Source organism: Streptomyces sp. MNU76 (assembly GCF_020982545.1).
In the GTDB taxonomy this organism is placed as follows: domain Bacteria; phylum Actinomycetota; class Actinomycetes; order Streptomycetales; family Streptomycetaceae; genus Streptomyces.
In genome coordinates, this window is record NZ_JAJKLK010000001.1 from 920293 (window position 1) to 977383 (window position 57091).

General features: G+C 70.9%; 47 protein-coding genes and 2 pseudogenes (1 of these 49 cut by a window edge). 25 read left to right on the top strand and 24 right to left on the bottom strand.

Features of this window, described 5'->3' with window-relative positions:
- On the bottom strand, positions 1 to 400 hold the 5' portion of the coding sequence (locus E4N62_RS03980; RefSeq protein WP_184894600.1) for a mandelate racemase/muconate lactonizing enzyme family protein. It extends 758 nt beyond the left edge of the window; the window shows 400 of its 1158 coding nt (coding positions 1–400); the start codon lies at positions 398 to 400; its stop codon lies beyond the left edge, outside the window.
- A gap of 762 nt (positions 401 to 1162) precedes the next feature.
- Here E4N62_RS03980 and E4N62_RS03985 point away from each other — a divergent pair.
- The 6 genes and pseudogenes from E4N62_RS03985 (at position 1163) to E4N62_RS04010 (ending at position 8030) form a co-directional block, all read left to right on the top strand.
- Entirely contained in the window at positions 1163 to 2206 is a 1044-nt protein-coding gene (locus tag E4N62_RS03985) for a LacI family DNA-binding transcriptional regulator (RefSeq protein ID WP_230211938.1), read from the top strand.
- A gap of 141 nt (positions 2207 to 2347) precedes the next feature.
- Entirely contained in the window at positions 2348 to 3352 is a 1005-nt protein-coding gene (locus E4N62_RS03990) for an ABC transporter substrate-binding protein (protein WP_230211939.1), read from the top strand.
- Positions 3353 to 3452: 100 nt separating this feature from the next.
- Complete coding sequence (locus E4N62_RS03995; RefSeq protein WP_230211940.1) at positions 3453 to 4991, top strand: sugar ABC transporter ATP-binding protein; 1539 nt, start codon at positions 3453 to 3455, stop codon at positions 4989 to 4991.
- Positions 4988 to 6086 (top strand): annotated as a pseudogene (locus E4N62_RS04000) (ABC transporter permease). The gene E4N62_RS03995 and the pseudogene E4N62_RS04000 overlap by 4 nt, the downstream one beginning before the upstream one ends.
- Positions 6083 to 7114, top strand: coding sequence for a galactofuranose ABC transporter, permease protein YjfF (yjfF, locus tag E4N62_RS04005; protein WP_230211941.1), 1032 nt, complete (start codon positions 6083 to 6085; stop codon positions 7112 to 7114). The pseudogene E4N62_RS04000 and the gene yjfF overlap by 4 nt, the downstream one beginning before the upstream one ends.
- Before the next feature lie 196 nt (positions 7115 to 7310).
- A complete protein-coding gene (locus E4N62_RS04010; RefSeq protein ID WP_230211942.1) occupies positions 7311 to 8030 on the top strand; it encodes a hypothetical protein in 720 nt (239 codons plus the stop codon).
- 291 nt (positions 8031 to 8321) lie between these two features.
- Here E4N62_RS04010 and E4N62_RS04015 read toward each other — a convergent pair whose 3' ends face one another.
- From E4N62_RS04015 to E4N62_RS04030, 4 genes are all read right to left on the bottom strand, one after another.
- A complete protein-coding gene (locus E4N62_RS04015) occupies positions 8322 to 10697 on the bottom strand; it encodes a hypothetical protein (protein WP_230211943.1) in 2376 nt (791 codons plus the stop codon).
- A gap of 319 nt (positions 10698 to 11016) precedes the next feature.
- Positions 11017 to 11325: a hypothetical protein gene (locus E4N62_RS04020; protein WP_230211944.1), complete on the bottom strand. Its 309-nt coding sequence runs from the start codon at positions 11323 to 11325 to the stop codon at positions 11017 to 11019.
- A complete protein-coding gene (locus E4N62_RS04025; RefSeq protein ID WP_230211945.1) occupies positions 11304 to 12356 on the bottom strand; it encodes a hypothetical protein in 1053 nt (350 codons plus the stop codon). Before E4N62_RS04025 ends, E4N62_RS04020 begins: the two co-directional genes overlap by 22 nt.
- A gap of 229 nt (positions 12357 to 12585) precedes the next feature.
- Positions 12586 to 13023: a MarR family winged helix-turn-helix transcriptional regulator gene (locus E4N62_RS04030; protein WP_230211946.1), complete on the bottom strand. Its 438-nt coding sequence runs from the start codon at positions 13021 to 13023 to the stop codon at positions 12586 to 12588.
- Positions 13024 to 13151: 128 nt separating this feature from the next.
- Between E4N62_RS04030 and E4N62_RS04035 the strand changes: the two genes are divergently transcribed.
- Complete coding sequence (locus E4N62_RS04035; RefSeq protein WP_230211947.1) at positions 13152 to 14174, top strand: NADP-dependent oxidoreductase; 1023 nt, start codon at positions 13152 to 13154, stop codon at positions 14172 to 14174.
- A gap of 111 nt (positions 14175 to 14285) precedes the next feature.
- Here E4N62_RS04035 and E4N62_RS04040 read toward each other — a convergent pair whose 3' ends face one another.
- Together E4N62_RS04040 and E4N62_RS04045 are read right to left on the bottom strand one after the other, a co-directional pair.
- Positions 14286 to 15500 (bottom strand): serine hydrolase domain-containing protein, encoded by a 1215-nt coding sequence (locus tag E4N62_RS04040; RefSeq protein WP_230211948.1) that lies wholly within the window; start codon positions 15498 to 15500, stop codon positions 14286 to 14288.
- 26 nt (positions 15501 to 15526) lie between these two features.
- Positions 15527 to 18082, bottom strand: coding sequence for a M14 family zinc carboxypeptidase (locus tag E4N62_RS04045; RefSeq protein WP_230211949.1), 2556 nt, complete (start codon positions 18080 to 18082; stop codon positions 15527 to 15529).
- A 261-nt stretch (positions 18083 to 18343) separates the two neighbouring features.
- Between E4N62_RS04045 and E4N62_RS04050 the strand changes: the two genes are divergently transcribed.
- From E4N62_RS04050 to E4N62_RS04060, 3 genes are all read left to right on the top strand, one after another.
- Positions 18344 to 18922, top strand: a complete 579-nt coding sequence (locus E4N62_RS04050) for a TetR/AcrR family transcriptional regulator (protein ID WP_230211950.1) — start codon at positions 18344 to 18346, stop codon at positions 18920 to 18922.
- Between the two features lie 106 nt (positions 18923 to 19028).
- Positions 19029 to 20186, top strand: coding sequence for a GDSL-type esterase/lipase family protein (locus E4N62_RS04055; RefSeq protein WP_308184850.1), 1158 nt, complete (start codon positions 19029 to 19031; stop codon positions 20184 to 20186).
- Positions 20187 to 20346: 160 nt separating this feature from the next.
- Positions 20347 to 21177 carry an EI24 domain-containing protein gene (locus E4N62_RS04060; RefSeq protein WP_230211952.1) on the top strand — a complete coding sequence of 277 codons (831 nt, stop codon included), beginning with the start codon at positions 20347 to 20349 and terminating at the stop codon, positions 21175 to 21177.
- Positions 21178 to 21192: 15 nt separating this feature from the next.
- On the opposite strand, the gene E4N62_RS04065 is transcribed toward E4N62_RS04060, so the two are convergent.
- A complete protein-coding gene (locus E4N62_RS04065; protein ID WP_230211953.1) occupies positions 21193 to 22512 on the bottom strand; it encodes a pyroglutamyl peptidase in 1320 nt (439 codons plus the stop codon).
- A 110-nt stretch (positions 22513 to 22622) separates the two neighbouring features.
- A complete protein-coding gene (locus E4N62_RS04070) occupies positions 22623 to 23228 on the bottom strand; it encodes a TetR/AcrR family transcriptional regulator (protein ID WP_230211954.1) in 606 nt (201 codons plus the stop codon).
- 116 nt (positions 23229 to 23344) lie between these two features.
- Between E4N62_RS04070 and E4N62_RS04075 the strand changes: the two genes are divergently transcribed.
- A complete protein-coding gene (locus E4N62_RS04075) occupies positions 23345 to 25819 on the top strand; it encodes a glycoside hydrolase family 3 protein (RefSeq protein WP_230211955.1) in 2475 nt (824 codons plus the stop codon).
- Positions 25820 to 25914: 95 nt separating this feature from the next.
- Here E4N62_RS04075 and E4N62_RS04080 read toward each other — a convergent pair whose 3' ends face one another.
- Both E4N62_RS04080 and E4N62_RS04085 read right to left on the bottom strand, forming a co-directional pair.
- Complete coding sequence (locus E4N62_RS04080; RefSeq protein WP_230211956.1) at positions 25915 to 26904, bottom strand: aldose epimerase family protein; 990 nt, start codon at positions 26902 to 26904, stop codon at positions 25915 to 25917.
- Positions 26905 to 26919: 15 nt separating this feature from the next.
- The gene (locus E4N62_RS04085) at positions 26920 to 27819 is read right to left on the bottom strand and encodes an SGNH/GDSL hydrolase family protein (protein WP_230211957.1); all 900 of its coding nucleotides are present in this window, start codon (positions 27817 to 27819) and stop codon (positions 26920 to 26922) included.
- A gap of 289 nt (positions 27820 to 28108) precedes the next feature.
- Between E4N62_RS04085 and E4N62_RS04090 the strand changes: the two genes are divergently transcribed.
- Positions 28109 to 28603 carry a DUF3145 domain-containing protein gene (locus E4N62_RS04090; RefSeq protein WP_152168417.1) on the top strand — a complete coding sequence of 165 codons (495 nt, stop codon included), beginning with the start codon at positions 28109 to 28111 and terminating at the stop codon, positions 28601 to 28603.
- A 190-nt stretch (positions 28604 to 28793) separates the two neighbouring features.
- Here E4N62_RS04090 and fabF read toward each other — a convergent pair whose 3' ends face one another.
- The 5 genes from fabF to fasR all read right to left on the bottom strand — a co-directional run bounded on the left by fabF (position 28794) and on the right by fasR (position 33769).
- Positions 28794 to 30065 (bottom strand): beta-ketoacyl-ACP synthase II, encoded by a 1272-nt coding sequence (gene fabF / locus E4N62_RS04095; RefSeq protein WP_184894639.1) that lies wholly within the window; start codon positions 30063 to 30065, stop codon positions 28794 to 28796.
- Between the two features lie 103 nt (positions 30066 to 30168).
- The gene (locus E4N62_RS04100) at positions 30169 to 30417 is read right to left on the bottom strand and encodes an acyl carrier protein (protein WP_152775753.1); all 249 of its coding nucleotides are present in this window, start codon (positions 30415 to 30417) and stop codon (positions 30169 to 30171) included.
- A gap of 100 nt (positions 30418 to 30517) precedes the next feature.
- Positions 30518 to 31549 carry a ketoacyl-ACP synthase III gene (locus E4N62_RS04105; RefSeq protein ID WP_230211958.1) on the bottom strand — a complete coding sequence of 344 codons (1032 nt, stop codon included), beginning with the start codon at positions 31547 to 31549 and terminating at the stop codon, positions 30518 to 30520.
- Positions 31550 to 31562: 13 nt separating this feature from the next.
- Positions 31563 to 32477: an ACP S-malonyltransferase gene (locus tag E4N62_RS04110; protein WP_230211959.1), complete on the bottom strand. Its 915-nt coding sequence runs from the start codon at positions 32475 to 32477 to the stop codon at positions 31563 to 31565.
- Between the two features lie 89 nt (positions 32478 to 32566).
- Positions 32567 to 33769: a fatty acid biosynthesis transcriptional regulator FasR gene (gene fasR / locus E4N62_RS04115; protein ID WP_230211960.1), complete on the bottom strand. Its 1203-nt coding sequence runs from the start codon at positions 33767 to 33769 to the stop codon at positions 32567 to 32569.
- Between the two features lie 230 nt (positions 33770 to 33999).
- Here fasR and E4N62_RS04120 point away from each other — a divergent pair, with 230 nt between their 5' ends.
- A complete protein-coding gene (locus E4N62_RS04120; protein ID WP_230212439.1) occupies positions 34000 to 34659 on the top strand; it encodes a pirin family protein in 660 nt (219 codons plus the stop codon).
- 51 nt (positions 34660 to 34710) lie between these two features.
- Here the strand turns inward: E4N62_RS04120 and E4N62_RS04125 are convergent, their stop codons facing one another.
- Positions 34711 to 35538, bottom strand: a complete 828-nt coding sequence (locus E4N62_RS04125; protein WP_230211961.1) for a serine hydrolase — start codon at positions 35536 to 35538, stop codon at positions 34711 to 34713.
- Between the two features lie 19 nt (positions 35539 to 35557).
- Positions 35558 to 36034, bottom strand: coding sequence for a GNAT family N-acetyltransferase (locus tag E4N62_RS04130; RefSeq protein ID WP_230211962.1), 477 nt, complete (start codon positions 36032 to 36034; stop codon positions 35558 to 35560).
- Between the two features lie 96 nt (positions 36035 to 36130).
- On the opposite strand from E4N62_RS04130, the gene E4N62_RS04135 reads away from it, so the two are divergent.
- On the top strand, positions 36131 to 36625 hold the full coding sequence (locus tag E4N62_RS04135) for a MerR family transcriptional regulator (protein WP_230211963.1): 495 nt from the start codon (positions 36131 to 36133) through the stop codon (positions 36623 to 36625).
- Positions 36622 to 37647 (top strand): aldo/keto reductase, encoded by a 1026-nt coding sequence (locus E4N62_RS04140; RefSeq protein WP_230211964.1) that lies wholly within the window; start codon positions 36622 to 36624, stop codon positions 37645 to 37647. Before E4N62_RS04135 ends, E4N62_RS04140 begins: the two co-directional genes overlap by 4 nt.
- 136 nt (positions 37648 to 37783) lie before the next feature.
- On the opposite strand, the gene E4N62_RS04145 is transcribed toward E4N62_RS04140, so the two are convergent.
- From E4N62_RS04145 to E4N62_RS04155, 3 genes are all read right to left on the bottom strand, one after another.
- Positions 37784 to 38644 carry a DUF4429 domain-containing protein gene (locus E4N62_RS04145; RefSeq protein WP_230211965.1) on the bottom strand — a complete coding sequence of 287 codons (861 nt, stop codon included), beginning with the start codon at positions 38642 to 38644 and terminating at the stop codon, positions 37784 to 37786.
- 75 nt (positions 38645 to 38719) lie between these two features.
- Positions 38720 to 39928, bottom strand: coding sequence for an alpha/beta hydrolase (locus tag E4N62_RS04150; RefSeq protein WP_230211966.1), 1209 nt, complete (start codon positions 39926 to 39928; stop codon positions 38720 to 38722).
- A 124-nt stretch (positions 39929 to 40052) separates the two neighbouring features.
- Positions 40053 to 40709, bottom strand: coding sequence for a TetR family transcriptional regulator (locus E4N62_RS04155; RefSeq protein ID WP_230211967.1), 657 nt, complete (start codon positions 40707 to 40709; stop codon positions 40053 to 40055).
- A gap of 100 nt (positions 40710 to 40809) precedes the next feature.
- On the opposite strand from E4N62_RS04155, the gene E4N62_RS04160 reads away from it, so the two are divergent.
- On the top strand, positions 40810 to 42435 hold the full coding sequence (locus E4N62_RS04160; protein WP_230211968.1) for an MFS transporter: 1626 nt from the start codon (positions 40810 to 40812) through the stop codon (positions 42433 to 42435).
- A 284-nt stretch (positions 42436 to 42719) separates the two neighbouring features.
- On the top strand, positions 42720 to 43025 hold the full coding sequence (locus tag E4N62_RS04165; RefSeq protein WP_230211969.1) for a small hydrophobic protein: 306 nt from the start codon (positions 42720 to 42722) through the stop codon (positions 43023 to 43025).
- Positions 43026 to 43200: 175 nt separating this feature from the next.
- On the opposite strand, the gene E4N62_RS04170 is transcribed toward E4N62_RS04165, so the two are convergent.
- Positions 43201 to 43947 (bottom strand): potassium channel family protein, encoded by a 747-nt coding sequence (locus tag E4N62_RS04170; RefSeq protein WP_230211970.1) that lies wholly within the window; start codon positions 43945 to 43947, stop codon positions 43201 to 43203.
- A 95-nt stretch (positions 43948 to 44042) separates the two neighbouring features.
- On the bottom strand, positions 44043 to 46790 hold the full coding sequence (aceE, locus tag E4N62_RS04175; protein ID WP_230211971.1) for a pyruvate dehydrogenase (acetyl-transferring), homodimeric type: 2748 nt from the start codon (positions 46788 to 46790) through the stop codon (positions 44043 to 44045).
- A 436-nt stretch (positions 46791 to 47226) separates the two neighbouring features.
- Here aceE and E4N62_RS04180 point away from each other — a divergent pair, with 436 nt between their 5' ends.
- From E4N62_RS04180 to E4N62_RS04205, 6 genes are all read left to right on the top strand, one after another.
- Positions 47227 to 47667 carry a DUF3052 domain-containing protein gene (locus E4N62_RS04180; RefSeq protein ID WP_033527287.1) on the top strand — a complete coding sequence of 147 codons (441 nt, stop codon included), beginning with the start codon at positions 47227 to 47229 and terminating at the stop codon, positions 47665 to 47667.
- A gap of 201 nt (positions 47668 to 47868) precedes the next feature.
- Entirely contained in the window at positions 47869 to 48327 is a 459-nt protein-coding gene (locus E4N62_RS04185) for a peroxiredoxin (protein ID WP_230211972.1), read from the top strand.
- A 114-nt stretch (positions 48328 to 48441) separates the two neighbouring features.
- Positions 48442 to 49017 (top strand): calcium homeostasis/redox stress adaptation protein, encoded by a 576-nt coding sequence (locus E4N62_RS04190; protein ID WP_005478762.1) that lies wholly within the window; start codon positions 48442 to 48444, stop codon positions 49015 to 49017.
- Positions 49018 to 49184: 167 nt separating this feature from the next.
- Complete coding sequence (locus E4N62_RS04195; RefSeq protein WP_230211973.1) at positions 49185 to 49760, top strand: TerD family protein; 576 nt, start codon at positions 49185 to 49187, stop codon at positions 49758 to 49760.
- Between the two features lie 126 nt (positions 49761 to 49886).
- Complete coding sequence (locus tag E4N62_RS04200) at positions 49887 to 51032, top strand: DUF475 domain-containing protein (protein WP_230211974.1); 1146 nt, start codon at positions 49887 to 49889, stop codon at positions 51030 to 51032.
- A gap of 109 nt (positions 51033 to 51141) precedes the next feature.
- A complete protein-coding gene (locus tag E4N62_RS04205) occupies positions 51142 to 51879 on the top strand; it encodes a Tellurium resistance (RefSeq protein ID WP_184894673.1) in 738 nt (245 codons plus the stop codon).
- On the opposite strand, the gene E4N62_RS04210 is transcribed toward E4N62_RS04205, so the two are convergent.
- A complete protein-coding gene (locus tag E4N62_RS04210) occupies positions 51855 to 52799 on the bottom strand; it encodes a TerD family protein (protein ID WP_230211975.1) in 945 nt (314 codons plus the stop codon). The two genes, E4N62_RS04205 and E4N62_RS04210, sit on opposite strands and share 25 nt — an antisense overlap.
- 190 nt (positions 52800 to 52989) lie before the next feature.
- On the opposite strand from E4N62_RS04210, the gene E4N62_RS04215 reads away from it, so the two are divergent.
- Together E4N62_RS04215 and E4N62_RS04220 are read left to right on the top strand one after the other, a co-directional pair.
- Positions 52990 to 54156 (top strand): HpcH/HpaI aldolase/citrate lyase family protein, encoded by a 1167-nt coding sequence (locus E4N62_RS04215; protein ID WP_230211976.1) that lies wholly within the window; start codon positions 52990 to 52992, stop codon positions 54154 to 54156.
- Between the two features lie 73 nt (positions 54157 to 54229).
- Positions 54230 to 56786 (top strand): annotated as a pseudogene (locus E4N62_RS04220) (phosphoribosyltransferase).
- Positions 56787 to 57091: the final 305 nt, after the last annotated feature.

Here is a 57091-nt window from a genome sequence, read left to right on the forward strand (position 1 = left end):
CCTCGGGCGTGCGCTCGGTGGTGTACCAGCCGTTGGCGTACGCCTTGACCTTGTCGGTGACCTTGCCGCCCAGCAGCTGCCAGACCGGCACGCCGAGGGCCTTGCCCTTGATGTCCCAGCAGGCCATCTCGATGACGGCGATGCCGGACATCACGATCTCACCGGCGCGCCCGTAGTCGCCGTACTTCATCCGCTTGACCAGATCCTCGACAGCGAACGGGTCGGAGCCGAGAATGTGGTTGGTCTTCGCCTCGTGCAGATAGCCGAGCAGCGCGTCGGTGTGGCCCAGCATGCGGGTCTCGCCGACGCCGGTGAGACCCTCGTCGGTGTGCACGAGGACGTAGGTCAGGTTTCGCCACGGCGTCCCGACCACGTGCGTGCTGATTCCCGTGATGCGCACGGTACTCCCTGCCCTCTGTAGTCTGTTCGAAATTTCGTCGCTCGTTCGAAATGCTGGTCGCGACAGTAAGGACGACCCGGTCGGAGTGTCAATGGGTCGAACACACAACGGTCCAAGGCGATCCGCACGGCTCGCGCCCCGGGAACGGTACGGGGTGATTCGGGCGCGGGTGAACGCGGCGCGCGGCGCACGGATGTGAGCGGTGTCCTTGACGGGGGCGCGGATGTCCAAGAGTCCCCTGGTGGCGGGCGTGATGTCCGTTTCGTCCGGGGTGGGTTGGGCGCCGTGCGGCGAATTCCGGCCTTGCTGGGGGTGCCGGGTCCGGCTCGCCAGGGGTCCGCCGTCGGGCCCGAAGGTGGCCTCTGCCAGGCAGATCGCGCCGGGCGGGACTCCGGTGCGCGGCTGTGAGGTGGCTCGCGTCAACAGGTTCGGGCCACAAGGCCGTTGCGCGGCCGGCCGACGCGGACGAACGCCCTCTCCGTGACCCGTGCCGCCCGTCGCGTTACTCAAACGTGACCGCCTTCCCTGCTGCAGCCCTCTTGACCGCCGGGAATTGTTAGCGCTCACAATGACCTCCGCAACGCACCATTCATCGCCCGGCAACATCCAAGGAGGTACGAGCGTCGTGTCGGACTCGCGCCAACTCGTCTTCCCCCCGGATGTCTTCGGGCGTTCCGGAATTCCGGTATGAATCCGGCGGCACGGGAGCGCGCTCCCGCACGACGGGTCTTATCGGCAGACGACCGCCAAGGAGGTGCGGCCGTGACGTCCTCGCAGCTGCGACCGCCCACCATGGCCGACGTCGCCCGCCAGGCCGGGGTCTCCCACCAGACCGTCTCCCGAGTGCTGGGGGACCACCCCAACGTGCGGGACGAGACCCGGGCCAAGGTGCTCCGCGCGATCGAGGAGATGGGCTACCGCCGCAACTTCTCCGCACGGGCCCTGGCGACCAGGCGCACCCAGACCCTGGGCGTGGTCGCCTCCAACACCACGCTCTACGGTCCGGCCAGCACCCTGTTCGCGCTGGAGGAGGCGGCACGGGCCGAGGGATACCTCGTCTCGACGGTCAGTCTGCGGGAGCTGACCGTTGAGGCACTGTCCGAGGCCCTGGACCGTCTCAGCGAGGGCGGGGTGGAGGGAGTGATCGCCCTCGCCCCGCAGCGCTCGGCGGTCGCCGCCCTCAGCGAACTGCGCCACCCCTTCCCGGTGGTGGCCGTGGGCACCGGCTCCGGCGCGGAGATCCCCAGCGTCAACGTCGACCAGCACCTGGGCGCGCGGCTGGCCACCGGCCACCTGCTCGCCGCCGGTCACCGCAAGGTCTGGCACCTCGCCGGACCCGAGTACTGGCAGGAGGCCGCCGACCGGACCGCCGGCTGGCGGGCCACCCTGGAGGAGGCCGGCGTCGAACCGCCGCAGCCGCTGCGGGGGGACTGGAGTCCGCTCTCGGGCTACCGGGCGGGCCAGGAACTGGCCGGCTGGGTGGGCCGCGGTCTGACCGCCGTCTTCGTCGCCAACGACCAGATGGCGCTGGGGGTGTTGCGAGCCCTGCGCGAGGCGGGCGTACGGACCCCCCAGGACGTGGCGGTGGTCGGCTTCGACGACATCCCGGAGTCGGAGTTCTTCGCCCCGCCGCTCACCACCGTCCGACAGGACTTCGCCACGGTGGGGCAGCGGAGCATCGCGCTCCTGCTGGACCTCATCGAGGGGCGGGCCTCCTCCGTCTCCCGGGTCGCCATCGAACCCCAGCTCGTCGTCCGCGCCAGCACCTTCCCGTACGTCCCCCTGGCGGGGACCGCTCCGGGCTGACGCGGCACCGAACAAACGAACGTCATTCACCCCTCAGTATGGCCGACATTTCGAACAATGATCGACAGGTTGGACGCGGTGCGGCCGGCCCCTGAGTACCAACGGTCCCTCCTCGGACCGGCTCTTCAAAGGAGAAGAAACATGCTCAACAGACGGAACTTCCTGACCGCGGCGATCGGCGTGGCGGCGGCGGGCACCCTGGCGGCCTGTGCCAAGGAGGACGAGGGCTCCGGCGGCAACTCCGGTTCCGGCGGCGGCAAGAAGATCACCCTCGGCTTCTCCCAGGTCGGCTCCGAGAGCGGCTGGCGCAGCGCCAACACCGACTCCGTGAAGTCCGCGGCCAAGGAGGCGGGCTACAACCTCAAGTTCTCCGACGCGCAGCAGAAGCAGGAGAACCAGATCTCCGCGATCCGCAGCTACATCGCGCAGAAGGTGGACGTCATCGCCTTCTCGCCGGTCGTCGTCACCGGCTGGGACGCCATCCTCAAGGAGGCCCAGGCGGCGAAGATCCCCGTCGTCCTGACGGACCGCTCCGTCGAGAGCGACGAGTCCCTGTTCGTGACCCTGGTCGGTTCCGACTTCACCGACGAGGGCCGCCGTGCCGCCAAGATCCTGGAGAAGGTCCTGGAGAAGGCCGGCCACAAGGGCAAGGTGAAGATCGCCCAGCTGGAGGGCACCACCGGTGCCGCTCCGGCGATCGAGCGCGCCAAGGGCTTCAAGGAGATCATGGACGCCGAGCACAAGGACGACTGGGAGATCGTCGTCAGCCAGACCGGTGACTTCACCCGCGCCGGCGGCAAGCAGGTCATGGCGGCCTTCCTGCAGTCCAACCCGGACATCAACGTCCTCTACGCGCACAACGACGACATGGGTCTCGGCGCCATCCAGGCCATCGAGGCGGCCGGCAAGAAGCCCGGCAAGGACATCCTCATCGTCACGGTCGACGGCGTGAAGGACGGCTTCATCGCGATGTCCGAAGGCAAGATCAACGCGATCGTCGAGTGCAACCCGCTGCTCGGCCCCCAGCTGATGGAGGTCGTGCAGAAGGTCAAGGACGGCGAGAAGGTCGAGCGCTGGATCAAGACCGAGGAGAGCGACTTCATGCAGGACCAGGCCAAGGACGCGCTCCCCACCCGTAAGTACTGACCCACCCGCCCCACCGGCAGGGAGCCTCCAGGGGACCGGGCACGCCCCGGTCCGGGAGGCTCCCCGCGGGCCTGAACCCATGTCAAGAGGAGCGCTGCTCATGGCAGAGCCGCGGCCCGTCCTGGAGATGACGGGCATAGTCAAGGAGTTTCCGGGGGTACGGGCTCTGTCGGGCGTCGACTTCCGGCTCTTCCCCGGCGAGATCCACGCCCTGATGGGCGAGAACGGTGCCGGGAAGTCCACCCTCATCAAGGTGCTGACGGGGGTCTACTCCCTGGACGGCGGCACCGTCACCCTCGACGGGAAGTCCGTGCTGTTCGGCAGCCCGCTGCAGGCGCAGCAGGCCGGCATCAGCACGGTCTACCAGGAGGTCAACCTCTGCCCCAACCTCTCGGTGGCGGAGAACATCTTCATCGGACGTGAACCCACGCGCGCGGGCCGCATCCAGTGGAAGCAGATGCGCAGGGAAGCCGCGGAGATGGTCGACCGCCTCGGCCTCGACATCGACGTGACGGCCCCGCTGTCCTCGTACCCGCTGGCCGTGCAGCAACTGGTCGCGATCGTACGGTCGGTGGGCCACGGCGACAGCGACGGCCAGGGCTCCGGCACCAAGGTGCTCGTCCTGGACGAGCCCACCTCCAGCCTCGACCGCGACGAGGTCCTCGAACTGTTCCGCCTGATGCGGCGGCTGCGGGACGAGGGCGTCGCCATCCTCTTCGTCTCGCACTTCCTGGACCAGATCTACGAGATCTGCGACCGGATGACGGTGCTGCGCAACGGCACCCTGGTCGGCGAGCACATGGTGGCCGACCTCGACCAGGTCGGGCTGATCGAGCTGATGATCGGCAAGGCCCTGGACCAGTTGGAGGAGCTCCACGAGCACCAGCTGCGCTCCGACGTCGGCGAGACCCTCGTCGCGGCCGAGGGCCTCGGCCGGACCGGCGGCATCGCCCCCTTCGACCTGGAGATCAAGAAGGGCGAGGTCGTCGGCCTCGCCGGCCTGCTCGGCTCGGGCCGCACCGAACTCGCCCGGCTGCTCTTCGGCGCCGACCAGCCCGACAGCGGCAAGGTCACCGTGGACGGCCGGCAGGTCTCGATGAGCGCCCCGAACGACGCCATCGGCGCCGGGGTCGCCTTCTGCTCGGAGAACCGCAAGACCGAGGGCCTGGTCCCCGATCTGACGGTCCGGGAGAACATCATCCTGGCCCTCCAGGCGTCCCGCGGCTGGACCCGGCCCATCCCGGCCGGCCAGCGCGACGAACTGGTCGCCAAGTACATCAAGGCGCTGGACATCCGCCCCGCCAACCCGGAGGCCCGGGTCGGCCAGCTCAGCGGCGGCAACCAGCAGAAGGTGCTGCTCGCCCGCTGGCTGATCACCCAGCCGAAGCTGCTCATCCTGGACGAGCCCACGCGCGGCATCGACATCGGCGCGAAGGCGGAGATCCAGAAACTGGTCGTCTCCCTCTCCGAGGACGGCATGTCCGTCCTCTACATCGCGGCCGAACTGGAGGAGGTCCTCCGCCTCAGCCACACCATCGGCGTCCTGCGCGACCGCAAGCTGGTGGCCCGGCTGACCAACGGACCGGAGATCACCACCAGCAAGATCCTGGAGACCATCGCGAGCGGAGAACACCAGTGAGCACCCCATCCGCAGCCACCACCTCCCGCTGGCGGGCGCTGACGCACCACCACCTGTTCTGGCCGGTCGCGGTCCTGGTGGCCCTGCTGCTCATCAACGTCCCCTTCACCCCCGACTTCTTCGCGATCAGGATGACGGACGGCCACCTCTACGGCAGCCTCGTCTCGATCGTGCTGTTCGGCTCGCCGCTGATCCTGGTCGCGGTCGGCATGACCCTGGTCATCGCCACCGGCGGCATCGACCTCTCCGTCGGCGCGGTCGTCGCCATCACCGGCGCCCTGACCTGCTCGTACATCAGTGACCAGGCCGACCAGAACGCGCTGGCCGGGGTCTTCCTCGCCATGGGCATCGGCCTGGTGGCCGCGGTCCTCTGCGGCCTGTGGAACGGCTTCCTGGTCGCCCGGATGGGCATCCAGCCGATCATCGCGACCCTCATCATCATGGTCGCCGGACGCGGTGTCGCCCAGCTGATCACCGACGGCCAGATCATCACCATCAACAGCGAGCCGTACCAGCTGATCGGCGGCGGCTACTGGCTGACGCTGCCCTTCTCCATCTTCGTGGTGGCCGCGGTCGTCGCCGTCACCGTCGCGCTGACCCGCAAGACCGCGCTCGGTCTGCTCGTCGAGTCGGTCGGCGGCAACGCCGAGGCCAGCCGCCTGGTGGGCATCCGGTCCCGGCGCATCAAGATCATGGTCTATATGTTCTGCGCCCTGTGCGCGGGCATCGCGGGCCTGATGATCAGCTCCAACACCTCGGCCGCGGACGGCAACAACGCCGGCCTGTGGATCGAGCTGGACGCGATCCTCGCGGTGGTCATCGGTGGCACCTCGCTGCTCGGCGGCCGGTTCTCGATCGGCGGCACCGTGATCGGCGCCCTGGTCATCCAGACCCTGACCACCACGATCTACACCATCGGCGTGCCGACCCAGACCAACCTGGTCTTCAAGGCCGCCGTCGTCATCGTCGTCTGCCTGCTGCAGTCCCCGAAGTTCCGGGCCAAGGTCTTCGGCGCCAAGGGGCGCGGGAAGCCCGCCGCCCGGCGGAGCCGCCACCCCGGCCGACGCCGCCCCGAAGATGGAGGTGTCGCGATGAGCGCGACCACCAAGACGCGTACGGCCCCGGAGGGCGCGGCGGCGTCCCAGACGTCCGCGATCCCCCGCCTGCTCGGTGACCGGCGGCTGCCGGTCCTGGTCACGGCCGCCCTGTTCCTCGTGATGTACATCACCGGCCTGAGCCGGTACCAGAACTACGGGTTCGCCGAACCGCAGGTGTTCCTCAACCTGTTCATCGACAACAGCTACCTCCTGGTCGCCGCCGTCGGCGCCACCTTCGTCATCATGTCCGGCGGCATCGACCTGTCCGTGGGCTCGCTGATCGGCTTCACCACCATGTTCACCGCCTGGCTGGTGGAGCGTCAGGGCCTGCCCCTGATCGTGGTCGTCCCGCTCGCCCTCGGCGTGGGCGCGTTCGGCGGCTTCCTCATGGGCTATGTGATCCACAACTTCGAGATCCAGCCGTTCATCGTGACCCTCGCCGGGCTCTTCCTCTTCCGGGGCCTGTGCCTGGTCATCAGCAAGGAGTCCATCTCCATCAGCGACTCCATGGTGAGCAGCCTGGCCCAGACCCGGGTGCCGCTGGGACTCGGGGACCTGTCGATCGGCGCCCTCGTGGCCCTGGCCGTCCTCGGCGCCGCCTTCTACGTCCTGCACTACACCCGCTTCGGACGCCGGGTGTACGCCATCGGCGGCAACGAGCAGTCGGCGCTGCTGATGGGGCTCCCGCTCGGCGGCACCAAGATCGCCGTCTACACGGTGAGCGGCTTCTGCTCGGCCCTGGCCGGCCTGCTGTTCATGCTGTACATCCAGTCCGGTGACCCGCTGCACGCCGTCGGCATGGAACTCGACGCCATCGCCGCGGTGGTCATCGGCGGCACCCTGCTGACCGGCGGCTCCGGCTATGTCATCGGCACCCTCTTCGGCGTCCTGGTGCTGGGCCTGATCAAGAGCATCATCCAGTTCGAGGGCACCCTCAGTTCCTGGTGGACGAAGATCGCCACCGGTGTGCTGCTCTGCGCGTTCATCCTGATCCAGCGGGCCATGACGGCCCGGAAACAGACCTGAACCGAGCAGTTCCCCGCCCGTCGGCCCCTGTGGTCCGTCGCACCCGGCGTGCGGCGGACCGCTCGGCGTGCGCCGACATCGGGGCGAATGGTCGGGCTTGACCTCAACTGGGCAAACCGGAAAGGCAAGTTCCGCACACAACCTTCACAAGAGACTCTAGGAACGCCCCCCGTGCGGAATCTAGTCTTCCCGCGTCATGGACTACTGCCACCCGTGCCGACGGCACCTCAACGGCGCCCTCGCCTGCCCGGGCTGCGGCACCCCCGTCGAAGAGCTACCCGCGTCCGCGGACGACGCCGACGCACACGCCGAGGAAGCCGAGGAGACCTCCCCGGCGCCCGAGGGCGAGCCCGGCCCCCGCGCCTCGCGCCGCCGGGCCGGCCGGGAGCGCGCGCCGGGGACCCGCTCCAACCGCCGCGACCGCAAGGCCGCCGCCCACCGGCGCCGCCGTAAGCGCGTCCTGCTGATCGGCTCCGGGCTGCTGCTGGCCGTCGGGGCGCTGAGCCTGGCGGAGCTGGGTATCGAGGCCCCCGGCTCCGGTAAGGCGACCCGCGCGGCCGACGACGCGTCCGCGGGCGGTTCCTCGGCTTCTCCCGACGGCGGATCGGCCGAGCGGGACGACACGGCCGACGGCTCCACGGAGGACGCCTCCCCGTCCGCATCGCCCTCCGAGTCGGCCTCCCCGTCCGCCTCCGAGTCGGAGAAGGACGACAAGGACAAGGACGAGGCCGAGCAGGAGAAGGAACGCGACAGCCAGTCCGCGACCGGGGGCTCCCGCCCCGCGCCCCCACCGGCCCGGCCGCCACGGCAGCCCGGACCCGACGACGGAACCCACCGCCGACCCCACCCCCGACGACCCGACCCCGAGCCGTCGCCGTCGGAGACATGCGAGAAGTTCCTGTGGTGGTGCGCCTGACGTCGAGCGCGCCCGCACGACCGGGAACGACCGGCCGGTGACCGACTGATGGGCGACGGGCTGATGGCGGCCGACCGACGGCGGCCGACTGACCGGTGACCGACTGATGGGCGACGGGCGACGCGACTGGCCGACGGCGACCGACCGACGGTGACCGGCTGGCGGCGGCCGACTGACCGTGACCGACTGATGGGCGATCGGCTGGCGGCGGCCGGCCGGCCGACGGCGACCGGCTGACGGGCGACGGTCCCTGACGCATCGCCAGGGACCGTCGGTCGAAGCCGCGCGGAGTCACCGGTCGGCGTGGCCCTCCGCGATCTGCTGCCGCTCCCACTGCACCTTCCGCACCACGTCGGGCTTCACCCGGCGCTCCTCCAGGGTGTGGGCGAGCCCGTCCAGCAGCTGGGTCGCCGAGTCCCGCCGGCCCAGTTCGTCCAGACCGGCCGCGTAACGCGTCAGGTCGTTCGTCAGACGGATGTGACCGAAGGTGTCCGCCGCAGCCCCGAGGTCGCCGTAGGCGTGCTCGCCCAGTTGTCCGCCCGCCTCGGCGTCGGTCCCGGCGGCCTCGACGCTCACCGTGCCGTTGCGGGCCGTGAGGACCTTGCCGGGGACGGCCGTCGCGGTGGCGAGACACGCGGCCGAGTGCCTGGCCACCGCCGTGTCGGGGATCCGCTCGGTCACCTCGCGCAGCACGTCGTTCGCGTCGTCCAGGACCCTGCTGCCGCCCAGCGCGAGGACGCGTCCGACGGTGTCGGTGAACACGTCGTCCGCGAGGCGTTCCTGGTCGCGGCTGGCCGGGCGCTCCACCCGGACGGTGATCGGGTCCGCCAGGATCTGGCCGCCGCCCGGGTCGGCGGCGGCCGAGGCCCCGTCGCGGGCGGACCGCAGCGCCGCGTACACCCGGTAGGCACCGGGCTCGGAGATCTGCCAGCCGCCGAGACCCGAGGAGAGAACGACCTCCTCGTACAGCGATTCGTTCGGCTGCAGCAGGACGGGCTCGGGGCGCAGGCAGTAGCGCAGGTACGGCTGGACGACCCGGGCCTCCGTCGTGCCGTCCCGCTGGACGAGGATGCTGAGTTCGTCACTGCGCAGCGTCGCCCGGTTCACCATCGTGGGGACGCCGGAGGTGTTGGTCAGCTTCAGCTCCCCGATCACCGGCTCCAGCATGCCGAACCGGTAGGCCTGTTGCCGGTCGGTGCCGCGGTTGAACCGCAGGGTGAGCTGCAACGGCCCCGCACCGGCGGTGCGTCGCGCCTGCTCGAAGCCGTGGTGGTCGAACCAGGGGATGTTGCCCTGCTGCACGAACCGCTCGGGGGCGTGCCGCAGGAAGCGGAGTTCGTCCTCGGAGAAGAAGTACCGGAAGCCCGCGAAGAACGCCTGCGGTCCGCCGGGGAAATCGTGCGGGTAGTTCATGAAGCTGAAGGCGCGGGGCTCGTCGCGCAGCGGGATCCAGGGCGTCTCCAGCGACTTCTGCCACGAGTGCGCGAGGTTGAAGCAGTGACCGATCTCGTGCACCGCCGTCCAGTAGGCCATCCGACGCGCGAACGCCTCGGGGTCGGGGTCGTTCGGCGGGCGCTCGGAGATGAACGACTTCGAGAACACCGCGCAGCCCTGCCGCTGGGCGGAGCCGATGTCGTCGAACATGATGCCGCCCAGGCCGGGACCCTTGTCGTGCCGACCGGCGAAGAGCGTCCACACCTGCCACTGGGCGACCCCCTGCCCCGTGGGGCCGGGCTGCCAGGCGGACCAGTGCCGCTGCATGGCGTCGTGCATCTCGATGTCGGACCACGAGCCGTTCACCGACTCGGAGAGCGGAATCTCGTTGCTGCCGCGGGTCCGCGTGACATGGATGCCCTGCCGGCTGAACGCGTCCTCCACGGTGAGGGTGGTGTTCGGGAGGTCGGGCGGCCGTACGGGGTGGTCGTGCAACGCGTACTCGACGGTCTGTTCGGCGTCGGAGACCCGGTCGTACTCGATCTCCACCTCACGGAAGTGCGGCGTGACCTGCGCGTAGCGCACCACCTCGTCCGGGGCGTCCGGCCGTACGAAGGTCACGAGCGCGCCCATGGGCTGCAGGGGCGGAGTGCCCGTGAGCTGGACGCGGATCGCGGTGCCGGGCCGCAGGGCCGTGTTGCCGTCGCGGTACTTGATCGGTCCCGCGTACGTGCCGTTCGGCTCCTTGCGGACCTTGGCGAGCCAGGTGAGTCGGCCGCTGGTGAGCCGCCAGACCGTGCCGGAGACCGTCATGGTGGGGGCGGGGCCGTCCACGTCCACGCGCAGTTCCTCGAAGGAGATCACGGCGCTCTCGGGTGCCGCGATCTCGGCCTGTGCGGGGGCCTGACCGGACACGAGCGCGTGCGCGGAGACCGGTTCGCCGTCGCCCGACGACACGGCCGACATCGGGGGAAAGCCCACCGTCGCCGTCGGCACCGGTGCCCCCTCGACGGGGCGAACGGCCTCGGCGGCCTGTGCGAGGCCCTCGGGCGGCACGGGGAGATCGAGGCGCAGGTACACGCCGCTGCGCTCCGTCGCCGCGATGGCTCCGGCCTCCGCGGCCGCCTCGCGCGCGGCCTGCTTCTCGCCGCCCAGACGGCGGGAGATCGTGCCCATCACCGCGGTGACGAGCTGGTCGAACTCACTGCGCGGGCTGGATTCCTGAGTGGTCATGCTGCCTCCCGCTTCCGCCCGTGCGGGCACGCGCGGATGAAGGTGAACGGTGAACGGCCGGGAGCCCGGACCGTTCCGGACCGGGGAAACGTGGCCTGGGCGACGTCGGCCCATGAGCCGGAGCCGTCGGAAGCGGCTGCGGGGGGCGTCATGCGGGGAAACGCGACGTCGGACGGCGCGCGGAATATGGTGATTCACCCGACAGGCGGATTTGCCCGACAGGCGGGTTTGTTCCCACTGGCCAGTCAAAGCCCGGCGGGGGAGAGCCGCAACCGCACCGCGGGGACCGGACGGTCACGAGCCCTTCGCGGCGAGGGCCTCACGCGTATCCGCGAAGACCGCTGCCGGTGACGGCGTGGAGACCTCCGTCGGCGGCACGATCGATCCGCACCCATCGGGTGACACCCGCGTCGACACGGATGTCCAGCCGCTCAATGCCGTCGACCCGCACACCGATCGCGTGGTCTCCCTCCGACAGGGGGACCGGAACCGAGCGGGCGAGGCCGATCTGCAGCCGGGTGCGGACCTCCGGATCGTCCAGGACGACGTCCCCGTCCACCACGACCACGACGTGCTGGCCGGTGAAGCCCTCCTCCAGCGCGATGGTCAGCTCACCCGGCTCACGCACGGCTCTGCCCTCCCTCGGGGGCTCGTCGCTCGGGCGGGTCGGTCGGCCGCCGCCCCACGTCCGACAGCGTCTCGCGCGCGTGCGTCGACGAAACGGGTCACCAGATGCTGGGCCGCGCCGAAGATGACGGCCCACGCGACGATCTGCGGGCTGGAGTCCAGGTCGCTCAGACCGGGCACGAACGCGCCCCTGATGAGCAGCACCCCGATGAACGCGGTCAGCGCCCCGGTGGGGAACTTCAACAGGGCCGCCGCGAGCGGCAGCATGTACGGCGAACTCGTCCCCTGGATGCGGCGCAGGGACGCGATGACCGTGAGCGCCGCGCCGGCGAGCCCCGCGGCCTCCACGACGAGGACGTCGACCTCCTCGGCGTAGTCGCTCGGCTGCTTGCCCCGCACCTTGCCCACTTCCCCGGAAGGGCACGCGGCGAACTTCCTGCCCTCCGGGAGAAAGCACATGTTCAGGGAGTCGGGGCAGTACCAGCCCCAGACCGCGAGCCCGCCCGCGCCGAGGAGGACGAAGAAGGTCGCGATCCGCAGGATGATGCTGAGGCTGCGCACCCTGCTGAACTCGCCGTCCAGCGCCTCGTAGGAGGCGCTCAGGGCGGAGACGAGGAGTTCACGGTCGCCCGGCAGTCGTTCCCCCGCCTCCACGCGTCCGACGGCCTCGGCCGCCTTCACCCGCAGCGGGTCGTTCGGGCGGAGGTGCTGCTCGACGTGGCTCAGCACATCGGCACTGCGGCCGATCAACTCCTGCTCCGCACACAGGTTGAGCAGCGTCACGTCGGTCGCGCGCACATTGGCCCAGGTCCTCTCCAGGGCCGCGGCTCCGGTGAAGAGACGGCGCCGCGCGGAGACGGCGTGGCGCGCTTCGTCGAGTTGCCGTGCGATCCCGTCCAGTGTCTTCTCCCGCTGACACTGCTCGGTCGGGTCCTGGACGACTCGGCACCTCTCCCGGGCCGCCTGCTGTTCGAGGGAGAGGATGTGGGCGACGGCCCGCTCACGCCAGGCCGTTCTGTGCCCCCGGAACATCTCCTCGCAGGAGCGGGGGAGTTGATGAGAGGGCGTTTCCCGGTCCGGTGCGGGTCCGCGCCTGAGTACGTGTGAAGCGATCCACAGCAGAACGACTGCGGCGACGCCGTCGCGGGGCCGTTTCGTGCCGTCCGCACCGTCAGCACCGTGCAGGGCTTTCCCGTTGGCCATCCCGACCTCCAGCAAAGACTCCCCTGCTCAGCGTAGGACGGACGCCCGACCGCTGCACCTACGCCCCGAGCATCCGCCGCAACAGCTCCCGCAGCGTCTCCCGCTCGGTCGCGCTCAGACCCGCCAGCGGCTCGCGGGCGAAGTCCAGGGAGTTCCGGAGGCTGCCGGCCACCCGGCGGCCCTCGGCGGTGGCGGCCGCCAGTTTCACCCGGCGGTCATGGGGGTCGGGGCGACGCTCCACCAGGCCCCGCGTCTCCAGGCGGTCCACGATGCCGGTCACGTTCGACGGCTCGCAGCGCAGTTTCTGGGCGAGGCGACGCATGGGCAGCGGCTCCAGGGAAAGGAGGCCGAGGAGACGGGCCTGGGCGCCGGTGAGGCTGTGTTCGGCGGCGGCGTCCTCGTACTCCTCGTGGTAGCGGGCCACCACCGCGCCGATGAGTTCGACGACCTCCATGGTCAACGGGTCGATGCGGGGGGTCGTCCTCTGCGTGGGCATGGCTCCGAGGGTACCCCTTTACTTGACAACATGAAATATTCAGGAGCATGGTTGTTTCAGATACTGAAGTAACCGCACGGTATGTACGCACCACGGCATGCCCCTCGCAGCGCAGAAAGGCCGACCCCATGTCCGACATCCCCGCCCTCCCCGCCACCAGCCGTGAATGGCACCTGCTGAGCCGCCCCGTCGGCTGGCCGAAGGACGAGGACTTCGCCCTGGTCGAGGCGGAGATCCGGCAGCCCGGCGCGGGTGAGGTCCTCGTACGGAACACGTACCTCTCCGTGGACCCGTACATGCGTGGCCGCATGAGCGACGCGAAGTCCTACGTCGCCCCGTTCGAGCTGGGCAAGGTCATGCAGGGCGGTGCGGTCGGAGAGGTCGTCGCCTCGGCGGCCGACGGCATCGCGGTGGGCGACCACGTGCTGCACTTCGGCGGCTGGCGCGAGTACGCCACCTTCGACGCCAAGCAGGCCGTGAAGGTCGACCCGGACGCCGCGCCGCTGTCCACCTACCTCGGCGTCCTCGGGATGACCGGCCTGACCGCCTACGCGGGTCTGCTGCGGGTCGGCGCCTTCAAGGAGGGTGACGCGGTCTTCGTCTCCGGCGCCGCCGGCGCTGTCGGCAGCCAGGTCGGCCAGATCGCCCGGCTCAAGGGTGCCTCGCGGGTCATCGGCTCCGCCGGTTCCGACGACAAGGTCAAGCTGCTGGTGGAGGAGTACGGCTTCGACGCGGCCTTCAACTACAAGAACGGCCCGGTGTGGGAGCAGCTCAAGGAGGCGGCCCCCGACGGCATCGACGTCTACTTCGACAACGTCGGCGGCGAGCACCTGGAGGCCGCGATCGGCGCGCTCAACCTGCGCGGGCGCGCCGTGATCTGCGGCATGATCTCCCAGTACAACGCGACGGAGCCGACCCCTGGCCCGCGCAACATGGTCAAGATCCTGCAGAACCGCCTCCGCGTCGAGGGCGTCCTCGTCGGCGACCACTACGACCTCCAGTCGCAGTTCGTCCAGGAGGTCGGCCCCTGGGTCGCCTCGGGCGAGCTCAAGTACCGCGAGACGGTCGTCGAGGGCATCGAGAACAACCTGGAGGCCTTCCTCGGCGTCCTGCGCGGCGACAACACGGGCAAGATGATCGTCAAGCTCTGAGCCCCGCCCCGTGACGGTCGCCCGTCCACGGTCGTTGTACAGCGCGGAGTCCGCACCTCTGGACGTGGGGTGCGGACTCCGTCGTGTGCGGCCCCGCCGGTTCGGCGGGGATCAGAACGCCAGGGCCGCCGTGTGCACCGCCCGTACCAGTCCCGCGTTCTCCGGCGCCGCCCCGCCGGGGAAGGCCATGCGGCGGCGGGTGTAGCCGTAGGCGAGGCCGCTGCGGGGGTCGGCGAAGGCCTGGGAGCCGCCGGCCCCGCTGTGGCCGAAGGTGCCCGCGCCGAGGAACGGGTGGACCAGCTCGGCGGTGGCCTGGAAGCCGAGCCCGAACGCCTTCGGGGCGCGGGCGACGAGGTCGTGGCCGAAGGAGTGGACCTGGCCGATCTCGGCGACCGTGTCGGGCTTCAGCAGCGGCGGGCGGCCGTCCACCGAGCTGATGGCCGCCGCGTACATCCCGGCGAGCCCGCGAGCCGAGCCGACACCGCCCGCCGACGACTGCCCGCTCGCCCGCACGATCCGCGCGTTGGGGAAGTCCGTCAGCTCACCCGGCTCCGGCACCTGGTTGTTGAACGCGATCGACGCCAGTGTGTGCGGGCCCTGCGGCACGGCGTCCAGCTCGGCCTGCTGCGCGGGCGTCGGCGTCATCGGCAGGACGGTCCGGAAGCGGGGCTCGAGCTCGGCCGGCAGCCCCAGGAAGAGATCGAGCCCGTAGGGGGCACGGACCCGCTCCTCGTACACCTCCTGGAGCGTACGGCCCGTCGCCCGCCGTACGACCTCGCCGGTGAGCGCCCCGATGACCAGCGCGTGGTAGCCGAAGGCGGCTCCGGGGCGCCAGTACGGGCGCTGCCCGGCGAGGCGCTCGGCGATCACACGGTCGTCCGCCAGCTCCTCCAGGGTGAACCCGGCATCGGTGCCGACGAGCCCCGCCCGGTGCGAGATCAGCTCCCGCAGGGTCACCGCCCCCTTGCCCTCGGCCGCGAACTCCGGCCAGTAGTGGGCGACTTCGCGGTCCAGCTCCAGCACCCCGTCCTGGACGAGGAGCGCGACGACCAGATGGGCGGCGCCCTTGGTGGAGGAGAACACGCCGTGCAGCGTGTCGCCGCCCGTCGCCGCCTCCGCCGCGGGACCCGCCCACAGGTCGACGACCCGCCGCCCGTGCACGTACGCGGTCAACTGGCCCTCGTAATCGCCCCGTTCACCGGCCACGAACGCGGCGAACGCCTCGCGCACCGCCTCGAAGCCGTCGGCGACCGTGCCGTGCACTTCGGCCGCGCCGTGGACCGCTGCCGTGCCGTGGACGGCGGCCGTCCGGGTTCCCTCGGTCATGCACGCTCCCGTTTCCTTGACGCCCGCTACTTGCTCACCGTCAGCAACGCCCGGCCCACCTGCGGGAATTCCCCCTTCGGGTGGGCGCGGAACAGTGGTTCGGTACCGAACAGGACCGCGTGCGGCCCACTGACCACGGACGCCCGGCCCGCCGCTGCCGCCGGGCCGCCGGATCCGTCCTCCGACGGCCGCCAGTGCCCGGACACCAGCGGGTTCCCGCCGCCGTACGACTGCTCGACCCGCACCCCGTCGCCCAGCCCGGTGAACCACACGGGCGCGTAGACGAAGCTGTGGTCCGGCGCCCCGCCGGTCACCGCGCCGCCCGTGTTCACCACGCGCACCACGCCGTTGGCGTCCCCGTTGCCCTGGACCGCCGTGGCCTTCAGCCGCCCGGTGGCCGTGGCGAGCGCCGCGCCGGCCGCGCCCCGGCCGACCAGCCCGTGCGTGGAGAGGAAGCCGGTGAGGGCCGTACGGGCGGACTCGTTCAGAGCGCCGTACGACAGCCCCGACGACACGAACAGCACGTCGGCCCGGGACCAGTCGAAGCCCGCGTTGAGGACGGCCGTCGACACCGGGACCACGTCGAAGTCCATCTCGCGCAGCGCGAACAACTCGCCCGCCGTGACGGCGGCGGCCACCCGGACCGGACGCAGGGGCGTGCCCTTCGACGCGCCCTTGGCCGCCGCGAAGACCACGTCGTGGGACCGGGCGAGCGCCTGGGCCTTCCGCCGCGCCGAGGACGGCACGAGCGCGCTGCCGTCGGCCGCCCGGCGTACCGGGACACCGTCCCGCAGAAGCGAGTTGAGGGCGGCGATCTCCTGCGGGGAGTCGAGCCGGAGGCGCAGGTCGCCGCGCGGCGCGACCTGGCCCACGTGGGCGGCGGACGTCACGGGCCGGTCCGGCACGGCGGACGGACGACCGCTGTGCGCCGCCACCACGGTGGCGCCCCACAGCCGGCCCAGGCTCCAGCCGGAGATGTCGTACATCGCCGAGACCTTGCCGCTGATGTCGGTGCCGTCGGCGAGCAGCACATTGGCCATGCCGCGCTTGGGCTGACGCAGGTCGACGACGTACGACCCCTTCGCGTACGACCGGCCGTCGAGCCGGAAGGCGCGGGTCGCACGGGTCACCCGGACGTCGTTGGCGAGCAGGTGGTCGACGAGTCGCGCGGCGGCCGTGGCGGAGCGCTGCCCGCCGCCCGCGGGGACGACATAGGCGCGCGGGAAGTCGGTCGTGTAGACGTCCTCGGGGCCGATGCCGGGCACGCCGGGGACGGTCTCCGCCGAGACCGGGACCTGGGCGGCGCCCGCCGCACCGCGCCGGAACACCTCGATCTGGTCGGCGATCAGCGAAGTCCGTCGCTCCCGTACGAAGTCGAGGGTCGCGCGCAGCGCCGCGCCCGCCACGTCGACGTTGATCGCGGACCGGCGGCGGAGTTCCTCGACCGGCAGCGACTCGTAGGCCGCGTTGTTCACCTGGAGCGGGATCTCCACGGTGTGCGCGGCGACCGCGCCGTGGAAGGCCGCGTACTGCGGGGTGAAGATCGGCGGCCAGTCGTCCCACCCCTCCTCCGAGTCGCGGAACGGGATCTGGGCCGGGTCGACGCCGTCCTCGGCGGGCGTGTAGCCGAGGCCGTTGACGGCGGACTCCATGCGGAGCGCGTTCGCGTAGGCGTTCTTCAGGAAAAGGTCGTACTCGTAGTTCTCGCCGTGCGGGGGAGTGGTCGGCTCGATGAGCGTGCCGTTGACGTACCCGTGCACGTCGAGCATGACGACGGGCTGCTTGTCGATCTGGATCCGCCGCATCGCCCGCACCTCGGGCTGCGAGGCGGTGACGAAGTCCCGGTTCATGTCGAAGCCGACCGCGTTGGCGCGGGTGCCCGCGATCCGGCCGTCCGGGTTGGCGGTGAGGTTGAAGTACAGCCGGGAGTGGGCGAGCAGGTCCTTGGTCCCGGCGTCGGTCGCGGTCGCCAGCCGCTCGATGAGCTTCAGGGACGCGTCGGTGCCCTCCCACTCGTTGCCGTGGATGTTGTTGTTGAAGAAGACGGGCGCCTTGTACGTCTTCCTGATCTCCGGGCTTCTTGCGGCCGACCGGGGCGCGGACTCGATGAGTTCACGCATCCGCGCCTGGTCGCGGGCCTGCCGCGCGGTCTCGGGGGCGGTCACGGTGACGAGGTAGAGCCGGTGGCCGCCGGCCGACCGGCCCGCGATCTCCACGCTCACCCGGTCGCCGAGCCGCTGGAGGGCGTTCAGCTTCGGGGCGATGGCGTGGTACGGGGTGAGCCCCAGCTTGAGGGACTTGTCGGCGGGGTTCTCCGGGTCGGGGGAGAGGACCTGCTCACGGGGGTAACCGCGGCTGGAACCGGCCGTGTCGGCGAGGTCGGCGACCGGCTGGGTCAGGGCCCGCCGGGTCGCGCTCGCCGGGGCCTGGGCGGCGCCCGGCGACAGGGCCGAGCCCCCGCGGACCGGCGGCTTGGGGTCGGCGCCCGCGGGGTGTGGGGCGACGAGCAGGGATCCTGCGGTGACGGTGACGGCGGCGACGCTGAACAGTGCGGATCTCGGGCCGGGTCTCGGCGGACGCACGCAACCTCCTGGAGTGGGGTTCCTTCTGGAGCGGTTCCTACGACGTGCCGGTGCGGGTGACGACGAACGGCCGGCCACGGGCCGGTCGACCACAGGTGGTCTACATGTTCGACTCCCGGGCAACAAGAGGGCACAGACGACACGGGAACCCGGGAAACCCCGCGGAACCTTGGAAGCATCGATTCTTGCCTAAAAGCTTTAGGCAACTGCATAATCGTCACCGCCGAACGGATCGGAAGTACGGAAGGGCGGGGTCGGGGCATGGCACGCGCGGGGCTCAGCCCGGAACGTCTCGCCCTGGCGGGCGCCGAGTTGGCCGACGAGATCGGCTTCGACGAGGTGACCGTCTCGGAGTTGGCCCGCCGCTTCGACGTGAAGGTCGCGAGCCTGTACTCGCACGTACGCAACTCCCAGGACCTCAAGACCCGGATCGCGCTCCTCGCCCTGGAGGAGATGGCCGACCGGGGCGCCACGCAACTCGCCGGCCGGGCCGGGAAGGACGCGCTGGCGGCCCTGGGCGACGTGTACCGCGACTACGCCCGCGCGCACCCCGGCCGGTACGCGGCGGCACAACTCCGACTGGACCCCGAGGCGGCCGCGGCGAGCGCCGGCGGCCGGCACGCACAGATGACCAGGGCGATCCTGCGCGGCTACGACCTCACCGAGCCGGACCAGACCCACGCCGTCCGGCTCCTCGGCAGCGTCTTCCACGGCTACGTCAGCCTGGAGGCGGCCGGCGGCTTCAGCCACAGCGCCCCCGACTCGCAGAAGAGCTGGGAACGCGTCCTGGACGCCCTCGACGCCCTGCTGCGCAACTGGCCGCCACCGCCGCCCGGTTGACCTCCGGGAGCCTGCCGCGGCCGGCCGGTCGACCTGGGGCGCCCGCCGCCCACCACCGCCGAACCCACCCTCCCCCGCCGATCGTCAGGTTGCGCCATGACCTCCCCTGGATCACCACCCCGTCACCGACGACCTCCTGCGCGGCGCCCTGGAGCTGGAACGCACCGAACACGGCGTCCTGCCGCACCGGTTGCCCGCCCGGGCCCGCGCCCAGTGCGCCGATCCGCAGCTGGCCATGGTCGAGTCCCAGCCCTCCGGCGTACGCCTGGTCTTCCGCACCCGTGCCACCGCGGTCGAACTCGACGCCCTGCGCACCAAGCGGACCTATGTGGGCGCCCCACCCCGCCCGGACGGCCTGTACGACCTGGTCGTCGACGGCCGCCCGACCGCCCGGGGGAGTGTGCCGGACGGCAACACCCTGACCATCGACATGACCACCGGTGCGGCGGAACACCGGCCGGGCCGGCCCGGCACGGTGGCCTTCTCCGACCTCCCCGACGGCCTCAAGACGATCGAGATCTGGCTCCCGCACAACGAGACCACCGAACTCGTCGCCCTGCGCACCGACGCCCCCGTCGAACCCGCCCCCGACCCGGACCGCCGGGTCTGGCTGCACCACGGCAGCTCCATCAGCCACGGCTCCGACGCCGTGAGCCCCATCGGCATCTGGCCCGCCCACGCCGCCCGGCTGGCCGGAGTCGAACTCATCAACCTGGGCCTCGGCGGCAGCGCCCTCCTCGACCCCTTCGTCGCCCGCGCCATCCGGGACACCCCGGCCGACCTCATCAGCGTCAAGATCGGCATCAACCTCGTCAACCACGACGTGATGCGGCTGCGCGCCTTCACCCCGGCCGTGCACGGCTTCCTCGACACGATCCGCGACGGCCACCCCACCACCCCGCTCCTCGTCGTCTCCCCGATCCTCTGCCCCATCCACGAGGACACCCCCGGCCCCAGCGCCCCCGACCTCACCGGCCTCGCCGAGGGCCGCCTCCGCTTCCGCCCCATGGGCGACCCGGGAGACATCACCCCCGGCAGGCTCACCCTCCGCGTCATCCGCGACGAACTCGCGGCGATCGTGGCCCACCGCACCCCGGAGGACCCCCACCTCCACTACCTCGACGGACTCACCCTCTACGGCGAGCAGGACGCCACCACGCTCCCCCTCCCGGACGACCTGCACCCGGACGCGGAGACCCACCACCTGATCGGAGAACGCTTCGCGGAGCTGGCCTTCACGGCAAAGGGTGCATTCGCGCCCTGACGGGCCGCAGGCCCTCATAGGGGCGCGGGGCTCTGTCGATATGCGGCTCCGCCGCGTGAGCGCGAGCAACCACACACAACCCGCAGTCGCCGGCGCACCCCACCCCCCCCGAGCTCTCCTGCTCTCCTGCGCAAACGAACCGAACGATAAAGTTCGCCCCATGCGCGATCTAGGGGTGGGTTTCCAGTACCTCGTCCAGGGCCAACGCTGGGTGGCCAGGCACGGGAAGCAGTACGGCGTCGGCCTGATCCCGGGCCTCATCACCCTGGTCCTCTACATAGCCGCCCTGGTGGCCCTCGCCGTCTGGGGCCCCGACTTCGTCACCTGGGCCACGCCCTTCGCGGACGACTGGTCCAGCCCCTGGCCGGGGCTCTTCCGCGGCTTTCTCACGGCCGTCCTGTTCGCCCTGGCCCTGGCTCTCGCGGTCATCACCTTCACCGCCGTGACCCTCCTCATCGGCCAGCCCTTCTACGAGAACCTCTCGGAGAAGGTCGACCGGGACGTCTCACCGGACGGCACCGCCCCGGAGTCCGACCTGCCGCTCTGGCACGAGCTGTGGATCTCGGCCCGGGACAGCCTCCGGGTCCTCCTGCGGGCGCTGGTCTGGGCGATCCTGCTCTTCGCCCTCGGCTTCGTCCCGTTCATCGGCCAGACGGTGGTCCCGGTGATCGGCTTCTTCGTCACCGGCTTCTTCCTCACCGAGGAGCTGACCGCCGTCGCCCTCCAGCGCCGCGGCGTCGAACTCCGCGACCGCCTCACGCTGCTGCGCTCCCGCAAGACCCTCATCTGGGGCTTCGGCACCCCGCTGGGCCTCGCCTTCGTGGTGCCGTTCGTCGCCGTGTTCCTGATGCCGGGCGCGGTCGCGGGCGCCACCCTCATGGCCCGTGACCTGCTGGGCGAGGAGACGACCGGCGAGGACGAGCGCAACCGCGTCCCCACCGCCCACCACCCCGCCCCGCCGGCGTTCCGCAAGCCCGAGGTCGGCGCGTGAACGGACGCCTCGCCGTCACATGACGGCGCCCGCCGTCCCGGAGGTCCCGGTGGCCGTCGCGTCCACGGCGACCGTCACGATCGCCCGCACCTGGGCGATGATGTCCAACCGGTTCCGTACGAAGTCGGGATCGGTCACCGCCCCGGTCGCCGGGTCGGTGTTGCCGGTCCCGAACTGCAGGACGGGCGTGTGCACATGCCCGCCCGGCAGCGAGGAGCCGAGCCCCAGCCGGTCGCGCAGGAGCGTCGCCCGGTAGGCGATCTCGTTGGAGAGGTAGTCGCCGCCGCCCCCGGCCCGCGCGGTCGAGCCCGGCGTCGGCCCGTTCGGGCGGACGACCGCCGCCGTGCCGCCGGCCGGTATCTCGGTCACGCTCGTGTTGTCGTAGACGGGGAAGCGCCCGGTCTGCGCGGCGACGATGTCCGCGTACGGCAGGGTCGTGGAGGTCCACTGGGGCTGGGTGGCGGGGTCGGTCACCGGGATGGTCCCGGTCACGCCGATGTTGTCGTTGTCACCGAAGCCGCCGCGCCACGCCCCGTTGGTCCGCTCGATGTCGAAACGGCCCACCCGGCCCTGGCTGACGGTCGCGAAGAGATCCACGCGGGGCAACCGGTCCCGCAGCGCGCGCTCGACCGTGCTGTCCGCGAAGTCCCGCCAGCGGACGGGGAAGACGGCCGTCTCGACGCGGGCGAGCCCTTCGGCGGTCCGGATCACCGTCCCGTCGAGGGCGAGCGCCGTCGCCCCGGACGGGTTGGAGATGCGGACGTCCCGGTCCAGCGTGAAGGGATCGAATCCGGTGACGAGAACCCGCTTCACCCCCTTGCCGCCGTGCGGAAAGCGCAGGGAGTCCTGTCCGCGCGAAGTTCTCTCCAACGTGTCCAGCAGCCGCGCCCTGCGACTGTCACTCAGCCCGAACGACGGCTCCCAGCCGCGTAGTTCCCGTGTCACGCCGAGCCGCGCCCAGTACAGCGGCCGGTCGTCGTCCCGGCTCAGATCACCGCCCGCCGGACCCCGCCCCTGGGCCCGGTCCACGGCCCGGGTCCACAGCCGTTCGCCCTGCCGTGCGACGATCCGCTCGGCCTGCGCGTACGACCGCGCCCCGTCCAGGGCCCGCGCGAACTCCGGTGCCACGGTGTCGAATCCGGACCGCCGCAGGATCTCCTGGGGCACGGCCCGGTCGAGCCGCAGTTCCTCGACGGTGGGGGACGCGGCAGCGGAGACCGCTGCCGGCGTCGAGGGCGAGGCGGAGGCGGAGGTGGGGGCGCTCAGCCCGGCGAGCAGGGCCGCCAGCACTGTCGTCGCTCCGCGTGCCCGCCGGTAAGTCAGTAGGGAGGTCAAGGGAGTTCGGGTCCTTCCGTCGCTGTTCGGTGCCGTGGGGGTGTCGCTCCGGACGGCGGAAGTATCGCGTGACGGAAGGGGCGCACGCCACGCCCGGCGGGCCGGGCACCTCAATCGGCTCGGTCGGCGTCCTCGCCCAGCAGCGCCAGGAAGTCCCGGAACGCCCCCGGCATGTCCACCGTGCCCGGGTCCAGCAGCCACTGGTACTGCAGGCCGTCCATCACGGCCACCAGCAGCGGCGCCGCCCGCTCCGGGGTGAGCCCGCTCGGGAGGCGGTCGCCGTACTCGGCGCGCAGCACCTCGGCCATGGAGCCCCGCACCCGCCCGTACCGCTCGGTGAAGAACTCGCGCGCGGGATGCCCCTCGGTGACGCTCTCGCCGAGCAGCGCGGAGAAGGTCTGCACGATCCCGGGCCGCATGGCGTTGTACTCGACCAGGGAGCCCAGCAGATCGAGGCGCAGCGGGCTGTCGGGCACGGCGTCCCACCGGTCCCGCTCCCGCAGGACGGCGACGAGCAGCGCCTCCTTGGTGGGGAAGTAGTGCAGCAGCCCCTGCTGGGTGAGCCCGACGCGCTCGGCGACCGCGGCCATGCTCGCGCCCCGGTAACCGCGCTCGGCGATCACCTCCAGCGTCGCCAGCACGATCTCCGCGCGCCGCTCCTCACCCCTGACGCTCCGGGTTCCCCTGGTGCCGCTCATGCCGTCACCGTACGGCATCCGAGCCCGCCGGACCGTTGCGAATATAACGTCAAGATAACGAAACCTACCGATCTACAGGTGATGTGTGCACGATGGCGGAGACGGAGAACGTGACTCGAAGAGGAGGCACCACGATGGCGGCAACCCCGGGCGCCCGCCCCACCCCGGCCGACGAGGCCCGCGAAGCGGCCGTGGAGAAGGCCCTCGCCAAGCTGGACCTGGACGCCAAGGCGAAACTCCTCTCCGGCCAGGACATGTGGACGCTGCCCGCGCTCCCCGAGATCGGCCTGCCCTCGCTGGTCATGTCCGACGGCCCCGTCGGCGTCCGGGGAGTGCGCTGGACCGCCGAGGACCCGTCCGTCGCGCTGCCCTCCCCGACCGCCCTGGCCGCCACCTGGGACCCCGAACTCGCCCGCCGCGCCGGGGTGTTGCTGGCCCAGGAGGCCCGCCGCAAGGGCGTCCACGTCCTGCTCGCCCCCACGGTCAACCTGCACCGCTCACCGCTGGGCGGCCGCCACTTCGAGGCGTACAGCGAGGACCCGTACCTCACCGGCGAGATCGGCTCGGGGTATGTGACGGGCGTGCAGTCCGGCGGAGTCGGCACCACGGTCAAGCACTTCGTCGCCAACGACGCCGAGACCGACCGCTTCACGGTGGACAACCTGGTCTCCGAACGCGCCCTGCGCGAGCTGTACCTGGCCCCGTTCGAGGCGATCGTGGCGAACGCCCACCCCTGGGGCATCATGACCGCCTACAACCAGGTCAACGGCACCACCATGACCGAGCACCGCCACCTCGTGAACGAGGTCCTGCGCGGCGAGTGGGGCTTCGACGGCTTCAACGTCTCCGACTGGACGGCCGCACGCTCGACGACCGACGCCCTCACCGGCGGCCTCGACGTCGCCATGCCCGGCCCGAGGACCGTCTACGGCGAGCCCCTGGCCGCCGCCGTCCGCGCCGGCGAGGTCACGGAGGCCGCACTCGACGAGGCGGTCCGCCGCGTCCTGCGCCTGGCCGCCCGCGTCGGCATCCTGGAAGGCGCCGACCCGGTCATCACCGAACTCCCCGCCCCCGTCGACGGCGAGGCCCTCACCCGCGAGATCGCCCGCCGCTCCTTCGTCCTCGTCCGCAACGACGCACCGGCCGGCCGACCGGACGCTCAGGCGGTCCTCCCCCTCGCGCCCGGCTCGACGGTCGCCCTCAGCGGCGCCGCGGCCCGCGACGCCCGCGTCCTCGGCGGCGGCTCGGCCACCGTCTTCCCCTCCCGCGTCGTCTCCCCGCTCGACGGTCTCACCGCCGCCCTCCCCGAGGGTGCGCTGACGTACTCCGTGGGCGCGGACCCCAACGAGGAACTGGCCGTCGCCGACAAGGGGTTCACCCTCCAGGCCGTCTGCCGTGACGCCTCCGGCACGGTCATCGGCACCCGCTCCGCGCCCAACGGCCACATCCAGTGGATGGGTTCGGACCTCCCGGACGGCGTCACCCACACCACCCTGCACACCGTCGAGGTCACCGGTACCTTCACCCCGCGCGAGACCGGCACGCACACCTTCGGCATCAAGGGCCTCGGCGCCTACACCCTCACCGTCGACGGCACCGCCCACTTCGACGGCGTCCGGACCACCGACACCGACGACCCCTTCGTGTCGTTCTTCGGCGCCCCCGTCCCCCTGGCCCAGGTAGACCTGACCGAGGGCACCCCGGTGCCGGTCTCCCTCACCCATGTCGTGGAGCTCGCCCCCGACGCCCCCCTCACGATGCTCACCTTCTCGCTCTGCCACCAGGACCCCCAGCGCGACCCCGACGACCTGATCGCCGAGGCCGCCCGGGCCGCCCGCGCCGCCGACACGGCCGTCGTCGTGGTCGCCACCACCGAGCGCGTCGAGTCCGAGGGCTTCGACCGCAAGGACCTCCGCCTGCCCGGCCGCCAGGACGACCTGGTCCGCGCGGTGGCCGCCGCCAACCCCGCCACGGTCGTGGTCGTCAACGCGGGCTCCCCGGTGCAGCTCCCGTGGCGCGACGAGGTGGCCGCCGTCCTCCTCACCTGGTTCCCCGGCCAGGAGGGCGGCGCCGCCCTCGCCGACGTCCTCACCGGCACCCACGAGCCCGGCGGCCGCCTCCCCACCACCTGGGGCGACCTGTCCGAGGCCCCCGTCACCCGGGTCACCCCCACGTCCGGCGAACTCACCTACGACGAGGGCGTCTTCATCGGCTACCGGGCCTGGGACAGGGAGAACAGGACCCCCACGTACCCCTTCGGCCACGGCCTCGGCTACACCGACTGGACGTACGAGTCCCTCGACGTCAGCGGCACGACGGCCACGGTGAGGGTACGCAACTCGGGCACCCGCGAGGGCCGGGAGACCATCCAGCTCTACCTGGCCCCCACGACCCCGGACGAGAACCGCCCGACCCGCTGGCTGGCGGGCTTCGCGACGGTGGAGGCGCCCCCGGGCGAGACGGCGGAAGCCGTCATCGAACTCCCGCGCCGAGCCTTCGAGATCTGGGACGAGACGACCAACTCATGGACGCACATGAGGGGCTCGTACGAGCTGGCGGCAGGCCGCTCCCTGGCTGACCGCCGCGTTACGGCCCCGATGGAGGGGTAGGGCAACCCCGTTGCTTCTGGGGGCGCGGGGCTGTGTCGATGTGCGGCTCCGCCGCGTGGGCGCGACCGGCCCCCACTCACCCGCGCCCGACCCACCTACGAACGCACCCCGAACCCGTAAACCGTCTCCGACCGATAGACGCCGCCCGGCCGCAACTCCGTACTCGGGAACCGCGGCCGGTTCGGCGAGTCGGGAAAGTGCTGGGTCTCCAGCGCGATCCCGTCCCCGGGCCCGAACGGCCCCTCCAGATGATCCGCCGTGTAGAGCTGCATCCCCGGCTCGGTCGTCGCCACGCCCAACACCCGCCCCGACCCCGGCTCCCACAGCTCGGCGACGGGCTCGGCGCCCTCCGTGACCCCCTTGTCGAGCACGAAGTTGTGGTCGTACCCGCTCCCCACCTTCCGCGCCACCCGGAAGTCGAACCGGGTCCCCTCGACGTCCGCCGGCTCGCCGGCCGGAATCAGGTCCGCGTCGACCGGCGTCACCCGCGACGCGTCGATCCGCAGCTCGTGCCCCCCGGCAGGCTCCGACGTCGCCCCGGCCAGGTTCCAGTACGAGTGATTGGTCAGGTTCACCACGGTCGGCGCGTCCGTGACCGCCTCGTACGCGATCCGCAGCGCGCGCCCGTCCTCCGCCAGCGTGTACGTGGCGGAGACCTCCAGCCGCCCGGGGAACCCCTCCTCACCGTCCGGGCTCACCCGCGACAGCCGCACCCCGGCCCCGTCCGCGACGGCCTCCGCCTCCCACACCCGCTTGTCGAAGCCGAGCGGACCGCCGTGCAAGGAGTTCGGCGGATTGTTGCGCACCAGCTCGTACGTCCGCCCGTCGAGGGTGAACCGCCCGTCGGCGATCCGGTTGGCGTACCGGCCGATGAGCGCCCCGAAGAACGGCCCCTGATGGCGCAGGTACCCGTCGAGGCCGGCGAACCCCAGCACCACGTCGGCGGTCCGCCCGTCCCGGTCGGGAATCTCCACGGACTGCACGATCCCGCCGTACGTCAGGACGCGCACCCGCGTCCCGCCCCGCTCCAGCGTCCACCGATGCACGGCCGTGCCGTCGGGAAGTGTGCCGAAAGGTTCGCTCATGAGCGAAACCCTAGGTCACGACTCCTTGGCGCTGACGATGCGGTACGCGATCTCCGCCAGCCGCGCCTGCCCGTCCACGCTCGGATGGAACCAGTCCCACTGGCTGAGCTGGGCCCGCCCGAAGCGGTAGTCGAAGACGGCGTCCCCGTCGTACCGGCAGTGGCGGTCCTTCGCGCAGACCTCGCGCAGCACGTCGTTGTACGCCTCCACCCGGTCCTGGACGGCGTCGCGCCGCTGCCCGGCCGCCGTGGTGAGGGCGTCCGGGTCGGCCAGCATCGACGGGCAGATGCCCAGCTTCCACACCTGCTTGCCGACCTGGCTGGTACGGCCCTCGGACCACAGCCGCTTCAGATCCGGCACGCTCGCCACGAACACCTGGGCCCTGGGCAGGGCGTCCCGCAGCGTCGCCATCGAGTCCTCGAAGTCCGCGCGGAAGTCGGCCACCGGCGTCATGGCGTCGACGCTCGCGCGGCACGCGTCGTTCGCGCCGACCATCACCGTGACCAGCTCGGGCTCCCGGGTCACCGCCCGGGCCATCTGGTTCGGCAGGTCGGCCATCCGGGCCCCGGTGACCGCGTAGTTCCAGCTCCGCTCCAGCGCGCCGGAGCGCCCCAGCAGCCGTACGGCGAGACTGTCGACGGAGACGTCGGTGCCGGTCGCCCAGGACACCTCGGGGCAGTCGGAGAGGACCTTGCACGCGTCGAAGCCCCGGGTGATGGAATCCCCGACGGCGACCAGCGACTCGGGGGTGCCGTCCCAGGCGGGTGTGGGCGTGGGCGACGCGGCGGCACGCGGGCCCGTCCCCTCGGGGCCGGGGGAGTCGCCACCAGTGGCGTCGCACCCGGTCACGGCCAGCAGGACCGCGACCGAGACCGCGCCCCACACCGTCCTCGATCGGTGGCGTCGCTTCCGCATGCCCTGGTCCCCTCGTCGGTCCTACACGTGCAAGTTCCCACCCATCACAACGCACGGGAGTTCCCGACACGGGAGACCGACGAGAACGCCGCGGTGAAAGGTGCGGCGAAAGGTGCAACTGTTCCGTACCGCACACGCGTCCCCCCGGGTGAAACAGCGCCGCGTCCTGGCGTCGGCTCCGACGGTACGTCACACTCCTTGCCCCGCCGCACGGTAGCCTCGCCACGTGGCCGCCCTGCCACTGCCGTTCCGTCAGAACGACAAGATGCCCTGCTCTGTGGAGGCCCCGGTGACGACACGTGGAGTTCTGTACGTGCACTCCGCGCCGCGTGCGCTGTGCCCGCACGTCGAGTGGGCCGTCGCCGGTGTCCTCGGGACCCGCGTGAACCTCGACTGGATCCGCCAGCCGGCCGCCCCGGGCACCTGGCGCTCGGAGTTCTCCTGGCAGGGCCAGGCAGGCACCGCCTCCAAGCTGGCGTCCGCACTGCGCGGCTGGCACCTGCTGCGCTTCGAGGTCACCGCCGAGCCCTGCGCCACCGCCGAGGGCGAGCGCTACAGCTGCACCCCCGACCTCGGCATCTTCCACGCCGTCACCGGCATCCACGGCGACATCCTCATCCCCGAGGACCGCCTGCGCGCGGCGCTGCTCCGCAGCCAACGAGGCGAGACCGACCTGGAGGCCGACCTCTCCAAGCTCCTGGGCAAGCCCTGGGACGACGAGTTGGAGCCGTTCAGATACGCAGGCGAGGGTGCCCCGGTCCGCTGGCTCCACCAGGTGGTGTAACCCTTCCCAGCGCCGGGGGCCCGCGGGTCTTTTGCTTTTAGGGGCGCGGGGCTGTTGTCGATATGCGGCTCCGCCGCGCGGGCGCGAGAAGCCCCACCAACCCGCACCCGGCCGACAACGCACGCCACAACGGCGAGTGGCCCGCCCCCCAACCCGGGGTGCGGGCCACTCGCCGTTCACGGCGGAAGAATCAAACCGTCCGGAACGCCAGCACCACGTTGTGCCCACCGAACCCGAACGAGTCGTTGAGGGCGGCGATACGGCCCTCGACCGGCAGCTTGCGAGCCTCACCCCGCACGATGTCGGCGTTGGCCTCCGCCTCGGGGTCCAGGTCGTTCACATTGATCGTCGGCGGCGCCACCCGGTGGTACAGCGCGAGCACCGTCGCCACCGTCTCGACACCACCGGCGCCGCCCAGCAGATGCCCGGTCATCGACTTCGTCGCCGACACCGCGAAGTGGTCGGTGTCGTCGCCGAACACCTTCCGCAGCGCCTTCAGTTCCGCGATGTCACCGGCCGGCGTCGACGTCCCGTGCGCGTTGACGTGCACGATCTCCGCCGGGTCCAGGTCGGTGCTGTCCAGCAGGTTCTGCAGGGCGTGGGCGATGCCCCGCCCCTCCGGCTCCGGCTGCACGATGTCGTGGCCGTCGGCGGAGATGCCCTGGCCCACGGCCTCGGCGTAGACCCGGGCACCCCGCGCCGCCGCGTGTTCCGCCGACTCCAGGACGACGACACCGGCGCCCTCGCCGAGGACGAAGCCGTCACGGCCGGTGTCGTACGGACGGGACGCGCCCTGCGGGTCCTCGTTGTTCTTGGACATCGCCATCATGTTGCCGAACGCGGCGATCGGCAGCGGGTGGATGGCGGCCTCGGTACCACCGGCGATCACGACGTCGGCGCGGCCGGTGCGGATCATCTCGATGGCGTAGCCGATGGCCTCGGCGCCCGACGCGCAGGCGGAGACCGGGGTGTGCACACCGGCGCGCGCGCCGACGTACAGACCGACGTTGGCCGACGGGCCGTTGGGCATCAGCATCGGCACGGTGTGCGGGGAGACGCGGCGTACGCCCTTCTCCTTCAGCACGTCGTACTGGTCCAGCAGGGTCGTCACACCACCGATGCCGGAGGCGATGACCGCGCCGACACGGTCCGCGTCGACGGTGCCGTCGTCGGCCGAGGTCTCCGAGTAACCGGCGTCGGCCCACGCCTCCTTGGCCGCGATCAGCGCGAACTGCGCCGAGCGGTCCAGTCGGCGGGCCTGCGGCCGGGGGATGACCTCGGTCGGCTCCACGGCGATCTGCGCGGCGATGCGGACCGCCTGGTCGGCGGCCCACTCCTGCTCCAGGGGACCGACACCGGACTTGCCGGCGACCAGCCCCTCCCAGGTGGAAGTCGCGTCGCCACCCAGCGGTGTGGTTGCGCCGATACCGGTGACGACCACGGTGCGATTGGTCGAGCTCACGGGAATGTTCTCCAACGGTTACGAGGATTCAGCGGCGCCACCGCCGGGTGGCGGGGCAAACGGACTGCTCCGCGGAGGATCGGGCCGGACCCGATCCGCCGGATCAGCCCTGGTGCTTGAGGATGTACTCGGTCGCGTCGCCGACCGTCTTGAGGTTCTTGACGTCGTCGTCCGGGATCTTGACGTCGAAGCGCTCTTCGGCGGCGACGACGACCTCGACCATGGACAGCGAGTCGACGTCCAGGTCGTCGGTGAAGGACTTGTCCAGCTGGACGTCCTCGACCGGGATGCCGGCGATCTCGTTCACGATGTCGGCGAGACCGGCGACGATCTCTTCCTGGGTGGCGGCCATGTCAGGCGCTCCTTCGTTGATTCCAGAGGGTTGGCGGCCCGCCGCGTCAGCGGCAGGTTGTGCTGTTCCCGCGCCGGACCACAAGATCCGGCTCGGGTGCCTAGGGGAGGGTAACGACCGTCGCGGCGTACACGAGACCCGCCCCGAAGCCGATGACGAGCGCGGTGTCGCCGCTCTTCGCCTCGCCGGTCGCCAGGAGCCGCTCCATCGCGAGCGGGATCGAGGCGGCCGAGGTGTTGCCGGTGGTACGCACGTCACGCGCGACCGTGACGTGCTCCGGCAGCTTGAGTGTCTTCACCATCGAGTCGATGATCCGCTCGTTGGCCTGGTGCGGAATGAAGACGTCCAGGTCGTCCGAGGAAAGTCCGGCGGCGTCCAGCGCCTCCTTGGCGACCTTCGCCATCTCGAACACGGCCCAGCGGAACACCGCCTGGCCCTCCTGCGTGATCGCGGGGAACTTGACGTTGCCCTCGCTGTCGAGCGGGAGCTTCTCGAGGTCACCGATCCGGTACTCGTTCCACGGGACCGTCTGCTTGATCGTTCCGGCCTTGTCGCCCTCGGAACCCCACACCGTCGGGCCGATGTGCGGCTCCTGGGAGGGACCGACGACGACCGCGCCGGCGCCGTCACCGAAGAGGAAGGCCGTGGCCCGGTCCTCCAGGTCGGTCAGGTCGGACAGCCGCTCGACCCCGATGACGAGGACGTACTCGGCCGAACCCTCGACGATCATGCCCTTGGCGAGGGTGAGGCCGTAGCCGAAGCCCGCGCAGCCGGCCGAGATGTCGAAGGCGGCGGCCTTGGCCGTGCCCAGCTTGTCGGCGATCTCGGTGGCGACGGCCGGGGTCTGGCTGAAGTGCGAGACGGTCGAGACGACGACCGCGCCGATCTGCTCGGCGGAGATCCCGGCGTCGGCGATCGCCTTGCCGGACGCCTCGACCGACATGGCGGCGACGGTCTCCTCGTCGTTCGCCCAGTGCCGGGTCTCGATGCCGGAGCGGGAGCGGATCCACTCGTCGGACGAGTCGATCTTCTCCAGGATCACGTCGTTGGGCACCACCCGGACCGGGCGGTAGCCACCCACGCCGAGGATGCGCGCGTACGGAGCGCCCTTGCCAGGCCTGATCTTCGACATAGCTCCGGGGCTCCTAGTTCTGGTGCTCGGCGATGAGCGCGCGAGCGGCGTCGAGGTCGTCCGGTGTCTTCAGCGCCACCGTCGCCACACCCGGCAGCGCCCGCTTGGCGAGTCCGGTGAGCGTGCCGCCGGGGCACACCTCGACGAGCGCGGTCACGCCCAGCTCCTGGAAGGTCTCCATGCACAGGTCCCAGCGGACCGGGTTGGCGACCTGTCCGACGAGACGGGAGAGCACCTCGGCGCCGGTGGCGACGGCCTTCCCGTCCTTGTTGGAGACGTAGGTGAGCTTCGGGTCCCCGGGGGCGATCTCCTCGGCGGCCTTGGCGAGGCTGTCCACGGCGGGGGCCATGTGGTGTGTGTGGAAGGCGCCCGCGACCTTCAGGGGCACCACCCGACGGACGCCCTCGGGCTTCTCGGCCGTCAGTACGGCGAGCTGCTCCAGGGTGCCGGCGGCGACGATCTGGCCCGCGCCGTTCACGTTGGCCGGGGTCAGGCCCAGCCTCTCCAGGTGCGGGATCGTCACCTCGGGGTCGCCGCCGAGCAGCGCCGACATCCCGGTCTCGGTGATCGCGGCGGCCTCGGCCATGGCCAGGCCCCGCTTGCGGACGAGGGTCAGCGCGGCCGTGTCGTCGAGGACACCGGCGAACGCGGCGGCGGTGATCTCGCCCACGCTGTGGCCGGCGACCGCGCCGGGCGTCACGTCGCCCAGGGCGGCGGCGGACAGCAGTCCGGCCGCCACGAGCAGCGGCTGGGCCACGGCGGTGTCGCGGATCGCGTCGGCGTCGGCCTGGGTGCCGTAGTGGGCGAGGTCCAGCCCGATGGCGTCCGACCACGCGCCGAGGCGGTCGGCGGCACCGGGGAGGTCGAGCCAAGGAGTCAGGAAGCCGGGCGTCTGGGCGCCCTGGCCGGGAGCGACGAGTACGAGCACTCTCACACTCTCTCTTGGGGACGGCTCAGGCCGCCCGTGAGGACAGGGACGAAGAACACGAGGGGGTTTTGTAGCCCTCCGACAAAACCCTAGAGCTGCGAATCCCCATCCACCAGACGCCCCAGGATCAGCGCGATCCTCAGGGTGAAGGCCGAGCGTACATCGGAGGGCGACCAACCGGTGACGTCAGTCACACGTCGGAGCCGGTAGCGCACGGTGTTGGGGTGGACGAACAGCATCCGGGCCGCGCCCTCGAGGCTCGAGGCTTGTTCGAGGTAGACACTGAGCGTTTCCAAGAGAGCCGAGCCGGCTTCCTCAAGCGGTCTGTAGATCTCCTCCACCAGTTGCTCGCGCGCACTGGGATCACCGGCGATCGCGCGCTCCGGAAGCAGATCGTCCGCCAGAACGGGTCGCGGTGCGTCCTGCCACGCCGAGCACGCCTTGAGTCCGGCGGCGGCGGCCTGCGCGGACCGGGTCGCGGCCAGCAGGTCGGGCACGATCGGCCCGGCCACCACCGGCCCCGCCGCGTACGGTCCGATCAGCGACTTCGCCACCTGCAGCGGGTCGTTGTTCCCGCCGGCGATCACCACGAGGCGGTCGCCCAGCACCCCGGTGAGCACCTGGAGCTTGGCGTGCCGTGCGGCGCGCCGGATGGCCTCCACGGTCAGCTCGCTGTCCCCGTCCGGGGCGGTGCCGAGGACCACGCAGACATGGTCGGGGGAGTTCCAGCCGAGCGCGGCGGCCCTGCTCACGGCGCCCTCGTCGGCCTCGCCGCTGAGCACCGCGTTCACCACCAGGGACTCCAGCCGGGCGTCCCAGGCGCCGCGGGCCTCGGCGGCCTGCGCGTACACCTGCGCGGTGGCGAAGGCGATCTCCCGCGCGTAGACGAGCAGGGCCTCGCGGAGCACGCTCTCGTCGCCGGGGGCGGCGACCTCGTCGATGGCGGACTCCATGACCTCGATGGTCGTGCGCACCATCTCCACGGTCTGCCGGAGCGTGATCGCCCGGGTCAGTTCACGCGGCGCGGTCCCGAAGACGTCCGTCGAGATGGCCTGCGGGGCGTCCGGATGCCGGAACCACTCCGTGAAGGCGGCGATACCGGCCTGGGCGACCAGCCCGATCCACGACCGGTTCTCCGGTGGCATCGCCCGGTACCAGGGCAACGTCTCGTCCATCCGCGCGATGGCCTGCGCGGCGAGGCTTCCGGACGACTTCTCCAGCCGCCTCAGCGTCGCGGAGTGCGGATGGGCGTACGGCGCGGTTGCGGATTTGCTGGTTTCGGGTTCGGGCACGGGACAAGACTGCCTTATCGCCGCGCTTGCCTGCGCCGGGGGGAGCCTGCACCGGGGGGTGCGTCCCGTCGGGGGCTGCCGCCCCCGCGCCCCCGCGTATCGGCCTGAACGGCCTCGTCCTCAAACGCCGGACGGGCTGAGTGGTGCCGGCCGGGGCTGGGTGGTGCGGCCCGGCCGGGTGGTGCGGCCCAGGCCGGGTGGTGCCGGTCGGCGCTACCTTGGGAACCGTGATGGACCTACGGCGCGCCGGCGCGCGCTACCCCGGCGGGGACCCGGAGGCCGGGATCGCCTCGCTGCACGCCTTCTCCTTCGGGGCGCACTACGACCCGGGCAACCTGCGGTTCGGCGCGGTCATCGCCTGCAACGAGGAGCGGCTCGCACCCGGCGCCGGGTTCGACGAGCATCCGCACAGCCACACCGAGATCGTCACCTGGGTCGTCGAGGGCGAGCTGACGCACCGCGACACCACGGGCCACGAGACGGTCGTGCGCCCCGGTGACGTCCAGCGACTGAGCTCGGCGGGCGGCGTACGGCACGTCGAGCGCAACGACGGCTCCGCGCCGCTGACCTTCGTGCAGATGTGGCTGGCCCCGCTGGACCCGGGCGGCGACCCCGCGTACGAGATCGTGCGCGGCATCGCCGACTCCACCCCGTACGCGGTCCCCGAGGCCGGGGCCATGCTGCATGTCCGGCGGCTGGGCACGGCGGGGGAGCGGACCGCGGTGCCGGACGCGGCGCGGGCGTACGTGCACGTCGTCCGGGGCTCGGTGCGCCTCGGACCGCACGAGCTGGGGCCCGGGGACGCGGTGCGGGCCGAGGACGAGAAGGGGTTGGAGCTGGTCACCGTCGCCGCCCCGGCGGAGGTGCTGGTGTGGGAGCTCGGCGGGTGACGGGCCGTCAGTTCTCGGTGGCGGTCCCTCCGTTGCCGCGTCCTTCGCGCATCAGACCCCGTTCCCGACCTCCGCGAGCACCGCGTCCGTGAACGGGGTCCAGGCCTCGACCGCCCACGGCCCGAACGCCCGGTCCGTCAACGCGACGCACGCCACCCCGGCGACGGGGTCGATCCACAGGAAGGTCCCCGACTGGCCGAAGTGCCCGAAGGTGCCCGGCGACGACGACGTGCCCGTCCAGTGCGGCGCCTTGGAGTCCCGGATCTCGAAGCCGAGCCCCCAGTCGTTGGGGTTCTGGTGCCCGTAGCCCGGCAGGACGCCCTTCGTGCCCGGGTACTGCACGGTCATCGCCGCCGCGACCGTACGCGGGTCCAGCAGCCGGGGCGCCTGCACCTCGGCGGCGAACCGCACCAGGTCCTCGACGGTCGACACGCCGTCCTTCGCCGGGGAACCGTCGAGCGAGGTGGACGTCATGCCCAGCGGTTCCAGCACCGCCTGCCGCGCGTACTCCGCGAACGGGATGTCCGCCGCCTTGGCCACATGGTCCCCGAGCACCTCGAACCCCGCGTTGGAGTACAGCCGCCGCCCCCCGGGCGGGGCCGTCACCCGGTGCTCGTCGAAGGCCAGCCCGGAGGTGTGCGCCAGCAGATGCCGCACGGTCGAGCCCGGCGGGCCCGCCGGCTCGTCCAGCTCGACCGCCCCCTCCTCGTACGCGACCAGCACGGCGTACGAGGCGAGCGGCTTGGTGACCGAGGCCAGCGGAAAGCGGTGGCCGAGGGGCCCATGGGTCCCGAGGACGGTGCCGTCCGCCCGCACGACTGCGGCGGCGGCGGTGGGAACCGGCCAGTTCTCGATCAGGGCGACGCTCTGCAGTGACATGCCCACGAGCCTAAGCGGCTCATAGGTTCAGCTGCATCAGAGGGTCGGGCCTGCGCCGGAAGCCCATCGACGCGTACAGGGGCTCGGCCTCGGCGGAGGCCGTCAGATGGACGTATCCGGCGCCGGCCTCGCGGAACCACTCGACGAGGGCCTCCATGCAGGCGCGCGCGTACCCCCGGCGTCGGCAGTCCGGGTCGGTGGCCACGCTGAAGACGTGGCCGACCGCGCCGCGCGGGTTGCCGGGCCTGCCGATCCGGTAGTCGACCGTCCCCACCACCAGCGCCGCCAGCGCGTCCGGGCGCTCCGGATGGTCGACGACGAAGGCCGCGAACTCCCTGTCTGCACCGTCGAGTCGGCGGCGCAGGACCGGCAGGGACTCCGTGTGCCAGTCGGTGGGACCGCCCGCTCCCGGGGGCGCCATCGAGTCGATCATCACCTGGCGCAGCCGGAGCACTTCGACCGCGTCCTCGGCCGTGGCACGTCGTACGAGACCCATGTCCGCACGCTAGCCAGCGGGTCGACGTCATGTCCCGGTGTTTTCTCTCCGGATTCGCTTGCTTCGAGCGCACTCCAGGGTTTTAGCGTGGTGGTCATGACGGTGATGGAGACCACGAGTACGACGAGTGTCGAGAGTGCCGACGGTGCTGCCGGTACCGACAGGTGCGCCGGTCCGCCGCTCAAGCCGCGTCGGCCGGACGGGCAGGACAGATACACGATCAGCGAGGTGGTCGACCTCACCGGGCTGACGGCGCACACCCTGCGCTGGTACGAGCGGATCGGGCTGATGCCGCACATCGACCGCTCCCACACCGGCCAGCGCCGCTACCGCAACCGCGACCTCGACTGGCTCGACCTCGTGGGCAAGCTCCGGCTCACCGGCATGCCGGTGGCCGACATGGTCCGCTACGCCGAGCTGGTGCGCGAGGGCGACCACACCTACACCGAGCGCTTCGACCTGCTCAAGTCGACCCGGGACGACGTCCTGTCCCGGATCGCCGAGCTCCAGGACACCCTGAACGTGCTCGACCGCAAGATCAACTTCTACGCTGACGCCGGGCGCGCCCTGGCGTCGGAGAGGGCCTCATGACGGACGGCGGGACGAACGGCACGATCGCGACGGCACGGCTGGGTGCGGGCGGCCCCGAGGTGGGCGTCCAGGGCCTCGGCTGCATGGGCATGAGCTTCGCGTACGGCCCCTCGGACGCGGCGGAGTCCCGGGCCACCCTGGAGCGCGCGCTGGAACTGGGTGTCACGCTCTACGACACGGCCCACGCGTACGGCGCCGGGGAGAACGAGCGGTTCCTCTCCCCGTTCTTCAAGGCACACCGTGACGAGGTCGTCGTCGCCACCAAGTTCGGTCTGGCGATCGACCCCGACGACCCGACGAAACGGATCATCCGCAACGACGCCGCCCACATCCGGGAGTCCGTCGAGGGAAGCCTGCGCCGTCTCGACGTCGACGTGATCGACCTCTACTACATGCACCGGCGCGACGTGGGCGTGCCCATCGAGGAGACGGTCGGCGTGATGGCCGAGCTGGTCCGCGAGGGCAAGGTCAAGCAGCTGGGCCTGAGCGAGGTCACGGCAGCCGAACTGCGCACCGCCCACGCCGTGCACCCCATCGCCGCGCTCCAGTCCGAGTGGTCGCTGTTCAGCCGTGACATCGAGGCGAACGTGGTCCCCACGGCCCGCGAGCTGGGCGTCACCCTGGTCGCCTATTCCCCGCTCGGCCGGGGCTTCCTCACCGGTTCCTTCGCCAAGGCGGAGGACCTCACCGCCGACGACTTCCGCCGCCAGCAGCCCCGCTTCACCGGCGAGAACGCCGAGGCCAACGCGGCCCTCCTGACCCCGATCCGCGAGGTCGCCGCCTCCCACGGCGCCACCCTGGGCCAGACGGCCCTGGCCTGGGTCCACCAGCAGTCGGCGGTGCACGGCCTCCCGGTCGTCCCGATCCCGGGCACCCGCAAGCCGGCAAGGGTGGAGGAGAACGCGGCGGCGACGAGGATCGTCCTGGGCGAGGAGGACATGACCCTCCTGGAACCGATAGCGGCAAAGGTGGCAGGCAACCGCTACGCGGACATGCGCTTCACGTCGGCGGGCAGGGAGTAGGGCCGACTTCTCAGGCGGGGGTACTGCAGCAGGGTCAGGGGCGCGGGGCTGTGTCGATGTGCGGCTCCGCCGCGTGGGCGCGACAAGCCACGACGCACCGTCAGTGCGGAACGGCGCTCCCCCGAACCGCGGTCCGCTAAAGCTCCGCCAGCAACTCCGCCTTCTTCACACTGAACTCCTCATCCGTCACCAGCCCCGCCTCGTGCAACTCCCCCAGGTGCCGGATCCGGTCGGCGATGTCGGCCGGATCCCGCCGGGGCCCCGCCTCGACCGAAGCGGTGGCCGCACCCGCACCCCCCGCGGAGCGCACCGCGGCCAGGACCGCGGCGGCGAACGGCAACGACTCGTGCACCGGTCCGTACCCCAGCCCGAACACGACCGAGGCCGGATCATGGTCCGGCTGAGCCGGACGCTCCCCGGCGGCCTCCCGCCGCAGCAACCGCAGGTACCCCTCGAAGAGCTCCGGCGACCGCCACTCGACCCCACCGAGCGCACTCACCGGAAAACTCTGGTCCCCGGCCTTCCACTTCGCCGACGACGCCCCCGTCCAGAACCACCGGAACGACACCGAGCGCCCGTCGAACGACGCCTTCCCGTCGTACGCCTTGAACTGCAACGGCGCCTCGGGCGCGGCCACCAGGAACCGTTCCGCCGGCCCGGTCTCGGTCAACCGGGACCGCAGCTCGTCGGCGTAGTACTCCGCGAGCGTCTCCCGCTCGACCGGCAGCACCAGCCGGTACGGGTCGGAGCCCTCCTTGAGCTGGTCCGCCGCCGCCTCCATCAGCGGATCGGCGCCCGGCCGCGGCACGGCACGCAGGACGACGGTGCCCCGCTTCCCGGGTGTCAGTGAGACCCCCGCGATCGCCTCCAGGGGGATGCGCCGTTCACCGAGCGCCTGGAAGAGCTTCGGCGTACGAATCCCCCGTTCGAAGCGGATGAGGACGGAGTCGGACTCGAACTCCCAGGCGGCTTGAAATCCGGCCAGTACGTCACCCATGCGGCTCATCGTATGCGGGCGACGCGGGGAAGTCCCGACCGAGGCGAACCGCACTTTTACCCCCCTCTACGCGCGTCAGGCCGCAGCGCTGTCGGACAGACCTGTCAGACACGCCTCGTTCTCCGGCGCACACCGCACCGACTCGTACGCGCCGATGCCGATCTCGGCGAAGTTGTGCAGGCTCTCGGTGCCCGGCTCGAAATAGCCGCTGTGTCCCTGGGCGTCGGCTGCCGACAGGATGCGCGCCCCGAACTCCGTGGAGACCGGGTCGGCGCCGTGGCCGAGCCCGCCGACCTCCAGGTAGGGCACGTCCCGGACCCAGTCGTCGGCGTCCCGCATGGCCCACACCCGGGCCGCCGTCCGCAGTTGCCGGACCGACTCGGCGCGCATGCCGGGGCTGCCCGCGACCGCGATGTCGGTGACTCGTGACGGCAGCGAGCGCGCGGCGACCCCGCACACCACGGAGCCGTAGCTGTGGCACACCAGCGCGACGGTGGAGCCGCCGGGCAGGCTCCGCACCAGCGCGTTCAGCCGGACCGAGCCCTGTTCGGCCCGCAGCGCGGTCGCCGAGTCCAGGCCCAGGCCGTCGGGCGCGGTGTAGTCGGCCCAGGCGATGACGGCCGTACGCGTCCCGCGGCTCGCCGCGCGCTCCGCGTCGTAGAGCGACTCGGCCATGCCGACGGGGGCGGAGTACCGGCGGTTGGTGCGCTGGAAGTTGATCACGTTGGTGTCGACGCCGGGGACGACGACGGAGACGCGCTCGGCCTTGTCGAGGTCGCCGAAGACCTCGGCGACCCGGCCGTTGCCCTCGGGGTCGAACGCGAGGATGTGCCGTTTCTTCACGGCCAGCATGTCGAAGCGGTGCATCCGGCGGCCGGCCTCGTGCCGGCCGATCTCGGAGAGCCGCTTGTCGTGCGTGCGTTCCCGTTCGTGCCGGCTCTGCTGTTTGAGCGCGATGCGGTTGGCCCGGTACCGCAGTTCCACGGGCGCGCCGTTCATGTTGCCGACGGCGAGTGGATAGCGGTGGGCGAGCCGGGTGCGCTGGGGCGCGGTGAGCGAGGCGAAGAAGGCCGCCAGGCGGTGCGGGGACGATTCGGCGTCCGGCAGTTCACGGCCGTCGAGGTGTCCGCTCTGCCACGCGGAGAGCGACGCCTGGAGCGGCGACTTCTCTCGGTGGCTGCGGATCGCGGTCCAGCCGGTGGTCGCCAGCATCACGAAAACCACGGCCAGCGCCAGGAGTGCGCGCCAGACGTTCAGTTGCGGGGAGGAGTCGAAGGAAGTCACTGAAAGGACACACTAAGAGAACGGATGGGTCTCGCGTTAACCGAGTGAGCGGGATCACGTTTCGATCACGCCCGTTCCGTACGGTGCGCAGAGAAGGTCCCGTTGATGCCCGTGCTGGCGCATTTCAGTCAGTGCGCCACTTTTCGGCCAACGAGGGGCGCAGGGCGTCCAGGTGTGCGGCGGTCAGCTCGCGCATCGCCTCCATGCTGAGGTCGCCGCCCAGCGCCCACAGCCGCTCTGTGACGCGCATGACACCGGCGAACACCGCCACCGCCACGCGCGGCCGGGGGTCGGTCTCCATGTCCAGCCCCTCGCGCTCGGCGATGATCCGCTCGATCTGCCGCCCCACCTCGTCCGCCCTGCGCAGATGCGCGGCCAGCAGCGCGGGCGTCGACTCGACCATGCCGTACGCGCGCAGGTGGAGGTCGAGCGGAACGACCTGGCCGACGGCCGCGCCGAAGGCGTCCCAGCCCTCCAGGACGGCGTTGCGCATCGCCTCCAGCGGGGCCTCGTGCGCGGGCCGGGCGCGCACGGCCGCCAGGAAGTGCTCGTGGGTGAGGCTCACGACCGCGAGCGCGGCCTCCTCCTTGCCCGCGAAGTAGCGGAAGAAGGTGCGCTGCGACACGTCGACGGCCTCGGCGATCTCGTCGACCGTCGTCGCCTCGTACCCCCGCGTGGTGAACAACTCCAGAGCCGCCCGCAGCAGCGCGTCATGGGTGCGCTGCTTCTTCCGCTCGCGCAGCCCGGGCCGCTCGTCCGCCGTCGCCGTCGCAGTGTCCATGAACCCTCGTCTCCACCCGCCCCTGCGGCGAGTGACGTGACAGTTACCGACTTGTGAATTGGTTTGTCAACTGTCAGTGGCTGTCATTAGCCTCGCACGCATGACTAGTCAGACCACTGTCGACAAGACGGGACCGGGGGACAAGACGCCAGACGTCCCGTCGGACCCGACGACGAACCAGGGCCGGGGCCTGCGCGGCCATCCCTGGTTCACCCTCCTCACCGTGGCCGTCGGCGTCATGATGGTCGCCCTCGACGGCACCATCGTGGCGATCGCCAACCCGGCCATCGCGAAGGATCTGGGTGCCACCTGGGCCGATGTCCAGTGGATCACCAACGCGTACTTCCTCGCCCTCGCCGTCACGCTCATCACCGCGGGCAAGCTGGGCGACCGCTTCGGCCACCGCCAGACCTTCCTCATAGGCGTGGTCGGCTTCGCCGCCGCCTCCGGGGCCATCGGCCTGTCGAACTCGGTCGCCTTCGTGGTGACCTTCCGTGTCTTCCAGGGCCTGTTCGGCGCGCTGCTGATGCCCGCCGCGCTCGGCCTGCTGCGCGCCACGTTCCCCGCCGAGAAGCTGAACATGGCGATCGGCATCTGGGGCATGGTCATCGGCGCCTCCACCGCGGGCGGCCCGATCCTCGGCGGCTTCCTGGTGGAGAACGTCAGCTGGCAGTCGGTGTTCTGGATCAACGTCCCGGTCGGCGTCCTCGCCGTGGCCCTGGGCGCCTGGATCCTGCTGGACCACCGCGCCGAGAACGCCCCGCGCTCCTTCGACGTGCTGGGCATCGCTCTGCTGTCCGGAGCGATGTTCTGCCTGGTCTGGGCGCTCATCAAGGCCCCGGAGTGGGGCTGGGGCGACGCGCAGACCTGGACCTTCCTGGTCGTCTCGGTCGTCGGCTTCGCCCTCTTCGCCCTCTGGGAGACGAAGGTGAAGGAGCCGCTCATCCCGCTGGCCCTCTTCCGTTCCGTACCGCTCTCGGCGGGTGTCGTCCTGATGGTCCTGATGGCCATCGCCTTCATGGGCGGCCTGTTCTTCGTGACGTTCTACCTCCAGAACGTGCACGGCATGAGCCCCATCGACGCGGGTCTGCACCTGCTCCCGCTCACCGGCATGATGATCGTCGGCTCGCCCCTGGCCGGCGCGCTGATCACCAAAGCGGGACCGCGTATCCCGCTGGCCGGCGGTATGGCCTGCACCGCGATCGCCATGTACGGCATGTCGACCCTGGAGACGGACACGGGCAGCGCAGTGATGTCCCTCTGGTTCGCCCTGCTCGGCCTCGGCCTCGCCCCGGTGATGGTCGGCGCCACCGAGGTCATCGTCGGCAACGCGCCGCTGGAGCTGTCCGGCGTCGCCGGCGGTCTCCAGCAGGCCGCCATGCAGATCGGCGGCAGCCTCGGTACGGCCGTACTGGGCGCCGTGATGACGTCCAAGGTGGACAGCGACTTCGCGGGCAACTGGAAGGACGCGGGGCTCCCGCCGCTCGACGAGGCGCAGCTCGCCCAGGCCAAGCAGGCGGTCCAGCAGGGCGCGGCCCCCGTCGCCGAGGGCACCCCGACGGAGATCGCCGCGAAGATCACCACGGTCGCGCACGACACGTTCATCTCCGGCATGAGCCTGGCGTCCCTGGTCGCCGCCGGGGTGGCCGCGGTCGCCGTCCTCGTGGCGTTCCTGACCAAGCGCGGCGCGAACGCCGAGGCGGGTGCCGGAGCGGCGCACATCTAACAGCTCCGCCACTGCTTCACGCGCGGGTTTCCGCCCGCGTTCGCCTATCAGGGTGACAACGCTGAAGATCGCTTCCACCCGGTGCGCGCCGCAGGTCACAGTGGGTCAAGTCCTCCGCACTGCATGGTCGTTCGACTGCGGAGCGACCCGGGGGTCTGCGGCGCGCTGCCGGAGGGGGGCAGCGCGCAGGCGGCTCCGCCAACTCTCCCTGGTTTCAACCACTCCGCCGGGGTACTCGCCATCTCGTACTCGAACTGACCGCGAGGTTCAGGGAGTTGTTGACTATGGCGGGCTTCGGACACGGTACGCGCAGGCACCCCCGCTCACGTGGCCGGACGTGGTCACGGACCGGGCCGGATCGCGCGACCCTCGGGATCATCGGAGTCATCTGCGCGGTCGCCGGATTCTTCGTCCTGGGCATCGTCCTGGGACCCGTGGCGGTCCTCTGCGGCTGGCTGGCCATGAACCGCACCTGGTCCGGCGCCCGCCCCGTCCCCGCGATCATCGCGGTCGTTCTGGGTGCGATCGACACGATCCTGGCGATCATCTGGCTCGCGGGTGTGACGGGGCCGGGAACGGGTCTCGTCTGAGCGTGCGGCCCGGTGGGGCTTCTCGCGCAGTTCCCCGCGCCCCTGAAAAAGCGGGGCTGCGCCCCTGCCTTTTCACGGCCCGCGAGGGCCGTGTCTTTTGGAGGCGCGGGGAACTGCGCGAGAAGCCCCACCCAGCCGCACCCGACAACGCACCCCACCCCACCCCACCCCACCCTCACCCACGTCCCTCCGGCACTCCCTTCAACGACGCCACCTCCGCCCGCAACAGCCGAACCTCCTCGGCAAGTTCCGTTATCGCGGCCGTCTGCCGCCGCTCCTCCGCGTCGTCCTTCTCGAACCGCGCTATGAACCACGCCGCGATGTTCGCGGTCACCACACCCAGCAGCGCGATCCCGGACAGCATCAGCCCGACCGCCAGCACCCGCCCCAGCCCGGTCGTCGGCGCGTGGTCCCCGTACCCCACGGTCGTCATCGTCGTGAACGACCACCACACCGCGTCGTCCAGCGTGTCGATGTTCCCGCCCGGCGCGTCCCGCTCCACGGACAGCACCGCCAGCGACCCGAACATCAGCAGCCCGAGGACCGCCCCGCCGACGTACGTCGTGAGCTTTATCTGCGACGCCATCCGCGCCCGCTGCCCGACCAGCAGCAGCGTCGCCACCAGCCGCAGCAGCCGCAGCGGCTGGATGACGGGCAGCACCACGGCCGCCAGGTCCAGCCACCGTGTCCGGACGAACTCCCGGCGGCGTTCGGCGAGCGCCAGCCGGATCAGGTAGTCGAGCGCGAAGGCGCCCCACACCCCCCACTCGACGGCCTCACACCACCACTCCACCTGGTCGCTCGCGTCCGGCCGCACGATCGGCACGGCGTACGCCACGGCGAACACTGCGGCCAGGCAGAACAGCGGCCGCTGTGTGTGCTTTTCCCAACGGACCTGAGCCGGTACCGATCGCTGCTTCATGTCCGCATCGTAGGAAACGTGAAGGGGTGGTGAACCCACGGGTTCACCACCCCTTGACACCGTCGGCCGTTCTGAACGGCTCGGCCGAGCGCGGGCTACGCGTCGCCGCCCGCGGCCCCCGGGTCCGCCGCCGCCACGTCGAGCAGCTGGTAGCGGTCGATGGCCTGCTTCAGCACCGAGCGGTCGACCTTGCCCTCACGCGCCAGCTCGGTCAGCACGGCGACCACGATCGACTGCGCGTCGATGTGGAAGAAGCGCCGGGCCGCACCCCGGGTGTCCGCGAAGCCGAAGCCGTCCGCGCCCAGCGACTGGTACGTGCCCGGCACCCAGCGCGCGATCTGGTCCGGCACCGACCGCATCCAGTCGGAGACGGCCACGAACGGCCCCTCGGCGCCGCTCAGCTTCTTCGTCACGTACGGGACCTGCTGCTCCTCCTCGGGGTGCAGCAGGTTGTGCCGCTCCACCTCGACCGCCTCGCGGCGCAGCTCGTTCCAGGAGGTCGCCGACCAGACGTCCGCCTTCACGTTCCAGTCGGCGGCGAGGATCGCCTGTGCCTCGACCGCCCACGGCACCGCGACACCGGAGGCGATGATCTGCGCGGGGATCGAGCCCGCCTCGCCGGCCCGGTAGCGGTGGATGCCCTTGAGGATGCCCTCGACGTCCACGTCCGCCGGCTCGGCCGGGTGCTGGATCGGCTCGTTGTAGACGGTGAGGTAGTAGAAGACGTCCTCGCCGGGCTTGCCGTCGGCGGTCTCGCCGTACATCCGGCGCAGACCGTCCTTCACGATGTGCGCGATCTCGTACCCGAACGCCGGGTCGTAGGCGACACAGCCCGGGTTGGTGGACGCCAGCAGCTGAGAGTGCCCGTCCGCGTGCTGGAGGCCCTCACCGGTCAGTGTCGTACGGCCGGCGGTCGCGCCCAGGACGAAACCACGGGCCAGCTGGTCGGACATCTGCCAGAACTGGTCACCGGTGCGCTGGAAACCGAACATCGAGTAGAAGACGTAGACCGGGATGAGCGGTTCGCCGTGCGTGGCGTACGCCGAACCGGCGGCGATCAGCGAGGCCGTGCAGCCCGCCTCCGAGATGCCGTCGTGCAGCATCTGGCCGGTCGGCGACTCCTTGTAGGCGAGCAGCAGATCGCGGTCGACCGCCTCGTACTGCTGCCCCAGCGGGTTGTAGATCTTCGCGCTCGGGAAGAACGAGTCCATACCGAAGGTGCGGTACTCGTCGGGCGCGATCAGCACGAAACGCTTGCCGATCTCCTTGTCCCGCATGAGGTCCTTCAGCAGCCGGACGAACGCCATGGTCGTGGCGATCGACTGCTGACCGGAGCCCTTCTTCACACTCGCGTACGTCTTCTCCTCCGGCAGTGCCAGCGGCTTCGCCCGCACGACACGCGTCGGGACGTACCCGCCGAGCCCCTTGCGGCGGTCGTGCATGTACTGGATCTCCTCGGAGTCCCGCCCGGGGTGGTAGTACGGCGGAGCACCGCTCTCCAACTCCTTGTCGGAGATCGGCAGGTGCAGCCGGTCGCGGAAGCGCTTGAGGTCGTCGACCGTCAGCTTCTTCATCTGGTGCGTGGCGTTGCGGCCCTCGAAGTTCGGGCCCAGGGTCCAGCCCTTGACCGTCTTCGCCAGGATGACCGTCGGCTGGCCCTTGTGCTCGTACGCCGCCTTGTACGCCGCGTAGATCTTGCGGTGGTCGTGACCGCCGCGGCCCAGGTGCAGGATCTGGTCGTCGGTCATGTTCTCGACCATCGCGCGCAGCCGGTGGTCGTCACCGAAGAAGTGGTCGCGGATGTACGCCCCGGTCTCCGTGGCGTACGTCTGGTACTGGCCGTCCGGCGTGGTGTTCATCCGGTTGACCAGCACACCGTCACGGTCCTGCGCGAGCAGCGGGTCCCAGGAGCGGTCCCAGACCAGCTTGATCACGTTCCAGCCGGCGCCCCGGAAGACCGACTCCAGCTCCTGGATCACCTTGCCGTTGCCGCGCACCGGGCCGTCGAGACGCTGGAGGTTGCAGTTCACCACGAAGGTCAGGTTGTCGAGGCCCTCTCGGGCGGCGATCGTGAGCTGGCCGAGTGACTCCGGCTCGTCCATCTCGCCGTCGCCGAGAAACGCCCAGACATGGGACTTGGAGGTGTCGGCGATGCCGCGCGCCTCCATGTACCGGTTCATCCGCGCCTGGTAGATGGCGCCCAGCGGACCGAGGCCCATGGACACGGTCGGGAACTCCCAGAAGTCCGGCATCAGCCGCGGGTGCGGATAGCTGGACAGGCCGTACGGCGCCTTCGACTTCTCCTGGCGGAAGGCGTCGAGCTGCTGGTCGTCGAGCCGGTCCAGCATGTATGCGCGGGCGTAGATGCCGGGGGAGGCGTGGCCCTGGAAGAAGATCTGGTCGCCGCCGTCGCCCTCGTCCTTGCCGCGGAAGAAGTGGTTGAAGCCCACGTCGTAGAGGGAGGCGGAGGACGCGAAGGTCGCGATGTGCCCACCGACGCCGATCCCGGGCCGCTGGGCGCGCGAGACCATCACGGCGGCGTTCCAGCGGGTCGCGTTGAGGATCTTCCGCTCGATCTCCTCGTTGCCGGGGAAGAACGGTTCGGCCTTGGTCGGGATGGTGTTGACGTAGTCCGTGCTGCGCATCTCGGGCACGGCCACGCGCTTCTCGCGGGCCCGCTCGATGAGCCGGAGCATCAGGTAGCGCGCGCGCTCACGGCCGCGCTCGTCCACGGCGGCGTCGAGCGAGTCGAGCCACTCCTGGGTCTCCTCGGGATCGAAGTCAGGGACCTGACTCGGAAGGCCGCCAATGATGATCGGATTGCGATCGGATCCGGAAGCCACGCTGTTCCTTAGCTGTCAGAGGGCCGCTCTTCAATGGTTCTTCTGGGGGTTCCGCAGGGGTTCTTCTGGGGGTTCTCTAGGTGCCTGCACCGCCCCCCATCGTGTACCTCGGGAACGCAAACGTCATCTCTACCGAGAGGTAACCAGGGCGGTCACCGGCTCGACAAAGGTAGTAAAGGTATTCGATGCTCGTACCCCCGGATGGTTGCTGAATGCGCAAAAAGGGCAGAACGGTGTGGCGTGCGTCACGTGAAGCTGTGAATCCGCGTAGAGAGTTGCGGTGACACGGCCCGGATCGTCACCGTTTCGGCGGTCTCCAAGGCTGGGTACTTGCGCGATCCGCCCCGCCCGTGTGGACTACGGCCAATGCTTCGCGCACGCGCGTGGCTGATTCCCCAGGGGGCGACCCCACCCGAACATGATCAGGAGGCAACCCGTGAGCGCGACCGCGGACCACGCGGAGGAGCGGACGAACCCTGCCGCGAGGCTGGGGTTCCAGCCCGAGCAGGTGGTCCAGGAGATCGGCTACGACGACGATGTCGACCAGGAGCTCCGCGAGTCCATCGAGGAAGTCGTAGGCAGTGAGCTCGTCGACGAGGACTACGACGACGTGGCCGATGCCGTCGTGCTGTGGTTCCGAGACGACGACGGCGACCTGACGGATGTGCTGGTGGACGCCACCACGTACATCGAGGAAGGTGGCTCGATCCTGCTGCTGACGCCCAAGACCGGGCGGGACGGCTATGTGGAGCCCAGCGACATTTCGGAGGCCGCGACGACTGCGGGGTTGTCCGCGTCGAAGAGTGTCAGCGTGGGCAAGGACTGGAGCGGCAGTCGGCTCGTCACGCCGAAGGCGGCGAAGTCCGGCAAGAGGTAAACGCTGCCGCTTCGGCTCGGCAGGTTCGCCTGAGGGCTCGGGGCGAACTGCTCGACGGCGGACGCGTTCGTCGTGGCTTGTCGCGTCAGTTCCCCGCGCCCCTGGAGGCGGGCCCCTTCGGGGCCACCCCTCCAGGGGCGCGTCGTTTTCCGTGCGTAGGCTGGGTCACCCGAACAGTCCATGAAGGGACTCAGGTAGATCATGGCGATCCAGGTCGGTGACAAGGCCCCCGACTTCGAGCTCAAGGACAATCACGGCGCCACCGTGCGGCTCTCGGACTTCCGGGGCGAGAAGAACGTGGTGGTGCTCTTCTACCCCTTCGCGTTCACCGGGGTGTGCACGGGCGAGCTGTGCGAGCTGCGGGACAACCTGCCGAAGTTCGTCAACGACGACGTGCAGCTGCTGGCCGTGTCGAACGACTCCATCCACACCCTGCGGGTCTTCGCCGAGCAGGAGGGCCTGGAGTACCCGCTGCTGTCGGACTTCTGGCCGCACGGCGAGGTCTCCCGGGCGTACGGCGTCTTCGACGCGGACAAGGGCTGCGCGGTGCGCGGCACGTTCATCGTCGACAAGGAGGGCCTCGTTCGCTGGTCGGTCGTCAATGCCCTGCCCGACGCCCGCGACCTGAAGGAGTACCTCGCGGCCCTCGACACCCTGTGATTCTTCGGTTCCACACCCTGCGGGGAACGGGAACCCGTCACTAGGATCGACACGTTGATCCGACACCAATGCAACGCAGGGGCTCCCCGCCCCTGAAACCAAACGGAGGACTTCGTGGGAGTCAGCCTCAGCAAGGGCGGCAACGTATCGCTGACCAAGGAGGCGCCGGGCCTGACCGCGGTCATCATCGGGCTGGGGTGGGACATCCGCACCACGACCGGCACCGACTTCGACCTGGACGCCAGTGCCCTGCTGCTGGACGCGTCGGGCAAGGTCAGCAGCGACGCCAACTTCATCTTCTTCAACAACCTGAAGAGCCCGGACGGCTCGGTCGAGCACACCGGCGACAACCTCACCGGTGAGGGCGAGGGCGACGACGAGCAGATCAAGGTCAACCTCGCGACCGTCCCGGCCGAGATCGAGAAGATCGTCTTCCCGGTCTCGATCTACGACGCCGAGAACCGTCAGCAGTCCTTCGGTCAGGTCCGCAACGCGTTCATCCGCGTGGTGAACCAGGCGGGCGAGGCGGAGATCGCCCGCTACGACCTCTCCGAGGACGCCTCCACCGAGACCGCCATGGTCTTCGGTGAGCTCTACCGGCACGGCGCCGAGTGGAAGTTCCGCGCCATCGGCCAGGGCTACGCCTCGGGCCTGCGCGGTATCGCCCAGGACTTCGGTGTGAACGTCTGAGTCACGGGGGAGGACCCCCGTGCGCCACAGACTCACCGCGTCCGGCGCCGCTGTCGACACCGACCGCGGCGCCGGACGCGCTCGTACGACGGGCCCGGGCGGGCCCGCGTACGGAACAACTGAACAGTTGAGCAACTGCAGCTCGAAAATCGGGGAGGACCAGCACCATGGGCGTCACACTCGCCAAGGGAGGCAATGTCTCCCTCTCCAAGGCCGCGCCGAACCTCACACAAGTGTTGGTCGGGCTCGGCTGGGACGTCCGGACCACCACCGGAGCCCCCTTCGACCTCGACGCCAGCGCGCTGCTGTGCCAGAGCGGCCGGGTGCTGGGGGACGAGTGGTTCGTCTTCTACAACAACCTCAAGAGCCCGGACGGCTCGGTCGAGCACACCGGCGACAACCTCACCGGCGAGGGGGACGGCGACGACGAGTCGCTGATCATCGACCTCTCCCGGGTGCCGGCCGCCGTCGACAAGATCGTCTTTCCGGTCTCCATCCATGACGCCGAGAACCGCGGCCAGGCCTTCGGGCAGGTCAGCAACGCCTTCATCCGTGTGGTCAACCAGGCCGACGGCCAGGAACTCGCCCGCTACGACCTCTCCGAGGACGCCTCCACCGAGACCGCGATGATCTTCGGCGAGGTCTACCGCTACGGCGGCGAGTGGAAGTTCCGCGCGGTGGGACAGGGGTACGCGTCCGGCCTGCGGGGCATCGCCCTCGACTTCGGGGTGAACGTCTCGTAGCGCTATATGCGCAAAAGCCGGGGCCGTGTGGGGTGCGTGGGGTGCCCGACTAGACTTCGGGTTCAAAAGTTTCGTAAAGCCGCGCGCGGCGCGGGGGAACCCCGTACACACACGATTGGGTAGCCAGTGGTTCTGAAAACCTTCGGCTGGTCGTTCGCGGTCACCGCGCTCGGCTTGGTAGCAGCGGTTCTCTACGACGGATGGACGGCGCTCGGGCTCGTCGCGATCCTGTGCGTCCTGGAGATCTCGCTGTCGTTCGACAACGCGGTGGTCAACGCCGGGATCGTGAAGAAGATGAATGCCTTCTGGCAGAAGATCTTCCTCACCATCGGCATCCTGATCGCAGTCTTCGGTATGCGGCTGGTCTTCCCTGTCGTGATCGTGGCGATCAGCGCCCAGCTGGGTCCGATCGAGGCCGTCGACCTCGCGCTCAACGACAAGGACCAGTACCAGCAGTACGTGACCGACGCCCACCCGTCGATCGCGGCGTTCGGCGGTATGTTCCTGCTGATGATCTTCCTGGACTTCATCTTCGAGGACCGGGACATTAAGTGGCTGAGCTGGCTGGAGCGTCCGCTGGCCAAACTCGGCAAGATCGACATGCTGTCGGCCTGTATCGCGATGATCGTCCTGCTGATCACCTCGATGACCTTCGCGACCCAGGCCCACCAGCACGGCGGCACCCATGTCGACAAGGCGCAGACCGTCCTGCTCTCCGGACTCGCGGGTCTCATCACCTATCTGATCGTCGGTGGGCTCTCCGGGTTCTTCGAGAACCGGCTGGAGGAGGACGAGGAGCGCGAGCACGAGGAGGAGGAAGCGGCGGAGCGCGCGGGCAAGCCGCGTTCGGCCGTGGCCCTCGCGGGCAAGGCCGCGTTCTTCATGTTCCTCTACCTGGAGGTCCTTGACGCGTCCTTCTCCTTCGACGGTGTCATCGGCGCCTTCGCCATCACCAACGACATCGTCCTGATGGCGCTGGGCCTCGGTGTCGGCGCGATGTACGTCCGGTCGCTGACCGTGTACCTGGTCCGCCAGGGCACCCTCGACGACTACGTCTACCTGGAGCACGGCGCGCACTACGCGATCGGTGCCCTCGCCGCGATCCTCCTCATCACCATCCAGTACGAGATCAACGAGTTCATCACCGGTTCCATCGGTGTCATCCTGATCGCCTGGTCCTTCTGGTCCTCCGTCCGCCGTAACAGGGCGCTGGCGGCCGAAGAGGGAAAAGCTGACGCCACCGACAAGGCGGAGGTCCCCTCCGGGGTGTGATCACCCGTGAGGTGAGGGCAGGCTCTGAGCGGGGCGGCCGACGAGGATGCGTCCTCGTCGGCCGCCCCGTCGGTGGTTGACGCGACGACACGGCAGGTGTGGGGCGGGTATGAGTTTTCTGGACAACCTGTGGCGCGGGCGGGCCTCGGAGTTCGACGCGGGCAACGCGGCGACCAACGCGATCGAGCTGACCAAGCGGCACCAGAAGGTGTCCCTCTCCAAGCAGAACGCGGCCGCCGGCCATCTGCGGGTCAACCTGTCCTGGCGGATGCGGACCTCCGACATCGGCGCGCCCAAGCGGCAGAGCGTGCTGCGGCACCCCTTCAAGGCGCTCAAACCGGAGGAGGTGCAGGCGCACAGCCAGAGCATGGTGAACGTCGACCTGGACCTCGGCTGCCTCTACGAACTGGCCGACGGGACCAAGGGGGTCGTCCAGCCCCTGGGCGGCTTCCTCGGCGACATCAACGAGGCGCCGTACATGCGGCTGAGCGGGGACGACCGGTTCGGCTCCGGGTCCGGCGAGACGATGTACATCAACCTGGACCACCGGGACCAGTTCAAGCGGATGCTGGTGTTCGTCTACATCTACGACCAGACGCCGGCCTTCGACCGTACGCACGCGATCGTGACGCTGTACCCGAGCAACGGGCCGCGGATCGAGATAGGCCTGGACGAGCGGCATCCGCAGGCCCGGTCCTGTGCGGTGGTGATGATCGAGAACGTCAAGGGCGAGATCACCGTGCGCCGGGAGGTGAAGTTCGTCTACGGCTTCCAGGCCGAGCTCGACCGGTTGTACGGGTGGGGGCTGCAGTGGGGGCGGGGCTACAAGACCAAGGCGGAGCGCTGACGCCGGTCCTGGCCGGTTCGCCCATGAGCTCGGACCCGCAGGCACCTGGGCGTCTGCGGGTCCGTGGGTGGCCTCAGCGGCCGATGAACTGCGGGCCCTGCGGGGAGCCGGACGTTCGGGTCCAGGGCCGCCGCCGTGGGCTGCGGGTAGCCGTAGGCCGGGCCGTTGGTGGTGGCGGGGTCGGCTGCGGGTGGGGGTAGCCGTAGCCGGACTGCTGCGTCGGGGCCGCCGGGGGTAGCCGTACGCGGGCTGGGCCGGAACGCCCGTCGGGGGCTGCTCCGGGGCAGCGGGGCCGAGATCTCCGGGGCCGGGGCCGGGGTCTGGGTCGTGGCGTCCTCGTCGGCCGTCGCGGCCGCCGCCTCCGACTCGTCGACCGAGATGCCGAAGTCCATGGCGAGGCCCTGGAGGCCGTTGGTGTAGCCCTCGCCCAGGGCGCGGAACTTCCAGCCGCCGCCCCGGCGGTAGAGCTCGCCGCAGATCAGTGCGGTCTCGTCGCCGGTCTCCGGCTTGATGTCGAAATACGCCAGCGGTTCGGCGTCCGCGACGGTGGCGTCGTACAGCAGGATGCGCAGGGACCGTACGCGGCCGAAGGGGACGGGCTGCCCGGAGGCGTCGTCGGCGGAGGCCACGAGGAGAATCTGGCCGACGGCGGACTCGACACCGGCCAGATCGGTCTGGATGGTGTCGGTGAGGCCCTCGGCCACACGCTTTTTGCCGAGTCTCCACACCTTGCCCGAGGGGTGGCGTGGCTGGTTGTAGAAGACGAAGTCCTCGTCGGACCGTACGCGGCCGTCGGGGCCGAGGAGCAGCGCCGAGGCGTCGACGTCCGGGGCGTCCTGCCCCGGCGCCCAGCGCAGCACGGCGCGGACCGCCGTGGCTTCTACGGGGACGTTCGACCCCTTCAGCATCGCGTGCGTCATGCGGTCATCCTGCCCTCTCGGTCCTGATCACGACAACGCGGGGGCGGCGAACCGCCGATGAGAACGTTCAGCGCCCGACACCGCCGGGTTACCAGAACTTCACGCCGGCCGGGAACTGATGTCACACATTTGTACGTACTATTACCGGCCACGATCGTGACCGGATGCCGAGCAAGCGCGGGGGAAGCACATGCGTCATTTCGGGCACATAGCCCCTGAGGAGCGGCGGCGTCTCTTCTACCGGGAGCCCGGCGTCTTCGACGCCGACTCCCCGGCCCGGGTGCTCGCCGCCGCGCTCGGTGCCACGCTCTACAGCCCGGCGACCCGGGAGCGGCTCGCCGACGACATCGTCAAGCAGGCCGGCCGCGGTGTGGTCTCCATGGTGCTCTGCCTGGAGGACTCCATCGACGACGCCGAGGTCGTGGGCGCCGAGGAGAACCTCGTCCGGCAGTTCACCGACCTCGCCGACCGGCCGGACGTCGAGCTTCCGCTGCTCTTCATCAGGGTCCGCCTCCCCGAGCAGATACCCGACCTGGTCAGCCGGTTCGGCCCGGCCGTGCGGCTGCTGTCCGGTTTCGTGTTCCCCAAGTTCACCGAGGAACGGGGCGTGGCCTTCCTGGAGGCGCTCACCGCCGCCGAGGCCGCGAGCGGACGGCGGCTGTTCGGGATGCCGGTCCTCGAATCGCCCGAGCTGATGTACCGGGAGACGCGCGTAGAAGCGCTCCAGGGCATCGCCCACACCGTCGACAAGTACCGCGACCGCGTCCTCGCGCTGCGTCTGGGCGTCACCGACTTCTGCTCCTCCTACGCGCTGCGCCGGGCACCGGACATGACCGCGTACGACGTCCAGATCGTCGCCTCCGTGATCGCCGACGTGGTGAACGTGCTCGGCCGCGCCGACGGCACCGGGTTCACGGTGACCGGGCCGGTGTGGGAGTACTTCCGGGTCCAGGAGCGGATGTTCAAGCCGCAGCTGCGCACCAGCCCCTTCCTGGCGAACCGGGCCGGGGAACTGCGCGAGTCGCTCATCGAGCATGCGCTGGACGGTCTGCTGCGCGAGATCTCCCTGGACCAGGCCAACGGGCTGCTCGGCAAGACCTGCATCCATCCCTCGCACGTGCTGCCGGTGCACGCGCTGTCCGTGGTCAGCCACGAGGAGTACGGCGACGCCCAGGACATCGTGCGGCCCGACCGCCACGGGGGCGGTGTCCTGCGCTCGGCCTCCCGGAACAAGATGAACGAGGTCAAGCCGCACCGCGCCTGGGCGGAAAGGGTTCTGCAGCGCGCCGAGGTGTTCGGTGTCTCCAACGAGGACATCGGGTTCGTGGACCTGCTGGCCGCGGGCCTGCCCGACTGACCGCCGCACTCGCCCGGCCATCCACGGGACCGTACCGATCGCCGTACCGATGGCCGTACCGACTAAGGAATCGATGAACAACGCAGCGAACGACACGACCGGGGCCCGTGGCGGAGTCTGGTCCGGGGCCTGGGTCCGTGAACGGCTCGGCGTCGAACTGGTCGGGGACGAGGAGCTGACCGGGCTCCTGGGGCTCGCTCTGCGGCGCAATCCCAAGCGGGCGCATCTGCTGGTGTCGAACGTCCTCGGCAAGCATGTGCCGCAGTCCCCGGCCGTCGTCCACGGGCACGGGTTCGCGCTCGGCCGCCGGGTGCGGCAGCTGCTGGGGGAGGACGGGGCGCGGGCCGCGGTCGTCCTCGGGTACGCCGAGACCGCCACCGGGCTCGGGCACTCCGTCGCGGACGGGGTGGGCGAGGCGCCCTACCTCCACTCCACCCGGCGTCCCGTCGAGGGGGTCGCCCAGGCCGGGGGCTTCGAGGAGTCCCACTCCCACGCGACCTCGCACCTGCTGCTGCCGGAGGACCCCGCGCTGCTCGCGGGGCCGGGGCCGCTGGTGCTCGTCGACGACGAGTTCTCCACCGGGAACACGGTCCTCAACACCATCCGCGCGCTGCACGAGCGGTATCCGCGGGAGAGGTACGTCGTGGTGGCGCTGGTCGACATGCGGTCGGCCGCCGACCAGGGGCGGTTGGCCGCGTTCGCCCGGGAGATCGGGGCGCGCGTCGACCTGGTGACCGCGGCGAAGGGGACCGTGCGGCTGCCGGAGGGGGTGCTGGAGAAGGGGCAGGCGCTCGTCGCGGCACACGAAGGCGCGGCGGCCGCGGGCACGAGCGTCGTGACACAACGCGGCGCGGCGGGCACGGGCGCGGGGGTCGCCACCGGCGTCGCCACGGCCGGGGCTTCGGCCGCCGGAGTCACGCGGATCGAGCTGGGCTGGCCCGTCGGCGTGCCCGACGGGGGACGGCACGGCTTCACCCCCGCGCACCGCGCACGGCTGGAGAGCGCGTTGCCCGCCATGGCCGCGCGCCTCGCCGAGGCGCTGCCCCCGGGGGCCCGCCGGGTGCTCGTGCTCGGTTTCGAGGAGCTGATGTACGCCCCGCTGGCGCTCGCCCGGGAGCTGGAGAAGTCGGCCGCGGAAGGGCTGGAGATACGGTTCTCCACCACCACGCGGTCGCCCGTCCTCGCCGTCGACGACCCCGGCTACGCGATCCGCAGCCGCCTCGTCTTCCCGGCCCACGACGACCCGGCGGACGGGCCGGGGGAGCGGTACGCCTACAACGTGGCCGGCGGCGGCTTCGACGCGGTGGTCGCGGTCGTCGACTCGGTCGCGGACACGGCCGCACTGCACGCCGACGACGGCCTGCTGGCCACCCTCGCCGCCCACGTGCCCGGCGTACTCCTCGCCGTGGTCCCGTCGTACGTCCCGCCGACCGTCTTAAGCGCCCCGACCCGCACTTCCCGAAAGGCCAGCCATGCTCCCCGAGCCCCTCCGCGGCCCCGACTTCTCCTCCTACGCCGCCGACGAGGTGGGCTGGCTGCTGCAAGACCTCTCCGACGTGACGCTGGAGGCGCCCACCGAGGAGCGGGAGGAGGCCATCCAGAGCGGGGGCGCGCACTACGCCGAGTCCCTGCCGGTCGAGTACCAGCCGAGCGAGCAGTACCAGGCCCTCTTCCACAGCGCGCTCGACACGTCCGCCGAACGCATCGCCGTCGCCGTCGGCGTGGTGACCGAGACCGTGCTGGCCGAGCGGTCGGCGCGGCCCGTCCTGGTGTCGCTGGCCCGTGCCGGGACGCCCGTGGGCGTGCTGATGCGGCGATGGGCGCGGCACCGCCACGACATCGAGGTGCCGCACTACGCCGTGTCCATCGTGCGGGGCCGCGGTATCGACGCCAACGCGCTGCGCTGGCTCGCCGACCGTCACGACCCCGCCGACGTCGTGTTCGTCGACGGCTGGACCGGCAAGGGTGCGATCACCCGGGAACTCGCCGCCGCCATCGAGGAGTTCGAGGCGTCCGACGGCATCACCGGGTTCGACCCCGAGATCGCCGTCCTCGCCGACCCGGGCTCGTGCGTGCGGACCTACGGCACACGGGAGGACTTCCTGATCCCCTCCGCCTGCCTCAACTCCACCGTCTCCGGGCTGATCTCACGGACCGTGCTGCGTGCGGACCTCGTCGGGCCCGACGACTTCCACGGTGCCAAGTTCTACCGGGAGCTGGCCGGCGTCGATGTGTCGGTGGACTTCCTGGACGCCATAGCCGCCCGCTTCCCGGACGTCGAGGACGCGGTCGACGTCCGGACCAAGGAACTGCTCGCCGCCGACCGCACCCCCACCTGGGAGGGCTGGGCCGCCGTCGAGCGGATCAGCGAGGAGTACGGGATCCACGACGTCAACCTGGTCAAGCCCGGTGTCGGCGAGACCACTCGGGTGCTGCTGCGCCGGGTACCGTGGAAGATCCTCGCGCGGGCCGGGGCGGGCGCGGACCTCGACCACGTACGTCTGCTCGCCGAACAGAGAGGGGTACCGGTGGAAGAGGTGGCCGAACTGCCGTACACATGCGTGGGGTTGATCCACCCGAAGTTCACGCGGGGCGCCACCGGCGCCGACGGCAAGGCGGTGGCGGTCTGATGCCGGGCCCCAGAGTTCTCGTCGCGAGCGATCTCGACCGTACGCTCATCTACTCGTCCGCCGCGCTCGCGCTGACCATGCCGGACGCGCGGGCGCCCCGGCTGCTCACCGTCGAGGTGCACGAGAGCAGGCCGCTGTCGTACATGACGGAGACGGCCGCGGGGCTGCTGGCCGAGCTGGGCGACGCGGCGGTGTTCGTGCCGACCACGACCCGGACGCGCAAGCAGTACCAGCGGATCAATCTGCCGGGCCCGGAGCCGACGTACGCGATCTGCGCCAACGGCGGACACCTGCTGGTGGACGGG

What these genes read in the sequence shown, in the direction of transcription:
- E4N62_RS04130 (WP_230211962.1), bottom strand. Translation starts at nt 36,034, where the DNA reads ATGGGTCTCGTACGACGTGCCACGGCCGAGGACGCGGTCGAAGTGCTC.
- E4N62_RS04040 (WP_230211948.1), bottom strand. Translation starts at nt 15,500, where the DNA reads ATGACCGAGGGAACCCGGACGGCCGCCGTCCACGGCACGGCAGCGGTC.
- E4N62_RS04215 (WP_230211976.1), top strand. Translation starts at nt 52,990, where the DNA reads ATGCGTCATTTCGGGCACATAGCCCCTGAGGAGCGGCGGCGTCTCTTC.
- E4N62_RS04140 (WP_230211964.1), top strand. Translation starts at nt 36,622, where the DNA reads ATGACGGACGGCGGGACGAACGGCACGATCGCGACGGCACGGCTGGGT.
- yjfF (WP_230211941.1), top strand. Translation starts at nt 6,083, where the DNA reads ATGAGCGCGACCACCAAGACGCGTACGGCCCCGGAGGGCGCGGCGGCG.
- E4N62_RS04085 (WP_230211957.1), bottom strand. Translation starts at nt 27,819, where the DNA reads ATGCGGAAGCGACGCCACCGATCGAGGACGGTGTGGGGCGCGGTCTCG.
- E4N62_RS04195 (WP_230211973.1), top strand. Translation starts at nt 49,185, where the DNA reads ATGGGCGTCACACTCGCCAAGGGAGGCAATGTCTCCCTCTCCAAGGCC.
- E4N62_RS04160 (WP_230211968.1), top strand. Translation starts at nt 40,810, where the DNA reads ATGACTAGTCAGACCACTGTCGACAAGACGGGACCGGGGGACAAGACG.
- E4N62_RS04165 (WP_230211969.1), top strand. Translation starts at nt 42,720, where the DNA reads ATGGCGGGCTTCGGACACGGTACGCGCAGGCACCCCCGCTCACGTGGC.
- E4N62_RS04135 (WP_230211963.1), top strand. Translation starts at nt 36,131, where the DNA reads ATGACGGTGATGGAGACCACGAGTACGACGAGTGTCGAGAGTGCCGAC.
- E4N62_RS04145 (WP_230211965.1), bottom strand. Translation starts at nt 38,644, where the DNA reads ATGGGTGACGTACTGGCCGGATTTCAAGCCGCCTGGGAGTTCGAGTCC.
- E4N62_RS04075 (WP_230211955.1), top strand. Translation starts at nt 23,345, where the DNA reads ATGGCGGCAACCCCGGGCGCCCGCCCCACCCCGGCCGACGAGGCCCGC.
- E4N62_RS04185 (WP_230211972.1), top strand. Translation starts at nt 47,869, where the DNA reads ATGGCGATCCAGGTCGGTGACAAGGCCCCCGACTTCGAGCTCAAGGAC.
- E4N62_RS04120 (WP_230212439.1), top strand. Translation starts at nt 34,000, where the DNA reads ATGGACCTACGGCGCGCCGGCGCGCGCTACCCCGGCGGGGACCCGGAG.
- E4N62_RS04050 (WP_230211950.1), top strand. Translation starts at nt 18,344, where the DNA reads ATGGCACGCGCGGGGCTCAGCCCGGAACGTCTCGCCCTGGCGGGCGCC.
- E4N62_RS04030 (WP_230211946.1), bottom strand. Translation starts at nt 13,023, where the DNA reads ATGCCCACGCAGAGGACGACCCCCCGCATCGACCCGTTGACCATGGAG.
- E4N62_RS04170 (WP_230211970.1), bottom strand. Translation starts at nt 43,947, where the DNA reads ATGAAGCAGCGATCGGTACCGGCTCAGGTCCGTTGGGAAAAGCACACA.
- E4N62_RS04080 (WP_230211956.1), bottom strand. Translation starts at nt 26,904, where the DNA reads ATGAGCGAACCTTTCGGCACACTTCCCGACGGCACGGCCGTGCATCGG.
- E4N62_RS03990 (WP_230211939.1), top strand. Translation starts at nt 2,348, where the DNA reads ATGCTCAACAGACGGAACTTCCTGACCGCGGCGATCGGCGTGGCGGCG.
- E4N62_RS04205 (WP_184894673.1), top strand. Translation starts at nt 51,142, where the DNA reads ATGAGTTTTCTGGACAACCTGTGGCGCGGGCGGGCCTCGGAGTTCGAC.
- E4N62_RS04100 (WP_152775753.1), bottom strand. Translation starts at nt 30,417, where the DNA reads ATGGCCGCCACCCAGGAAGAGATCGTCGCCGGTCTCGCCGACATCGTG.
- E4N62_RS04155 (WP_230211967.1), bottom strand. Translation starts at nt 40,709, where the DNA reads ATGGACACTGCGACGGCGACGGCGGACGAGCGGCCCGGGCTGCGCGAG.
- E4N62_RS04060 (WP_230211952.1), top strand. Translation starts at nt 20,347, where the DNA reads ATGCGCGATCTAGGGGTGGGTTTCCAGTACCTCGTCCAGGGCCAACGC.
- E4N62_RS04070 (WP_230211954.1), bottom strand. Translation starts at nt 23,228, where the DNA reads ATGCCGTACGGTGACGGCATGAGCGGCACCAGGGGAACCCGGAGCGTC.
- E4N62_RS04125 (WP_230211961.1), bottom strand. Translation starts at nt 35,538, where the DNA reads ATGTCACTGCAGAGCGTCGCCCTGATCGAGAACTGGCCGGTTCCCACC.
- E4N62_RS04015 (WP_230211943.1), bottom strand. Translation starts at nt 10,697, where the DNA reads ATGACCACTCAGGAATCCAGCCCGCGCAGTGAGTTCGACCAGCTCGTC.
- E4N62_RS04010 (WP_230211942.1), top strand. Translation starts at nt 7,311, where the DNA reads ATGGACTACTGCCACCCGTGCCGACGGCACCTCAACGGCGCCCTCGCC.
- E4N62_RS04025 (WP_230211945.1), bottom strand. Translation starts at nt 12,356, where the DNA reads ATGTTCCGGGGGCACAGAACGGCCTGGCGTGAGCGGGCCGTCGCCCAC.
- E4N62_RS03995 (WP_230211940.1), top strand. Translation starts at nt 3,453, where the DNA reads ATGGCAGAGCCGCGGCCCGTCCTGGAGATGACGGGCATAGTCAAGGAG.
- E4N62_RS04105 (WP_230211958.1), bottom strand. Translation starts at nt 31,549, where the DNA reads ATGTCGAAGATCAGGCCTGGCAAGGGCGCTCCGTACGCGCGCATCCTC.
- E4N62_RS04210 (WP_230211975.1), bottom strand. Translation starts at nt 52,799, where the DNA reads ATGACGCACGCGATGCTGAAGGGGTCGAACGTCCCCGTAGAAGCCACG.
- E4N62_RS04035 (WP_230211947.1), top strand. Translation starts at nt 13,152, where the DNA reads ATGTCCGACATCCCCGCCCTCCCCGCCACCAGCCGTGAATGGCACCTG.